Below are 56,930 nucleotides of genomic sequence, written 5' to 3' on the forward strand. Positions count from 1 at the left end.
CCGCTTCACGCCCTGAGACATTCGACAAGCTTTTTTATGGCTTCAGTAAGGGCGACTTTCGCGCTTCCAGTGCCAGCAAATACTTCGCTTCATCGTACTGGGTCTTGGTCTTCCAGCAGCGGTAAATGATCCTTATCCATTTGAAGGCCAGAGCCCGGATTGCAGACTGGTGAGATTTTCCTTTTTCTCGCAGTCCCCGATAATAAAGTCTGGCCCAGTATGATGAGTTAACCGTCTTGGCAGCCCATTCAACAAAGGTTTGCCGGACGAACTTGGCACACTGCCATCGCCAGTGAACCCAGGATTTCTGGCCACTTCGTTCTGTCACCGGTGCAATACCTGCGTAGTTTTGAATTTCTTCAGCGCTGTTAAACCGGTCACGGTTATCACCAAGTGCAGCAAGCATTCGTGGTCCCAAACACGGCCCCATGCCCGGAAGTGATTTGAACAGCCCCGAATCTGGCAATGTGTCAAACAGCGTTTCGATTCGTTCGTCATAGGTTTTGATGATTTCACTCACGACTTTAATTTGTGTCGCCAGTGCTGTTGCCATCAAAGCATTAGCCTCTATAACACTCGGGTCTGTCGTCAACGGAATGGCGTTATCAATACTCACAACACGCTGCTCGGTAAGGGCCATTGCGCGGCCACCTTTGGCATTGAGAAAGTTGCGGATCGTGTCTCGCCTGGCTCGTTTTAGTTGTTGCAGACTGGGCCATCGCATAATCAGTTCACACAATAGCAAGCTACCCCGATGTGAGAACCACTCCAGGGGCTGAGGATAATACTGTTTGAGTGTGTTGATTAGCCGGTTCACAAAACGGCGCTTATCTTCAACCAACTGACGACGCTGCTCAACCAGTTGCTGGAGTAACCGGATATCGGCATTGTCGGGTTCAATGGCTTTTATCTTTTGGGGATAACGCAGCATTAACTCTAATGCCAGCTCGGCATCCTGCGGGTCATCTTTAGCACCGCTGGGCGAGAAGGCTTGCCGGTAACGAGCCAGAGACAAAGCGTGGACGGGGAAAACGGTGATAAATGGATATTTCTGAAGAGCATACACCACGGGACCTTTCTTCAGCTCAACGGCGATAGCGATCCTGCCTTTTACCTTCTGGTGTAACTCGGTAAGCCAGACATCAAGCGCTTCCGGCGTATGTTCAATCACATGGAATGTGCGTTCACCGTTTTTAAACTGAACACAGACATCGTGCTTTTTATCTGCCCAGTCCAGACCAACGTGCGCAGCAAATTGATTAGTCTCAGTCATCACCAACTCCTTTTTATCGGGGATTGGTATGCATTCCACGCTCTTCGAAAGAAATATAGCCAGCAGTTATCTGCATGCCCTGAGTATTCGTTAGCGAACGTGGAGCACCTACTGGCTCGAAAGAAAAGCGGCGATCATCGCATGATTCTCGCTCAATATTCGTAACCAGTAAGCGCATACCCTGAATCACTTCAAAGTGTAATTCTCAGGGTGCGAATGACTATACCTCGCTCAGACCCGTTACCCTGACACGTGTGCAGCCTGGCCTTCATTCATAAATTCTCAGTGTATCGATAACTGCTCGCAGAGCGGGAGACACATTGCGGTGCGGATAATAGAGAAATGAGCCTTCCAGGCGTTGACTGTAGCGTTGTAAAACTCTGATGAGCGAACCCTCTTCTAAATCATCGGACACCAGTTCTTCCGGAACATAAGCCAGCCCCAGCCCCAGTCTGGCGGCTTTGGCTTCCATATAACTGTCAGCAAAAGCCCATTGTCCCTGCGGCTGATGCGTTATTTTTTTACCATCCTGTTGAAGCTCCCATGTATAGAGGCTTCCATCGCCAAATTGATAAGCGATGCAGGGATGAACCGCCAAATCTGCCGGGACTTGTGGAAAGCCATAGCGGCGAAAGTGTTCTGGCGTACCAACAATGGCCATCTCCATGTCGGGGGAAATACGGACCGCTATCATGCCACCGCCAACTTCCGGTCCGAGACGTACACCGGCATCGAATCTTTCCGCAATAATATCGACAAACCGACTTTCGCTAATGAGTTCCAGCCGGATGTCAGGATAGCGTTGCTTAAACACCGCAAGCTTTGGCAGGAGCAGTTTATCAATAGCGTGCTGACTGGCATTAATCCGTACCGTACCTGACGGGGACTGGCGATAATGGGCCAGCGTGGCAAGCCCCATATCTAAAGCGTCGAATCCTGACTCAATGGTCCGGTAGAGCTGTTCGCCGGCATGTGTGAGCGATAGCCTACGCGTAGTGCGAGCCAGAAGCTGAACGCCCAGTCTTTCTTCAAGTTCGCGTACAGAACGGCTTATACCTGATTGTGCCAGGCCGAGTCGTTGCGCCGCAGCGGTAAAACTCCCTTCCCGCACCACCTGCATGAACAGGTATAAATCATTATAGTTTTCCCGTTTCGCCATCACGTTTCCCTCGCTATCGCATCACCATTTAGAACAATATGGTATTAATTCTAGCAATTTTACCCCTCTAATAAGCACTATTACTGCTCACTATAATGCTCGCATTGCAACAAAGCACAGCAGTGTTGTCCGTATGAAACCTGTATCTATCACGTTTTATGAGGGGATTTTGATGACTGCCTTCACCAAAAAACTGACAGCCGCGATACCAGCCATGCTGCTCTGCGCATCATTAAGTGGAGTTACAACGATGAGTTATGCCAATACAACCAATCCGAACGCGCCAGTTTCACTGGTCGAGACATGGGATAAAACCTTCGCTAAAAGTACGAAAATCAATCACCGTAAAGTGACCTTTCAGAACCGCTTCGGGATCACCCTGGTCGGTGATCTCTACATTCCAAAGGATCGCGGCGAGCGCAAACTGGCGGCCATTGCCATCAGCGGGCCTTTCGGCGCGGTGAAAGAGCAGTCCAGCGGTCTGTATGCGCAGACGTTGGCTGAGCAGGGATTTGTTACCCTGGCTTTTGACCCTTCATATACGGGGGAAAGCGGTGGCTATCCGCGTAACGTTGCCTCTCCGGATATCAACACCGAGGATTTCAGCGCGGCTGTTGATTTCCTTGGCCTGCAAAATGAGGTTGATCGAAATCGTATAGGATTACTGGGTATCTGCGGATGGGGCGGGATGGCCTTAAACGACGCCGCGATGGATACCCGCGTGAAAGCGGTGGCGACCAGTGTGATGTATGACATGAGCCGTGCGATGGGGCATGGCGTAGGTGATGGTAAAGACCGTTATACCACTGCGGATCGTCGCGCCGTATTACAGTATCTGAACGCACAGCGCTGGGAAGATGCGAAGAACGGAGCTTTCGCGCCCGGCGGGCATGACATTTATGTTGATGAAAAGGGGGACGTCAGTACGTCGAAACGTATTCTGCCAGAAACGTTACCCGCAAATCCCAATCCGGTTCTGAAAGAATTCTTTGATTATTATCGCATGCCGCGTGGTTTCCATGCGCGTTCGGTCAACTCAACCGGGGCCTGGAATGCGACGATGCCGCTGTCATTTATGAATATGCCGCTGCTGAGCTATGCCAATGAAGTCACTATCCCCACGCTTATCGTGACCGGCGAAAAAGCCCATTCACGCTATTTTGCTGAAGATGCCTTTAGGGCGATCGGCAGCAATGAGAAAGAGCTGGTGATTGTCCCTGGGGCAAATCATGTTGATCTGTACGACAACGCTGCGGGTAAGATTCCGTTTGCTAAATTTGAGCAGTTTTTCAATACCAACCTAAGATAACCGCCCCAAGCCGCCTGATATTTGCAGGCGGCTGTAAATCGCCTGCAGATCATTTTCATCCATGTTTTGACGTGATTTCCTGAATGACGTCTGTCCGGACTGCGCCTGAACCTGGCCGATTCGATATTAAGAGATCTGATAATGTCCACAGTAAGACTAAAACCGCATTACGAAAAAAAGCATGCGCATTGGGGGGGCGTGTTTGCCATGACGCTGTGCGTGTTTGTGCTGATCGCTTCCGAGTTTATGCCGGTCAGCCTGCTTACGCTTATTGCCGGTGATTTACACATTACCGAAGGGCTGGCTGGCCAGGGAATTGCAATCTCTGGCGCGCTGGCGGTCATTACCAGCCTGACTATCTCCCATATTGCCGGAGATCTGAACCGAAAACATCTCCTGCAGGGGCTGACGGTTTTAATGGCCATATCGGGGATAGTCGTCGCCCTGGCACCCAGCTACCCGGTTTATATCCTGGGGAGGGCCCTGCTTGGGGTGGTCATTGGTGGATTCTGGTCCATGTCTGCTGCAACCGCCATTCGGCTCGTTCCGCAGCATCAGGTTCCCCGCGCGCTGGCGATTTTTAACGGTGGGAACGCGCTGGCTACCGTTGTAGCGGCACCGCTTGGCAGCTATCTGGGGACGACCGTGGGCTGGCGAGGGGCTTTTTTATGCCTCGTTCCCCTGGCTATAGCCGCGTTCATCTGGCAGTGGGTCAGCCTGCCATTGATGGAAAGCGATAAAAAACAAAAATCCCAGAGATCTATGCATCGTCTGTTCCGCATCACCATTGTCCCTGCGGGACTTCTGGCCTGCGGATTCTTCTTCATGGGGCAATTTGCCTTATTTACCTACGTGCGCCCCTTTCTTGAGACCGTAACCCGCGTAGGCCCTTCTTGTCTCTCTCTGATTTTGCTCGCAATAGGCGTGGCGGGTTTTGTCGGCACACTGGCCGTATCAATATTCCTGAACACAAGTTTTTATCAGACTTTAATCATGATCCCCCTGCTTATGGCAGTGACTGCCGGGGCGTTACTGCTGGTTGGACACAGCATCTGGGCTGTTGCCGTATTGCTCAGCCTGTGGGGACTACTAGCAACGGCTGCGCCAACGGGATGGTGGACATGGATAGCGCGGGCACTACCCGAAGATGCAGAGGCGGGTGGTGGCTTAATGGTTGCGGTGATCCAGCTATCGATTGCCCTGGGTTCAACGGCAGGTGGGTTGGTATTCGACACTCTGGGATGGCGCAGTACTTTTGGCTTGAGTGGTTTCTTACTTCTGGCGGCGGCAGCAATGACGATTGTCACATCCCGTCAAAACAGCAAAGCAAACTAGAACTATCCATTCATTTCTGGCGTGCTCTCTGTCATGGCATACGGCAGAGAGCCGAGTGTCCGCCCTCGCTGATCGCGGGCCTTTAGCCCAAATATCTTCTATTTTTTCACCAAATATTTTCGCATCAGTGCATTTTGTAATGTCACTCCGCGACAGGCAGGAAACCCACGTTCCACAACATGAAAACCGTGTCGTAGAAAGAACGCCTCCGCAGCCTTACTGACATTTGAAGTCAGTTCATCAATTCCACGTTGTCTGGCTTCTTCATGAATGCGATTCATCAATAGTGTCCCTACTCCCTGTCTCGGGTAGGTTCCCGAGACAAAGAAATGGTCAATGTACCCATTTGGCTGAACATCTGCATATCCAGCTATTTCACCATCCACTTCAACAACAAAGGGGCGTAATTCCTTCATGTGATTGGCCCATTGTTCCGGGTCGATATCCGTTGGGGCCCACGCATCTATTTGTTCCTGTGTGTAGTAGTGTGATGCGAGGGTATGTACAGAAGATAAAAAGACGCTGAACAACGAAATTTCATCTCCATTACTAAACCTTCTGATTTTCATAAGACCTCGTCAGGAGAGTGACTTGTAGAACAAGTCCATTTTTGGTGCAGCGGAGCGTCAGCTCCTCGCGGTGAGTTTAATGGATCAATGCAACGCTATTCTTAATCAAGGGAGATGCTCAGGCAACGCCGTTGAGTCAACATCAAACCATCGACCAGTGGCGGTAATGTCGCTACGCCACGGGTAAGGCTTTTTCCAGTTGAGTATGTAATATTGACTTATTGTGTAAAAAGATTACTTTTCAGGACATGAAGAAGATACTCATTATTGTTCCCGATGGCGGTATGCTGTTTGAGTCCGCCGGTATTGCCGACATTCTGATGCAGGCCAACCGCCTGCATCCCAAAGGCGCTACGAAGACGTGTTACCAGGTTCAGTTAGCGACAACGCAACCGCATCAGGTGATCCATGGTCAGTCCGGCCTAAATCTACTGGCAGATCATCGCCTACATGAGATAGACCCTCGCGAACCTCTCGATACCATCATCATCACTGGCAGAGGTCAAAGCCCGCAGGAAGGGATTGCGGTGGTTGACTGGCTACGCCTTGCCGCTCCCCACGCCCGCCGCATTGCATCCATTTGCGGCGGCGCGATGCTGCTGGCAGAAACCGGGCTGCTGGACGGCAGACGAGCCACCACCCACTGGAAGCTACTGGAAACCATGCAGGCAGAATTCCCTAAGGTGCGCGTCGAAAGCGGTCCGCTCTATATCCAGGACGAACACATCTGGACATCAGGTGGCGTCAGTTCCGGCTTTGATCTGACGTTAGCGTTAGTTGAAGAGGATTACGGCTTCAGTCTGGCGCGCGACGTCGCTCAGGATTTCGTCATGTACCTGCGCCGTCCCGGGGGACAACTCCAGTTTAGCCGCTACAACCTTCAGCAGACCAGCACCCTGGGCCCGATTAACGATCTGCTCGCCTGGCTGCTTGAGAACCTCACCGCCGATCTCAGTGTGGATAAACTGGCGGAAAAAGTCGCCATGAGCCCACGTAATTTCACCCGCGTGTTTACCCGGGAAACGGGCGCATCACCGGCACGCTATGTGGCCGAAGCCCGTCTGGCCGCTGCACGACAGCGTCTGGAGCAGACCAGCGAGACGCTGGAGCGTATCGCCGAACAAACAGGATTTGGTAGCAGCATTAACCTGCGACGGCTGTTTGAAAAACAGCTTCACCTGACGCCTGGTGAATATCGTCAGCGCTTTCACTGTCGTAAAATGGCGTAAAGTGATCCTTATTTGTCATTTACGCCAACTCGTGACCGGCCTAAATTTACTCCAGAGACAACAGATAAGGAGTTCATCATGGTAAAGGTCGGTATTAACGGTTTTGGCCGTATCGGACGTAACGTACTGCGTGCTGCACTGGGTAACCCGGAGATTCAGATCGTGGCAATCAACGATCTGACAGACAGTAAAACGCTGGCGCATCTGCTGAAATACGACTCGCTGCTCGGTAAACTCGACGCCGACGTCACCGCCGGTGAGGGGCAGTTGGTGGTTAACGGTAAATCTATCACCGTGTTCAGTGAACGCGATCCAGCCAACATCCCATGGCGTCAGCGTGAAGTCGATATTGTCGTTGAAGCAACCGGCTTCTTCACTGAACGTGACAAGGCGGCGGTGCATATCCACAGCGGTGGCGCAAAACGAGTGATTATCTCCGCCCCCAGTAAGAACGATGATTTAACCATCGTGATGGGCGTTAACGATCACCTCTACTCCGCGGATAAACACTTTGTCGTCAGCAACGGTAGCTGCACCACTAACGGTCTGGCACCTGCCGCACAGGTTTTGCACCAACATTTCGGCATTAGGCATGGTTTGATGAATACCACCCACGCCTATACCAACAGCCAGGCGCTGCACGACCAGCCGGAAAAAGATCTTCGTGGTGCCCGCGCCGCTGCATTGTCGATTGTCCCCTACTCCAGCGGTGCCGCGAAGGCGCTTGGCAAAGTCATCCCGGAGCTGGGTGGTCGCTTAACCGGTTACTCGCTGCGCGTACCGGTTCCGGTGGTGTCCATTGTCGACCTGACCGTAACGCTTGAGCGGGATGTTACAGCAGAGGAGGTCAATAATGCGTTTCGTGACGCCGCCGCGGCAGGGCCACTGAAAGGGATCCTCGGCTATAGCGATGAACCGCTTGTCTCAAGCGATTACCAGGGTGACCCGCGCTCATCCATCATCGACGGCCTGTCAACGCTGGTGATTGGCGGGAATATGGTCAAAATTCTGGCGTGGTACGACAACGAATGGGGATTCTCTAATCGCCTCGTCGACCTGGCACTGCTAATGGCAAGGCACGAACGTTAATCCCCTGCTCTCACACTCTCTCTAAATCCACGCCAGGCGTGGATTTTTTTATATCTGTTACGTGTTTGTCCCAGTGACAATCGCCCACAACGTCACGTCCCCCATTTTTAGTCTTCACCTTACGATGCTGCTAGGGTGACGCGTTTAAAAACGTTAGCGATAACCCGACAAAATAATAAATCGCCAGCACTTCAACGGTCAGTTTATTAATCAGACAGTTGCGACCATAATAAAATGAGTAACGCGATCTTATTTGAGGATTCCGGCATGATCACCTTTTATCAACTTACAGCCACCCGTCTGCATGGTGAGCCCGTCTCTATGGCCGACTACGCTGGCAAACTGGTTCTGGTGGTCAATACTGCCAGCCATTGTGGCTTCACGCCGCAATATGCAGGCCTCGAAGCGCTTTACAAGAAGTACGCCGCGCAGGGTCTGGTGGTGCTTGGTTTCCCCTGCAACCAGTTCGGTAATCAGGAGCCCGGCGGGGCCGACGAAATCTCGCAAACCTGTCACATCAACTACGGTGTGAGCTTCCCGATATTTGAGAAAGTGGAAGTCAACGGTGCGGCTACGCATCCGGTGTTTCGTTACCTGAAAAACGAATTACCCGGCGTGCTGGGTGGGCGTATCAAGTGGAATTTCACTAAGTTCCTGATCGGACGTGACGGCAAACCGCTCAAGCGTTTTGCGCCGTTCACTACCCCTGAGAAAATAGAAACCACGATCCTTGCTGCGCTTAAAGTCTGAGCGCACCTGTCATTCAAACCGTCCCCATTATGCACCAGCGCACTGTCTGAATAAAAAACACGCTGCAAAATCAACAAAATATAATCAACTTGCTTAATTACTCTGCAATCGCGTGAGTTCAGGAAGAAAAATGCTATTTCCCTCTTGCCTCATTCGGTCTGTGCCGCTAATATTCGTCCCCGTTGTCACCTACAACGTTGCGTTCATAGCTCAGTTGGTTAGAGCACCACCTTGACATGGTGGGGGTCGTTGGTTCGAGTCCAATTGAACGCACCATCTTGCGTCCGTAGCTCAGTTGGTTAGAGCACCACCTTGACATGGTGGGGGTCGGTGGTTCGAGTCCACTCGGACGCACCAAATTATTTCTATGATTTGGTGCTATTTCCCTTCGTTACACCTCATAATTTCTTTTTATTCCCCTGTTCGTAGCCTTAAGCTTAATCATTACTCCGTATGATGCTGGCACAAAGCGATGCGCCAAAGCCTTCTAAACGCTATGCTCAGCGCGTATCATTTATCCTCTTCGCAAACCCTTTTTCGTCAGAGATCGGATACCATGCCCTCTTCCATTATTCTGTTTGCCGCGGGCAGTTTACGCCTGGCATTTGCCCCTTTGATAAGCCAGTTCTCGCGCCATAGCGGAATAGACGTGAAGGTGGAATATGGTCCGGCCGGTTTATTACGCGAGCGTATTGAAGCCGGTGAACCGTGTGCGCTCTTTGCCTCAGCCAATCGGGAGCACCCGCAACGCCTGCTGGCTTTGCAAAAAGCTGTCCTCACGCAGACCTTTAGCTGGAATCAACTGAGTCTGGTCAGCAACCGAAACGGCGCCTGGCTGGATTTGCTCCGCGACCCAACGCTAAGAATAGGTACATCCACGCCCGGCTGCGACCCTTCCGGAGACTATACCTGGGCATTTTTCGACAATATGGATGTACTGGAGCCAGGACTCGGACAACAGCTTCGGGCGCGCGCCATCCCGCTGGTTGGTGGGCGTGATACGGTGAAAATCCCGTCTGGTGAACTGGCGAGCGCCTGGATCCTTCGCCAGGGACTGGCCGATCTGTTTATCGGCTACGCGCATTACGCGAATACGCTGCGCGCCCAAGCCGACGTGCATTATGTAGCTATCCCTGATGAGCACAATATTCGCTGCGAATACCAACTGGCGGTGCTCGAGGCATCCAACGAGGTGATGTCGCTGGTTAAATTCATGCTCTCCAACGGCGGTCAGGCGTTTCTTACCGCCGCCGGGTTCTTACCTCTTAACGACGAACAGAAAACAGCGGTGCGATAAACGGCGTCGGGTGGTTCTCTACACTGAGTTTTCGCAGCGGTAAGCCATAGGCCAGGAACAGATTCTCTTCCGTCACAATGCTGTCCGTTGGCCCTGCCCGCCATTTTCCTTCGGGGAGCAGCAGCAAAGTATGGGTGGCTATTTGTAACGCATGCAGCGGATCGTGGGTCGAAAAAAGAATGCTGCATCCCTGTAGATGGGCCAGATCGCTGATGAGCTGAAGCACCACCTGCTGATTGGCGAGATCCAGCGCGGAGCACGGCTCATCAAGCAGCAGCGTTTGACACTCCGTCACCAGCGCCCGGGCTATCATCACCAGTTGCTGTTGACCCCCGGAAAGTGAGCTAAACGACTGGGAAGCAAGCTGGGCAATATTTAACTGCTCCAGCGCCTGGGTCGCTCTTTGTTGATCCTGCTGGCTGGGTTGCGCAAAAAGCTTCACGTGCTGTGCCCGCCCCATCAGCACCACGTCGCTCACCGTATAAGGAAATGGCAGGTGGCAATGCTGCGCCACAATCCCTATCCCGCCGTCAATTTCAATGCTGCCGTCCAAAGCTGGTAGCGTGCCGGTTAGCGTATCGAGCAGCGTACTTTTACCCAGGCCGTTACGTCCCAGCACAGCCCAGATCTCACCTTTCTGGCAACTGAATGTAAGCGGCTCAAATAGCGGCGCGCGATACCCATAGGTAAGCGTATTTACACGCAATGCGGCAGGTTTCATGATGTCCCCCGGCGGCTGGAGCGGATGAGTAAAAAAGCAAACAGCGGCGCGCCGAATAATGCGGTGATGATCCCAAGCGGTATCTCCGCGTGCATCAGGGTACGCGCAATATCATCCACCACAATCATAAAACCGCCTCCCATCCAGAAGGCGCACGGCAGTAGACGACGATGATCAACCCCCACCAGCAAACGCGCCAGATGCGGAATAACCAACCCAACCCAGGCGATACTGCCGCTGACCGCTACCTGAGCGGCAACTAAAAAAGCGCAGCACAGCAAAACGCTGCGTCGCAGAGGAACCACCGCGACGCCTAGCGATCGGGCATCTTTATCATTGAGTGATAACAGGTTTATCCGCCAGCGTAGCTGATACAAAACTGTCGCAGCGATACCGACTGGAATCGCCAACAGCAGAACTTTATGCCAGTTAGCCGTCGCAAAGCTGCCGAGCAGCCAGAACACGATATTGGGTAACGTTTCTTCGGTATCAGCCTGATACTGAATCAGGCTCACCAGCGCGGCAAAAAAACCACTCAAAATGATACCCGACAGGATCAGCACCAGCGTATTCTCCAGCCCCTGCAGCGCAGCAATGGCATACACCAGGACCAGCGCCGTCAGACCGAAGAAAAACGTTGAACCCATCATCAACCACGGCGACAGGCCGAGCAGAATAGCCAGCGTTCCGCCAAAAGCGGCCCCGGACGTCACGCCAATAATATGCGGGTCGACCAGCGGATTATGAAATACCCCTTGCAGCGTCGCGCCACATAACCCCAACGCCCCACCCGCTAGCAGCGCCATCAGAATTCGCGGTAGCCTGACCGTCCAGATAACCTGACCGGCAATCCCTTCAGCGTCGCTATAGTGCATCAGGTGATAAAAGACTTCTCTTAACGACAGCGGATATTGTCCGAGGCACAACGAACCAAGGCCCAGCAACAGGACCGTCGCGATTAAGAGTGGTTGCTGGAGTAAAATGCGCTTACTTAACTGCATCAGGCTGCCAGTTCACACGATAAAAACGCTGATAGTAGTCTTGCGCCTGCGCATCAACATCCACGTCTTTGTAGGCGTCCGGGTACAGTTTTTTGGCCATCCACAGCTCACCAATCGCCAACGCTTCAGGCATCGGATAGCCCCAGGCTTTGGCGTACTCAGGCATCAACCAGACGCGATGATTTTTCACCGCATCAATCCCCTGCCAGTTAGGATCGTTTTGGATCTCCGTTACCACCTGCGGGTAGCGATCCTGAACAAAAATTACCTGCGGGTTCCACGCCAATACCTGTTCCAGCGCAACCTGACGGGCGCCTTTCACACTGGCAGCCGCCACGTTTAGCCCACCCGCGTGCTGCATCATGAGTCCCGTGTACTTCCCGGAGCCGTAAGTCATCAGGTCGGGGTTAGCCATATAAATACGGACTTTTTGCGCATCCGGGATTTTTGCGACCGGCGCATTGAATTTTGCCCGCGCCGCAAAAACGTAGTCGATCAACGTCTCCGCTTGCGGTTTGCGCCCCACGACGTCCGCAATCAGGCGAATCCCCTGCTTTAACCCTTCGTTGTAGACCTGCTCTTCATCGGCCATGGTCGGGTTCATTTTATTCTGTTGCCCGGCTGCATCCTTGCGCAATGAGATTGCCACGACCGGAATACCGGCGTTCTGAATCTGCTGGATCATCTCCGCTGGCGCATAGTTGGCGACAAAAACCACCTGTGGATGAATCGCCAGTAGGCTTTCGATATTCACGCTGGTGAGATCGCCCGGCGTCGGCAATGTGGCAATTGTCGGCATAAAGCGCGCAAACTCAGGCCCGAGCTGTTTTTTCCAGCTCGACATCACGCCAATAATGTCCTGCTGAGCATTAAGCTGGACCAGAATATTCAGCGTCTGGTGTTGCAGCACGACCACTTTGTCGACGTGGTCCGGAATCGTGACCTGACGACCAAGCTGGTCGGTGATCGTACGGTCGGCCTGGGCAGAAAACGCAAACAACATGCTGGCGCATACCAGCACAAAAGAGTGGAAAGTTAACATGGGATACCATCTGGATAGCGGGGTAAAAACGATGTGTATTAAATTACATAACGATATAACAGGCAACCCATTCGCGATAAATACCGCACGACACACGAGGAAGATCAATTTATGCCGACAAAAAAGCCGACGGTGATGACCACCGTCGGCTGTGGGTAACACGATGACTAACGGATTATTTGGTTGCCGCTTTAATGATATCGAGCGCTTTGGCGAACTGATCCTGCGGGATCGTCAGCGGATAAAGGAAGCGAATAACGTTGCCATACTGACCACAGGTCAGCAGCAGTAATCCTTGCTCAAGGGCTTTCTTCTGCACGCGTTGTGCGGCGGCTGCGTTGGGTTCTCCCGTCGCTGCGTCACGGAATTCAGCGGCGATCATAGAGCCTAAGCCGCGCACTTCGGCCAGTTCAGGACACCCGGCTTGCGCGTCAGTCAGAGTGGCGCGCAATTGTTCGCCGAGAGCTGCCGCACGCTGGCACAGCTGTTCATCACGAATGATATCCAGCACCGCATGAGCTGCCGCAATTGACAGCGGGTTTCCGGCGTAGGTTCCGCCCAGACCACCCGGCGCAGGCGCATCCATAATTTCAGCTTTGCCCACGACGCCAGACAGCGGCATGCCGCCCGCAAGGCTTTTTGCCATAGTCATCAGGTCAGCTTTGTCAGCGTAGTGGTCCATCGCAAACAACTGGCCCGTACGGGCAAACCCGCTTTGCACCTCATCGGCGATCATCACGATGCCATGCTCGTCGCAAATACGGCGGATGGCAGCCACAAACTCCGGCGGCGCCACCACGAAGCCCCCTTCGCCCTGGACGGGTTCGAAAATAATCGCCGCGACCTGGGTGGGATCGATATCGGCTTTAAACAGGCGCTCAATCGCTTTGATGGAGTCCGCCGTAGAAATCCCCTGCAACTCGCAAGGATACGGTGCGTGGTAAACGGAGCCAGGGAACGGGCCGAACCCTTTTTTATACGGTGCCACCTTGCCGGTTAACGCCATCGTCATGTAGGTACGCCCATGAAAACCGCCGCCAAAAGCAATAACGCCAGGACGGCCGGTATGTGCGCGCGCAATTTTCACCGCATTTTCGACCGCTTCAGCCCCGGTGGTGAAGAATGTGGTTTTGCGCTTGCCGTCGATTGGCGCAACGGCGTTGATTTTCTCCGCCAAAGACACATAGCTTTCGTACGGGACAATCTGATAAGCCGTATGGGTAAAAGCCTGCAGTTGCGCTTCGACTGCCTGCACCAGGCGAGGATGACGGTGTCCGGTGTTCAGCACGGCAATCCCGGCGGCAAAATCAATGTACTGATTGCCTTCGATATCGGTAATTGTGCTGTTTTCTGCTGACTGGGCATAAAAATCACACATTACACCCACGCCACGCGGGGTGGCATCCAGACGACGTTGTTGCAGGTTTTTATTGTTCATTCTCTACACCTTGTCCATTAATACATTTAGGTTGAATTACCCTTTAAATTTAGACGCCATCTGGTACTTTAATCGAGAGCCAAATCGTTTTATTTTAAGGATCCAAATGCGTTCACTTGCCGGAGATGTGATCAAGCAGGCATTTAGCCAGCAGACCGATGAAAAGCTGCATCGTCGCCTGTATGCCGCCATCTGCAGTTGCATCCTCGAAGGTAGCCTGAAACCGGCGACCCGAATGCCTCCGTCGCGTGACCTGGCAGGCGAACTGACGCTATCACGCAATACCGTCCTGCGGGTTTACGAGCAATTGCAGGCCGAAGGTTATATTTCTGCGCGCACCAGCAGCGGCACATTTGTCACCGACAGCGTGCTGGACAATCTTGACCTGCGTCCCCACAAAGAGCCCGTTGCCGCCACACTGGAGGATCACACCCGCTTATCTGCCCGCTGCCTTGAGCTGCTGGGTCATGCCAGCGCCAGCCCTCGTCAATGGGGCGCATTTATTCCAGGCGTGCCTGATGTGGAGCATTTCCCTCACCGGGTGCTCAAAAAAATTCAGGATCGGCTGGCGAGACGGTTGCGCCCGGAGTTTCTCACTTACGATGCCGCAGGCGGCGTGACTGAGCTGAAAGAAGCGCTGGCAGACTATCTGCGCACCGCACGCGGGGTGCGGTGTTCACCGGAGCAAATTCTGATTACTGAAGGTATTCACCAGGCGCTGGATCTGGTGACCCGGACGCTATGCAACCCGGGGGATAACGCCTGGATTGAGGAGCCGGGCTACTGGGGAATCAAAAATATTCTGCGCATCAATGCGGTTAACTTTTCGGCGATCCCGGTTGATGAACAAGGTATGGTGCCGCCGGAGGCTGGCGAATCTGCGCCAAAGCTGATTTTTGTGACACCGTCACATCAATATCCGCTCGGTTCGGTAATGAGCCTCAACCGCCGTCGGGCACTTCTCTTTCGCGCACGTGAAACGCGAAGCTGGATAGTGGAAGATGACTACGACAGCGAATTTCGCTTTTCCGGCCAGCCAATTCCATCATTGCAGGGACTGGAAGAAGAGACGCCGGTCATCTATATCGGGACATTCAGTAAAACACTCTATCCCGCACTGCGGCTCGGTTATGTGGTACTGCCCAAACCGCTCGCCGCGCCGCTGAAGAAGGTTCATAACGACCTCTATCGTGGTGGACATTTGCTGATTCAGGCAGCGCTGGCGGAGTTTATCCGCGAGGGTTACTACGCGGCGCACATTCGTAAAATGCGCCAGTTATACAGTCGTCGCCGCCAGACGTTGGTGGAGCTTATCAGCCGCCAGTTGGGCGAGCAGTATCTTGGCTCCTTCAGCAGCAACGCCGGGCTGCACATGATTCTACAGTTGCCCGTCGGGAGCGATGACGTTGTTATTGCCAAACAGGCAAATGCGCGAGGGCTGCTGGTGCGCCCGCTGTCTCGCTACTACGTGAATGAAGAGAAACGCAGCGGCCTGCTGCTGGGATTTGCCAGTATCGAAGAGCATGAAATGGCGGCGGCGTTTACCCGACTGGTGGGTATTATCAGAGTAAACGCCGTTTAAGCACTGCCGGATGGCGCGGCAAGCACCTTGTCCATCCGACATGCTGTTTAATGTGACGCTTTTTTAATTCCTGCCAGGTCCTTCTGGCTTACTTCGCCGTTCCCTTCTCCCCAACTTTTACGCACGTAATTAATCACGTCGCGCATTTCGTTGTCGCTTAACATGCCACCGTAAGCCGGCATCTTAAAGGAGACGCTACCACGCGTTGTCGGTGTTTCTGCGCCGTGGGCAATCACTCTGAACAGCGGCGTCGGGTCATCAACCATCACCAACGGATTGTTGATCAAAGAAGGGACGTTATCATCCGTACCTTTCCCCTCCAGACCGTGACAGGTGGAGCAGTAGCGGTTATAGGTCACTTTGCCCGCCTCGGATGAATTCGACCAGGACACCGTAGTTGCCGCTGCGCGCACCATTTCAGGCTTCTCGCTTTTCAGGCTCAGCAGATATTGCGCGATCGCCGTGGCATCGTCATCGGTCAGGTACTGTGTACTCTGCGTAACGACTTCAGCCATCGAACCTGAAACCGCGGCATGCTTGCTTTTACCGGTCAGCAACAGCGATTTTAATTCCTGCTCAGACATTCCCGTACCGCGCAGCGAAGGCGCATACCAGCCGTCGATCATCGCGCCGCTCAGGTACTCGGCATCAGCATTGGTATACGCTTTTTCGTTCATCGCCATGCCTCTCGGGGTATGGCAAGAACCGCAGTGTCCGGGACCTTCCACCAGATAAGCGCCCCGTTTTACCAACGCAGCGTTGTCATCCGTTTTCGCACGCTCTACAGTCGTCGCTGGCGCGTCGGTAAACAGCCAGTTCCAGATATGCAGCGGCCAGCGGGCGGAGAGTAGCCACGGAATGGCATTCTCTTTATTGGGCTGCGCAGAGGGGGTGACATCATGCATAAAATAGCGATACAACGCCTTTACATCGTCATCAGAAAGTTTCGCGTAAGAGGGATAAGGCATGGCCGGATAGAGCGGATGACCATCTTTGGCAATTCCCTGACGTACGGCCTTGTCAAAATCCTCGTATGAGTAATTACCAATACCCTGGGTCTTGTCTGGGGTAATGTTGGTCGAATAAATATCCCCTACCGGAGTAGGAAACTTTTTGCCACCCGCCATCGCCGCCCCCCCTTCGGTGGTATGACAGGCCACACAGTCAGAGATACGGGCGATATATTCGCCATTAGATTCCGCTGCACTCACAGAGGCGGTAAACAAACAGGCGGCAAGAACGGTTACATTACGCATAGATCACCCCATATCCTTGAGTTCATTAACCGCACGCCATGCCTGGTCGATGGCCGTATGGGCATAAGCGCCCCAGTCAGAATCGGAATTAGCGATGGCAATGCGACCAACTGGCTGACGCGCCCGCTCGATAATTTCTGGCATTTTATCCATATCATCGAACAACGCGTTGGCGTAATACGCATAGCCATGCGCCCAGCGGTTAACCGTAATGGCGGAGATATCGCGTTGATTATCAAAGCCCGTTGAGCCAAACATTTCCTGCAACTGGGAGCGAATCATCTCCTCATGCGTCGCAAATGTGGTCCCCAGTAAATACGCTCGCCCCAGACGGAATTGCTCTCTGGCCGACAGATTACTGCCCGGATAAGTAGGCACATAGACCATGTGAATGACCATCGGTTCGTCAGGTGAGGCCGGGTGTTGATACCCGCCGATGCTGACCGGATAGTCGAGCTTAATCCGGCTGTAAGGTGCCGCCGGAGAGTAAAATTCATGCACGCCAAGCTGTTTGAACGCCTGCCAGTTTTTGACCACCACATTGGTGTACACCAGCGGTGCCTTCACGTTCAGTTTGAGACCCGCCTGCTGCTGTTCCGGCATCTCAGGCACCAGATACGGGATCATCATGTTATAGCCCGCCATGATGGTGTTTTTACCGCGCACGCGATGCATTTTGCCGTCACGCAGATAGGTCACCACCACGCCATCCTTTGTGTTGGCCGCATTAATCACCGTGCTATTCAGACGCAAGCGCGTGGTGTTTTCCGGCAGATCCAGCTTTTCGTAATGCAGTCTGGCAAGGACAGAGTCTTCCATCGTGTTACCCGGTAGCGCATCCGGCAGCATATACCTGACTAACAGTCGGGCCAGCCCGGCGTTACCGTCAGGGAAATGGTAAACATACGGCTCTTCGAGGTCGGCCAGCGACTCGCCGTCCAACGGCGGTATTCCCAGCGCCTCCATGCCGGGTAATGCGCACGCTCTGGCATCGCTACAGGAAATGCCTTCAATGCCGATGGCAAAGAAGTCATTAGAACGCTGCTGAAAATAGAGCAGCGCCATTTTGCTCAAACCAACTTTTGTGGCCAAAAATTCACTGTAGCTGTGGGTATCCAGCCATTCCATTTTCTCATCGACCGTCATGCCCAGAAGATAGTCGCCAGGATGGACGTGCAGGTCGATCAACGCCTTTCGGTCGTGCTCACTTAGCGGAAAATCATTGATAAAGTCTTCAATTTTACGGCCATTGAGCCTGTTCGGCGGGATATCATCAGATACCGCGCGCCCCGGATCGCCGCTGACGATTTTTGTCTCGCCAAAATTCTTTTTGTCGAAGAAAACACCGCGACTGAGCTGCCAGTCGGGGTAGAAGTTTACGTCAAAACTCTCTTTTAACCGCGTGACGCTGACGCCCACGGTTTCCATCAGTTTTTGCACCTCAGGGCTGAAATTGTGCGCGGGCGACTGGAATGCTTCGCTGCCGCCATAGCCGAGTAATTTCTTACCTGAGCTCGTAAATTCGTTACGTTTGGCGTGTCCGCCAAAATCGTCATGGTTATCGAGGATCAGGATCCGGCTATTTTGCCCGGCAAGCTGGCGCCAGAAACAACCGGCAGCCAGCCCGCTAATACCGCCGCCCACAATCACCAGATCATACTCTTCCTCAACGGGCAGAGCGTTTAAATCAAAATGTTTATGCTCGCGGCCTACTGCATGCGCCATTTCAAACGATCCAGGATGATTACCCCGCAGCCCCGTCAGCCCTGGCGGATAATAATTTCCATCTATAAATGCGTTTCCCTTTCCTGCCGCCCTGACCCATTCCAGCGGGGTAAGCCCCGCCGCAATAGTAACCGCGACGCCGTTGAGAAAATCACGTCTGGTAATTGCCATTAACTTTTTTCCTTATTGCTACACACTGCCCTAAATACGACACAAATAAGAGATGTCCCCCTTCATAGTAATAAAGGGGTACAGCCGACTATTTCCCTGGCTTTAATTCTTCATCCAGTTTTTTAGAATCATAATAATCGCCTTGCCAGGTGATTTTACCTGCTTTAACATGAATATAGCTGACACCTTCAAATTTTATCGGATTATTTGTCGGCGGACTCCCTGCCCATTCGCCACTATTTTTGCCTGAAAATTCCCAACGAAACGCCACGGTATCTTCGTCGTAAACGGGTTTGCCGACCATTTTCCAGCTCAGATCTGGCACCGCCTTAATAAAGGCACCGATAACCTCTTTTTCAGCTTTTTCTCTGCCATTTATCGGTTCGCCAGCGGCGGCATCATAATAGACTGCGTCATCAGCAAGATATTGCGCGGCTCGCGAAGCATCGTGTGCATTCCAGGCCGCCATGTACTCTTTAACGGTATTCAGCGATGTGCTTTCTGCCAGGCTATAGCCCGAGAACATCACGAATGAAAGCACCGCTATGTTTAATGTTTTCATCGACATCCTCTCTATTCAGAAATGTCACACATGATATGTTTCACCCGGGTATATTCTTCGAGCGAATAGGATGAGAGATCTTTGCCATAACCCGATTTTTTGAACCCGCCGTGCGGCATTTCGGCGCACAGAGGAATATGATTGTTAATCCACACGGTGCCAAAATCGAGGTCAATGCTGAAGCGCTGTGCGCGACCATGGTTACTGGTCCAGACGCTGGCGGCCAGACCATATTCCACATCATTCGCTTTGTGTAGACCCTCTTCATCAGTCGAAAACGGCTGAATAGTCATTACCGGTCCAAATACTTCATGCTGAATAGCTTCGTCATGTTGATGCAATCCGGAGACGATCGTCGGCTCAAAATAGAAGCCCGGACCTGGCCCGGCACGCCCACCCGTTTCAATTTTTGCATGTGCCGGTAAACGCGCAATAAAGCCTTTCACCTGCTCCAGTTGGTTTTTACTGTTCAATGCGCCATATAGCGCAGCCTGATCCGCTGGCGGTCCAAATTTAATACTCTTCGTTTTCTGAACCAGCTTTTCCAGGAATTCAGCGTAGATGGATTGTTCGACCAGAATACGCGTAGCCGCCGTGCAATCCTGGCCAGCATTGAAGAAACCTGCCGTGGTGATCGTCGCGATCGCCTTGTCCATATCTGCATCAGCAAACACCACCGCAGGCGCTTTCCCGCCCAATTCCAGATGCGCCTTGGTCAGGTTCGCCGCTGCCGAAGCCGCAACCTGTAGGCCCGCGCGGACCGAACCGGTAATCGAAACCAGTGAGGCCTTCGGGTTTGAAACCACCAGCGAACCGGTGCTGGCTTTACCTAATACGACGTTAAACGCCCCTCTTGGGAACAACGGCGCGGCCAGTTCAGCCAACAGCAGCGTGCTGACCGGCGTGGTGTCGCTGGGTTTTAATACGACCGTATTGCCTGCTGCCAGCGCTGGCGCAATCTTCCATACCGCCATCATGAACGGGTAGTTCCATGGCGTGACTTGTCCAACGATACCCAGCGGTTCACGGCGGATAGTCGAGGTAAACCCAGCGGAATATTCCCCTGCCGCTTTCCCTTCAAGACAGCGCGCCGCACCGGCAAAAAAGCGGATGGCATCGCAGGATGCCGCGATCTCTTCCTTCTCAATAAAATGGCGAAGCTGACCGGTCTCCTGACTCTGCGCGTTCACCAGCCGCTCAACGTTTCGTTCAATCTCATCTGCCAGTTGCAATAACGCCTTTTGCCGCTGTGCCGGCGTCGATTTTCGCCAGATGCTAAACGCCGCCTCCGCCGCCGAGTAGGCCTGCTCCACCTCTTCCGCATTGGCGTTGGGTGATAATGCGTACGTTTCGCCGTCGACCGGACTCACCAGTTCGAAGGTATCTTCGCTACGACCTGCTACATATTGCCCATTAATAAAATGCTTCAGGGTTTTCATGTCTGTCTCCCGCCCGTTAATACATAAAGAATCTTATGTAATATATATATTGTAAAAGATTTTCAAATGCGCAACATTGACACTATGATAAGCCTCGCATTTTTAACTTAATTTTTACATTTTCGGGATAAGGCTTTTCATTGTGAGCCGAGGCTTTATGCTCAGCTCATCATGAGGTTATCGGGACACACATCCGCTTGTGCAGTGACGTTGCGCATAGGCATGTAAAATAACTCGGCCATTCTTACCTTCCTTGCCCGACGGGCATGTGTTAAAAATGGTCGTTGTTTCAGGGAATTGAGTGCAGAAAAGATTATGATTACTCACGCGGTCATATTTGCGCCTATCGGGCAGGTCAGTCGTTCAGACCAGATAGTGCAGCGCCTGTCAAACGCCATTATCACGGGGTTGCTGGAGCCAAAAGAACAGCTTCCCAACGAAACTGATTTGGCAAAGATGATGGGTGTCTCACATATCACTATCAGAGAAGCGCTAAACACGCTTCGGGCTAATAATCTTATCCATACGGTTCGTGGTCGTAATGGCGGGAGCTTCGTTTGCGAAAATATTGATGGCAAAAACAGCGCCCTGCATCCGTTCAAAGCGATCAGTACGGATTATCTTTCTGACCTGGGCGAAATGCATTGCGCCATTATCAGCCATAGCGCAAGGCTGGCTTCCAGACGGATGACCGGCGCGGATATCGCCAAATTTCGCGAGTTTGTTGAGGTGCTCAGCAAGGCAAACTCACCAGAGCTTATGACCCAGGCCGATATGCGCTGTCTACTGGCGATAGCTGCCAGTTCACATTCGGCGCGACTGGCCAATCAGGAGCTGCAGGTCCAGGCTGAATGGGCATCGCTGGTGGCGATACTTTATCGCGCAGACAACATTCATGCCGAAATTATTGCGCTTTACTCGGCACTGGCCGATGCGCTGGCTGCTCACAACGAGGCAGAATCCGTGCAGCTTGCCACACGGATCATCGACACGTTTACCTATTACCTTATTGAAAAAAAGCTGAAATATAACTCGAACTGACAATCAGTGAAGGCAGGACAGACAATGAGCTCTTCGACATCCTTAAGCGCATTAATTCGTAAGATTGATGATATTACCGCCTCTACCGTAGATTCTACCGTTGCGCTGGCGAGGAGCATCCATGAGGCGATTTCCGGGATGCAAAAGGCCTCAGCAGAAGTTGTCCTCGATCCATCGGTGAGATCTACCGTTCAGCAACACATCAAGCGCACCCTCAGTAACAATCATTACTGTTCAGGGGCCGGGTTCGCCAGCCATATTGAGAGCACTGCCACCACAAAAGAGTATTGGCTGCTGGAATGGTGGTATAAGAAAGATAATGGTTTGAGTCAGGCGCACCTCGATTTAGATCAGGCCACCCAGCAACGTCTGGATTTCAGAACCTTCGAGTGGTTTAAGCACTCACCTCCGGCAGGAAAAGCCTATATCCACGGTCCCTACGTCGACTACATCTGCAATATTTCCTACACCCTGACCTCGGCAGTGCCGATCTACTACAACGATCAGTTTCTTGGCGTTGCCGCCGTCGATCTGCTGGTCAGTCAGATTGAGGCCGAACTGCTCTCCTGCGCTCATCCTGACTATGTCATTCTGACCAATCTGGAAAACAGAATTATCTTTTCCAGTTGGCCACGTTTTCGCGTGGGTGAATTACTCTCTCCCGCAAACAGTACCGTTGTTTATCAGAGCGACTACTTTATCCTTTATCACTATCAAAACTAAGGGCCCGAAGGCCCTTAGTGTTTAGTTATCCTGCCCCATATTCAGCTTGTTAGCGTAGGCAATGGCGTCGTTTTCCGGTGCCGCAGAGCGACCAAACGGTCGGGTCAGGAACATATAGATAAGCCCGGAGCCAACGACAATCGCCAGGCCGAACAGTACCGTCCAACGGTCGATGAAATCGCTGCTGTCTGCCGGTTGCGCCAACAACCAGATCCCACACAATCCATAGGCTAGCGCCAGCACGTTCACAATCACGCCCCAACCGCCAATGGTCCACTCCCCGGCCGGTTTCCAGCCTTTCAGGCGCTGGCGCAGTGCGGCAAGCACAACCATCTGGAACGAGATATAAATACCGATGACGGCAAACGCGGTAATACGCGACAGGTTGTCTGGCTGGAAATAGACCCAAACGCAGATGATGACTGGCAGCAGACAGCTAACAACCATGGCATTATCCGGAACGCCATTTTTAGAGATCTTTGACATCCACTCACTTCCCGGCAGCATTCTGTCGCGGGAGAAAGAAAAGATAAGGCGGCTTAACGCAGCCTGCAGAGACAAAATGCACGACAGCATCGCCACAATCGCGACGATGATAAAGATAGTTGCACCAGTTTCACCAAGAGCTTCATTAAGGATGGCCGGAATCGGGTCAGACGTTTTGCCATTCACGATACTGACCAGATTTGGTGAAGCCAGGAGGTATCCCATGACGGAAATAATCGCCGAAATCGCACCAAATACGATGCTTAAAATCATCGCAACCGGGATCTTTTTACTTGGATTCTGTACCTCTTCCGCAACGTTACCGCAGGCCTCAAAGCCAAAGAACATAAACAGCCCCATCAGCGCGGCAGACATAAATGCGGTGGAATAGCTGCCGTCATGCGCCAGCACGCCCATCGAATCAAAAATTACGGAGAATGGCTGCGAACGGTGGAATATCAGCAGATAAATTCCCAGCGCAATCACGCTAACGATTTCACACCAGAAGCCAATTTTTGCGACCCGAGCCAGATTTTTAGTCCCGGACATATTAACAGCCATCATCAAAAGCAGCAGCAGGACGGAAGTCGCCAACATAGTGGCTGGCGTCTGACCATAGTGGAAGAGCGACTCAACAAATGTTGAAGTATATTCCGCGATTGACGTAATGGTGACCACCAGGGCCCACAGGTAAATCCAGGCAGCGATCCACGCATATTTCTTGCCCCATAACCTTCTGGCCCACGGATAAAGCCCGCCGGTTATCGGATACTGGGAAGCCACCTCACCAAACACCAACGCCACCAAAAGTTGTCCACATGCGACGATTAAAATCCACCAGACTGCGGGCGGCCCCGCCAGCGTTACGGCCAGTGCAAACAGCGAATAGACGGCGGTAAGCGGCGAAAGGTAGGTAAAACCCAACGCAAAGTTTGAAATAAGACCGATCGAGCGATTGAACTGTTCTTTGCCATCTTTTTGAAAATTATCGTTTTTCTTATCAGGTGTCTGTTCCATATAGCTTTCTCTTTTGTGGAATAGTCGCAGGGTTGAACAATTAATGTATAAAAGATATTAAGTTATATGTATAGTGATTTTGTCGCTAATTTGTTAAAAATGATCGCGCATCACGTTAATGAAAAGGTGGGAATTAAACAGTCGAGGGCACAAGCATTATTCGGTATTTACGCTTCACGGTTCTTTAGCAATGGCGAATTGTTGGCCAACTGGCGGGTAAACAGGCACCCCGAATTGAGTTCGACGCTAAGTAGCAAGAATCGCTGCTGTTAAGCAACATTTTTGCAATATAATAATGTGATGTTAAACGCTGAACCTGAGCAGGTGAATGATGGAAATTGATCTCGATAATCTGGTCTTTGATGGACTGGAAGAAGCGCAAGAGCGTAATGCTGAACGTCTGGAAGATGCAGACAAGAAAGCGCAGGACATTATTGCTGATAATGACTGCGGCGACGCCTGTAAAATCTGATTTCCAAACCGGCGCAATGCCGGTTTTTTTACCGCCAGACTATGCCCCTCCTCTTATCTACATTTCCCATTGCGTTTACCCATTGTTAACACCGCTTTCACTAATAACATTTTGTAAATAGATAAGAATTTTTTCTTATTTTGTCCTGAACGTAAGTTATGGGAGCGTAAAAAGCACAAACCAAAAACGACAGGGATTTACATCATGATGGCAACGAAAACTTACCGCGCTAAAAAAACACTGCTGGCACTCGGCGTGCTGCTGGCCACCGGCATTGCCGCCTCGCAGGCTCAGGCTGACCAACTGGCCGATATCAAAGGCGCAGGCGTAGTAAAAGTTGCGACATTCGACGCGAATCCACCGTTTGGTTCCGTCGATGCCAAAACGCATAAGATTGTCGGCTATGACGTTGATTTTGCTGAAGCGCTGGCAAAATCCCTCGGCGTAAAACTGGAACTGGTAGCGACTAATCCGGCAAACCGCATTCCGTTATTACAATCCGGTAAAGCCGATTTAATCGTGGCGGATATCACGATTACGCCTGAGCGGGCGCAGGTCATTGACTTCTCCGTCCCCTATTTTGTTACCGGGCAGCAGTTCCTGGTACCGGCCAAATCCCCGGACCAGCTCGATGCATACAGCAAAGCGCGAATCGGTGCGGTGAAAGGCACTACCGGTGAGCAGGCGCTCCATCAGCGCTTCCCGCAGTCACGTGTGCTGGCCTACGACGATATTCCACTTGCGTTAACCGCGCTACGCAATGGCAATGTTCAGGCCATCACCCAGGACAGTACGATTCTGGCCGGTCTATTAAGCGGTGCGCCGGATAAAGCAGATTTCAAAATTCTGCCTGACCTGTTGAGCAAAGAAGAGATCGGCGTGGGAGTGAAAAAAGGTGAGCCAGCGCTGTTAAAAGCCGTCAATGATGAGCTTTTGAGGCTGGAATCTACCGGGCAGGCGGCAAAAATTTATGATGTCTGGTTTGGCCCTGAAACCAAAAATCCGCAACCCCGCGCCTTTAAAATAGAAGCGAAGTAATATGCTCTCAGCCCTGTTTCATCGTTGTGCAGTTTCCGCGGCGGATTTTAACCATTTGCGCCAGGCAAGCGTCGAACTGCGCAATGTCATCAAACAGTTTGACACTCACACCGTACTTAACGGCGTCAGCCTGTCAGTTGAACCCGGTGAAGTGGTGACTATTCTGGGCCCTTCTGGCTCGGGAAAATCCACGCTTATACGCCTTATCAATCAGCTTGAGTCGCTCAGCGGTGGCGAGATTTTCATTGATGACAAACCAATTAGTCAGTTGCGCGGGGCAGCATTACGCCAGTTACGCAGCCGTATCGGTTTCGTTTTTCAGCAATTCAATCTCTATTCGCATCTGACAGCGCATCAGAATATCTCGCTGGCGCTGGAATATGTTCACGGCTGGAACAAGGCGGCAGCGGCGCGTCGGGCACTCGAATTGCTGGATCAGGTGGGACTAGCAGAAAAAGCGAGCGCTTATGCCGCACAGTTGTCCGGTGGGCAGCAACAGCGCGTGGCCATCGCCCGCGCGCTGGCCTCATCGCCACAAATCCTTCTGTTTGATGAACCCACCTCCGCGCTGGATCCAGAAATGATCGGCGAGGTATTACAGGTGATGAAAAACCTGGCCCACAGCGGTATCACCATGATCGTCGTGACCCATGAAATGCATTTTGCCCGTGAGATTGCCGATCGCGTGGTATTCATCGATGGCGGAGAAATTCTTGAAGTGGCCGCGCCGGAGGATTTTTTCACCCGGCCACAGCACCCGAGAACCCAGCGTTTCCTGAAAAAAGTGCTCGACCCGTTACACCAGGAGTCATCGCTATAATGCTTGCAATGGACTGGCAGGGAGTGCTGAGCGGGCAACCTCTGCAATGGATAATTTCCGGTTTTCTCACCACGCTCTGGGTGACACTGGCAGGTGTCGTACTCGCCACGCTCATTGCCATCTTCCTACTCGGCCTGCGTCTGACGGGCAATCGCTTCAACAAAGCGGTGGTCAGTGTATGGGTTTCGGTGTTTCGCAACACGCCTTTACTGGTGCAACTGATGTTCTGGTATTTTGCCGCATGGAACTGGCTGCCCCGCAACGTCATTACCTTCATCAATGCAGAGCATCCCTGGTCTATTCTGCCAGGCGATGTATGGTGGTTAACACCAGAGTTTATCTGTTCAGCATGGGGGCTGGGCGTATTTACCTCGGCATTTTTGGTCGAGGAGATCGCCTCTGGTTTACAGGCGGTTTCTGCCGGACAACGTGAGGCTGCCGTGGCGCAGGGTTTTTCATCCTGGGCGACGTTTCGTCACATTCTGCTCCCTCAGGGACTGGCGAATGCCTGGCAACCCATTGTTGGGCAATACCTTAACCTGATGAAACTTTCCTCGCTTGCCAGCGGTATTGGATTTGCTGAGCTCACCTACCAGGTGCGGCAAATTGAGAGCTACAACGCGCACGCGCTGGAAGCCTTTGCTGTTGGCACTGCGCTCTATCTGTTCACAGGCATCGTTCTGGGTATGCTGCTTACGCGTCTTGGCCCATGGCCTGCATCGGGTAAATCGTCCAAGGTTAAAACGCGTATCTTCAGCGTCAGGAGCACACTGCATGATCGCTAACATTTCGGTCATTACCGACAATCTTGATTATCTCCTGTGGGGACGGGTGGCCCAGGGACAACCCGGCGGCGTTCTGCTCACGTTGTTAATGGCTCTCGGCGCGGCGCTGCTGGCCTTGCCTGGTGGGATAGTTCTTGCCTGCTGCGCCTGGCGTTTTCCAGGCACGGTTCGCAACGGGTTGTTTATCTGGGCGGAGTTTATTCGCGGCATTCCGCTAATCTTTGTGATTTTCTGGATGTGGTATTTGCTACCCATGCTGACCGGAAGCGATCTCCCCGGAGCCGTTACCGTGACGCTGGCGCTGGCATGGTTCACCGCTGCCTCGGTCATGCACTCAGTGTATGCAGGAATTAGCGCGCTGCCTGGCGGGCAATATGATGCTGCCGTGGTTCAGGGTTTTCGCCCGTATCAGGCCCTGTGGCTTATCTTATTGCCGCAGGTGCTGCGTAACGTACTGCCATCGCTGACGGGGATTTTTATTGGATTACTGAAGGACACGTCGCTGGCGTTTATCGTTAACGTGCCGGAACTCACAACGGTTGCGGGTCAGGTTAACAGCCGGGTACAAATCTATCCGGCAGCCATTTTTATCTTTACCGGACTGGTCTATTACCTGCTGTGCCTGAGTCTGGAGAAAATCACCCAACGCCGCTTCGCGTTAAAATGAGATCACGGCTCAACATTCCACAAACTGGTGGTCTTCGTTGAGCCGATATTTCACGCCCGCCTGAATGTTATTTTCCCCCTCAACGGCAAGCGCAAAACGCATTCTCTCACCATCGTGATAGGCCAGCGCCGCGCAGCCGCCGGGACCGAGTATTATCGAATCGACAACACCGGTACTGGCAACAACGGCGTTCTCTCCGCTGGCAATAATGTGGATGTTGTCGGCGCAGTTGGCGATTTTAGACTCTGCGCCAAAACAGGCCAACTGAGTTAAATCACCACCGCAGGCAATCCGGTTTCTGTCGCCGAGCGAACTGATGCGTACGCGCATGCCGGTACTGGCGATACGCGTCCCGTCACCCACGCTACTGATACGTGCCGAATTTCCCGCAACCGCAATTCGCCCGCGATCGCCTGAACTGCCGATATGCGCGTTATAGCCTACGCTACCAATACGTGCGCTGTAACCTGCGCTGGCGATCTGTGCGGCATACCCGGCGCTGGTGATTTTAACGTTATCGCCTGCACAACTGAATCGGGCATTATCTTCCGCACTCGCCAGCGGAGGGCTGATTTCCCCCGTCGTTTGCACACGGGAAATATTCCCCATCGCGCGAATATCCTGCTGGGCAAAACTCGCCTCTTCCCGCCATTTTGACCAGCCGTATTCCACCAGGCTATTTGCCCAGTCTGTATACCCTTCCCGCTGGAGCGCACGATGGACATCAGCATAGCTTCCGCCAGTTGGAAACGCGCGTAGAAACCAGCGATACATTACGGGCCCAACGCGCCAGGCCCGTAAGTCACTTCGCGTAATCATCATCGCTTAATGCCGGTGATAGCCATCCACCATACACTTGAAGGTTTCGCCCGGCGTACGACCTGTCGTGCAGAGATAAAGATGCCCAAAAATGAAAAACAGACTGATTATTGCCAGCGCGAAGTGCGCCTGGAGCAACCAGTAACGCACGCCGGGGAACAGGTCACCGACAACCGTCGGATAGAGCGATAACAACCCTGAGATCAACAGCAGTGGCAGTAAGCCATACATCACGCCAACATAGGCCGCCTGCTGTAGCGGGTTGAATTTAGAACGCTTTGATGCCGGGAATGGGTGTGACTCGCCCTGCATAATGCCAAACAGGTAAAAACGCGTTTGTCTTTGCGCTCGTCCGATCCAGCCCTGACGTTGAATAATATAGTGATGCCCGTTGCCGCCAATCAGATTGATCAGGACAAAGCCAATCCAGCAGGCGAGCAGCAAAAAGCCGCAGACCTCATGCACGGTAAGCAGGCTTTTCATCACCGACGCACTGACGACGGAGAAGTGATTGACCAGGCCACTGACCAGAAGTAGCAGAAATAGCAGCGCATTCGACCAGTGCCACAAACGAACGGCCTTCGAGTATAAATAGACTTTCTCACCGTGCCCTGCCGACGCTTTATGCGCGGCCCGAAAGCGCAGCATGGCGTGTAGCGCCAGCACCAGCCACATCCCCACCAGCATTAACCCGGCGATGACCAACCACACAGGCCAGTAGTCCGGTGAAAACAGGGGAACATACTGTGCAAGCTGGGCGTGAAACTGTTCGGCATTCTGCGACGCGTTCATACATTTTCCTTTTTAATCAAATGTTGACCGAACCGACGATACAGATGGGGTTTCCCGGCGCCTGCAAGTTGATGCTCGTAATACTTATTTTCTCTCAACCAGGTCTGAATTTCCGGGCTATCTTCGCGACCAAAAATCAGCGCATGTTCCGGGCAGGCGTTAACACAGATCGGCGGGAAACCTTTCGCCAGACGAGATTCAGCGCAGAAGTCGCATTTATCCGCCACTTTGGTCTGCGGGTTGAGATAGCGCACCTGATAAGGACACGCGCCAATACAGTAACTGCAGCCGATACAGGAAGACGTGTCTACCCGCACAATGCCGTTGTCATCTCGCCATGAGGCGCCGGTCGGACACACCTCAATACAGGGGGCATCATCACAGTGCTGGCAGGACTGACGGAAGTAGTGATACAGCGTTTCGTTGTCGTTGTCCGAAACCGGAATATGAGCTATCGACAAACGGCTACCCTGCGCAGGAACATGATTGGTTTTCCTGCATGCGCGGGCGCAGATATTACATCCGTTACACAGTGATTCATCGTGAATCATGACGTAATGTACGTCTTTAGAACTCCTGGTACTCGCTAACAGATTTTGACCTGGGCCAGTGAAAAAAATCACCGTCCCCATGCCAATGACAAATTTTCGTCGGGTGAAGGACATCGGGTTATCCTCTAATACTGTGACAGTGGTCGTCCACACGTTCCATGACATCAACCTGAATAATTCAGGGGTTCTGATACTGCTCAACCTCAAGCCATTCGCACAGGCCGTACGCTTTGCCATAACTCATAAAACGTTCGCTGAACAAATAAGGCTCCGCATTTGACGATTCCACAGTCCGTATATCTGCATAATCGGGATGCGTTTCCATGGCCGTGAGCGCAGCGGCAATCTGTTGAGACTCAAAGCGATACGGCGGTTGCGTCAACATGGCGACCTTATAAGGGCGAGGATACGTTCGACAGTCGAAGCGTACCGCCTCGGCAATCGCACGGCAGATGTCGTTTTCCACCACCTGCACACACATGTCGGCGTAATTTGCCGTCATGGTTTGCGTCGAATAGAAATATGCTTCTTCCGCACCCTGCACACAGGTGATATCCGCACCATTCGCGTCCTGGCCCAGCACATCCAGCAGCGCGGAAAGATCGGTTTCAGGAACCGAATAAGGCGGCAGCAAAAAGACACTGCGCGCCACCAGTTGCCCCGATGCTGAATGCTGGCGGATAAAATCTGCCACAATCGACTCCGGGCTGGCTGGTTCCTGAACCTGGGGCGCATTCATCTGTTCTACAGGCGGGTGAAACGCCTGCAGCCACTGTCTCTTTCGGCGATCCACTTCGTCAGGAAACGCCTCAACGGGGGTCAGAACGTCGCTCACGTTAGTCATCTCGCATTCCTTACGCCGGCAACAGATCTTGTGCAGCCAAATCAGCGGCTACATCTTCAAGTCCGAGTCGGTTCAGGGTTTCACGCGTTGGGCAACCCAGCTCTGGATCCCAGCCCATTTCCTGATAGAACATCGTCAGCGACTGACGCATATCTTCCCGGTCCATCTTGTCGGTCCCTTCAGTGAAGACCGGGATCTTCGGATCTTTATCAAACACCCAGGAGCAGATGAGATCATGCTCATTGCGCATATCTTTGGTTTGCATCAATTTGACCGTATAGGCACGGTGCAGGGTAAAGATGCGTTCAGCGGCCAGGTCCAGACTCTCCTGCGTGGTTTCATCGCCGGTGACCGCCTGGAAGAATTTTGCTTCCAGATCCAAATCGCCGCGATAGTTACGGCTCTTGAGTGGTGAAACCGTCATCGGCCACACCCAGTTGCACAGCGTAACCGCGTTATGCAGACAGACTTTCAGCAGCGTCCATTTGGCATATTTGATCTTGGCGGCATTGATCGGGGTGTAGTTTTTGGTTTCGTCGTATGCATCCTGCGAACCAAATAGCTCGCCCGCCACTTCGCGCTGTAATTTCAGCGGTAAACCGGAACCGATGAAGTTGATATGGGTATGCGCCATACAGTCACGGTTAAACATACAGTTGGTGATCGCCCCCACCTGTGCAGAGGCCTCGTTTGCATGGTGGACAGGAAAACCAAACGGCGACCACAGTTTATTTTTGGCATAACCCCAGTACTCTTCGCCCAAATTCCAGCGTTCAGCAATGGCATACGATCCGTCCGCAAGATGGCTGAGTTCCCCCACGCGATGCGCCAACCGGTAGTAAAAATCCTTAATAAAATGAGGATCGCCCGCTTCCAGCTGATCCCAGCGGATCTCCGCATACTCTTCAGCTGGCAGTACGCGCTTAAAGACGCCTTTCGAATAGCAGTAAGTAAAATCACGGTGCAACTGCCCGTAGTTACACCAGATGCCATAATCGTCAAACAGGTTCAGGCCAATCAGATTTCCCACCACGCGCCCATCGTCTTTATCGTCGAAATCTTTCGGGCCATTGGGGAAAATGGTGGTGTGGACAAAGTTCGCCACGCAGGTGTTACCGCCGGTACTTGGCACGCCAAAATCTTTCACCCGCGGGACATTGAGCTGCGACATACAGCGAATGGGGCATGAATGGCAGCCGCTCATTTTGACCGTGTATTTCTCAGCGGCTGGCCCCAGATCGAACACGGATTTATAGGTACGGAAACCCACGGTATTCTGGTTACCCGGCGGGATTTCCCCGGTTTCGATTGGTCCCCCTTCTGCCGCGCCCCAGAACAGTCCCTTACGGGCCGTCCAGCGCGAGTTTGGCGAAGAGTATTCTGCCCAGGCCTGCGGGGTGCTTGGCACAACGTGGTTGTTGTTGGCACCGATGAGCTCGGTCATCATGTAATCATTGAGCCGCTTCATCTCTTTGCGATCGGCAATATTGACCCCTTTGGTCCCTTCTACCGCAATAGCCTTCAGATTTTTCGACCCCATTACCGCGCCAGTACCGGCGCCTCCGCTGTGGTTGCGACTGTTGATCATGCAGGAGAGCGGCACCAGATTTTCACCCGCCTGACCAATAGCGGCGACGCAGGTTTCCGGGCTGGTAATACGGCAAATCTCTTCGGTTGTGGCGCGCGTTCCCTTACCCCAAAGGAAATCGGCTTTTTCGATGCTGACCTTTTCGTCTTTAATGTTGATCCAGACAGGCGTCGCGGACTTGCCTTCGATAATAATGGCGTCGTAACCGGCGAATTTCATTTGCGCAGCGAAGAAGCCGCCCATATGAGCATCCACCACTAAATTGCCTTTGGTAAAAGTCGATAAGGAGGTGATATTGACGCGGGAGCTACAAGGGGCACCAGAGCCCGTTAATGGCCCGGTGGCGAAAACCAGTTTATTCCCTTCATCAAAAGGCATGGTGCCTGGCGGGACTTCGTCGTACATAATTTTATAACCAAAGCCCATCCCGCCGACAAATTTTTTAAATTTACTGGAATCTTCAAGGGTGATATTCCCCGTGGTGAGATTGACCCGTAAAATATTACCTGTCCAACCATTAGCCATCATGTTTTCCTTTGCAAGAAGGTTTAATAGATATACCCGCCATCCTTCAGGCAGTTTTTTTTGCAAAACTGCGATATTTTTGGCAATTAATGACGCGTATCAGGTATGCCTGCTATCTATCAAACAGTAATATCTTTCCACTCGATAATTTTTAATGCCCCAGTCGGACAAGCATTGGCGCACTCCCCACATAACACACATTTTGAGGATTTTTTTGTTTCGGTATTCACGGTCGCCATCATCCACGGGCAGGCGGTGGTACAAGCGCTACAGCCAATACAACGTTTATGATCCACCGCAATACAGCCGTCTTCCTGTTTCCAGGTAATAGCGCCAATGGGGCAGACCTTCATGCATTGCGGATCTTTGCACTGACGGCAGGTATCAGCGGTATAGTTTAAATCGCCATACAGTCCGCCACCGGACCCGACGCCATCATCGCCAAAGAAGTAGTTGCGATGGATTTTTATACGGGAAAAGAAAGTCCCCACGGCACCATCGTTATAGTTGGTACAGGAAATTTCACAGCGGTGGCAGCCAGTACAGCGCGCTCGCTGGGTCACCAGCACCCCTTTCGGCGTATTGATAAGCCCCACGGTACCGCTGTCGATATCTTCCTGCTTACAGCCAAAAAGTGATAACAGTGCAGGGGCGATGGTTAATCCCGCCAAACCTTTTCCTGATATCCGCAGAAATTCAAGCCGCGTTAAACCACAATCTAAAAATGGACGATCAACCTGATTCATTTATTTCGCATCCTCTTCGCAAACGCTGTGTTAGCAACACCTCCAGGCTAAATTAAACCCGTGCAGCTCAAGCCATTTCGGGCGGTTAATGTTGCCAACAACACGTAAATTTTTGCCCTAACCTGATCGCGTAAAATGACGGTGGTTAAACTGAATGAATCTAATCCTTTAGGGTTAGGCGTAAAGATAATGTGGTTATTCAGCGCTCATAGTTTTGATCGTCATCAATTAAAAAACGGAAGGGAAATAATTAATGTGGAGTGAGATTTATTATCATTAAGATAAGTTGAAATAATATTTCACATGCTTTGCAAATATTTGTGACTCTACTCGCATGTATATTTTAATATATCATTCGGAATATAACTCAATATACAGCGAAGGTTACTCTTCTAATTGCAGCACTAAATTATTTATATTGATAGATTAACGTGACGAGAATAAAAGGACGGCGAACGAGACCACCATCCTCTTTTTGTGGATTAACCGGCTAATGCTTTAATGACGGTCTCAATAGCCTGTTTTTCTAACTCGCTGCGCTTCACGCGCTGGTTGGCGAGGGTGGTTCTCAGTACTCCCGCAATGACGATATGCTTAGGCTCTTGTCCCAGATCGCGCATTTCCAGCACTACTTTACCGACTACTCTGCACATTTCACGGTACAACTCATCGTCTTTGGTCTGATTTCCCATTTTTTCCCGCTCGTCATTAACTCAAACCAACAGCATATATCAGTCTGACTGATTAGACAAAATTCAATGAAAATCAAATAAATGTCATTAATTTACTGAATCCTCTGCAGTCGATTAACCAGTTCAGCAAGACTCCCCGCCTGCATTTTTTCCATCACCCGCGCCCGATGAACCTCAACCGTGCGCACGGCAATATTCATGGCATCAGCAATTTCCCGATTCATTAACCCTTTTGCTACCAGTTGCGCCAGCTCTCGCTCCTTTGGCGTAAGCTGCTGATAGCAAACCACGATCTCTTGTCGCGAAAAGGCGGCGTGAGAAATCTGCACTGCATGCTCTAACGCCGCTTGCAGAGGCGCGGCGGAAACCGGCTTTTGCAAAAAATCGACCGCACCGCGTTTCATTTGCTCAACCGCCATCGGCACATCGCCATGCCCGGTGAGAAATACCACCGCCAGCGTACTCTCACGCTGGCGCATGGCTTCATGCACAGCATGCCCATCCAGTACAGGCATACGCATATCCAGCAAAAGTACGCCCACCTGGTGCAGATTTGCCTCAGCGAGGAATGTTTCGCCTTGCTCCCAGCAACACACCTCATATCCCAGACTTTCCAGTAAAAACGCGCAAGCCTGGGTGACGGCAATATCGTCATCCAGCAGATGAATGATTGCCACGACGGCCTCCCTCCGGGTTTTGCTTAAAACGTAATGTCACCACCACGCCCGCTTTTTCATCTGGAGCCAGATGATTTTTGATCTCAATGTCTCCGTTTGCGTAGCGCACCAGCCGCTGACAAATGGCTAACCCCAGCCCCATGCCCTCTTTACGGGTGGTCATAAACGGCTGAAAAGCCTGGTACAGCTGCACCTCATCAATACCTCCGGCGTTATCCTGCACCTGAATACTCATATCACCATCCTCACGCTGAGCGCTAAACCACACGGTGGTTGCCCCCGCCTGGGCGGCGTTGAGAACCACATTGGCCAGTACCTGTTCGAGGAGAACACTCGGCAACGTTAATGTTAACGCCTTACCGATCTGCGTTTGCAGCGCTACCGCCGGAAATTGCTGGGGCATGCGTAATAATTGCCAGACGTGATGGATAGCATCGTGAACGTTAACAACTTGCCAGTCATCGGTCATCACCGGATTGCCCTGTGCCTGGCTGACCCACTGGCGAAGATTGTGCAGCGTATCAGCCCCCCGCTGCGCCTGGGTATCAATGTGCTCCAGCGCGGGCAGCAGTGGATGCTGTTGATCCTGACTACGCAGGCGGATCAGACAGCCCTGCGCATAATGACGGATAGCCGATAGCGGCTGATTGAGCTCGTGGGCAAAACCCGACGTCATCTCGCCAAGCACGCTCATTTGGCGAGCGGTTTCCAGCTCCTGTTCCTGTTTGCGCAACAGTACGTTATTTTGCTCCAACTGCCTGCCGCGTCGGCGGACCAGCAACATCACCCAGATGTAATTGAGCGTCAGCAACAACAGTACGAGAGCCGCGCCCCCCATCGCCAGCCGATGTTGAATAAACCAGCTTTTGACATCCAGCCACAGCTGGCGCTGCTGCGGATGCTGGCGGACATCGCGCAGCAACGCTTCCACCTCGCGGGTCGAGGCGGGCGCCCCCCAGCGAAACGTCGCGTTCTGCGGCGCATTGAACAGGGCCCGCGTGACGCGATCGGCCAGCTCGTCGCTTACCGCAGGCAGTGCCGCAAATGACCAGTCAGGATAGAGCGGCGTACTGGTTAAACAGGGAATCGACGTTGGATGGTTAAGCACGGCCGTAAAATCTGTTTTACGAATAAGCCCTTCTTCGTCCATTTTTTCCAGCAGGCACACCGGCACAATCACCGCCTGCACGGCTTTTTCGCGTAATAAATAGAGTAAGGCATCGGCGGGAAATCCGGTAAACGTCAGGCGCAAATCGCGCTCCGGGCGCAGCCCGGCATCGCTGAGCGCTTTATATCCCAGCAAATAGCCGCCAAATGCCTGAGCGTCAATGGCACCCACCGTTTTGCCGATCAGATCGTGTGCGGAGGTTATCCCGCTATCGTGCCTGACGAGGATCGCGCTGCCAATCACATTACTGGTGGCTTTCCCCCCGCGAGTAGAACGGAGTGACGCCAGCCAGCGTAGCGCAGCACGGTTGTTTAGTTGAACAAATTGCGCCGGATTAGTGACCACAAATTGTACCGTTCCACGATTCACCGCCTCCTGCATCTGCCGCAGGTCCAGCGGTTGAATATGAAACTGTTCGCCGGGAATTTGCTGATTCAACAGGGTTTCCAGCGGCTGCCAGTGATTACGTGTGGAGACCTCCCCACGCATCGCCAAAACGCCAATGTTCCATGTCTGAGCCCTGACCACACCGCTTAGCATCCATAGCGATACCAGCACCGTCAGACATTTTGCTACGTTGCGTCCCACTCAATTATCCCTGTCAATTATGTTGTTTTAGATCAACAACAAGCCGGGTATGTGGTTAACCACAATAGAGTACCCCCCGTCACGATTTTTACACTGTAAATCATCAAGATTCTTTATTCATCACACGCAAACCAACGGCGTGACCAATGTTTCGTTGTTGCATCGTGACGGGAGAAAATATGGACAGCAGTAAACGGCAGTTTCTCCAGCAACTGGGCGTCCTGACCGCTGGCGCATCACTGGTACCCTTGGCTCAGGCGCAATTTCCCTTCTCGCCTGAACGCCATGAAGGCTCACTTCAGCATCGCTACGCCATGCTGGTTGACCTGCGACGCTGTATCGGCTGCCAGGCCTGTACTGTCAGTTGCGCCATTGAAAACCAGACGCCACAGGGTGAATTTCGCACCCTCGTTAACCAGTACCAGGTGCAGATTGAAGGTCAGCAGAGCGTCACCAACGTCCTGCTGCCGCGGCTGTGCAACCATTGTGATAATCCTCCCTGCGTGCCCGTTTGCCCGGTACAGGCTACCTTCCAACGCGAAGACGGCATTGTGGTGGTCGACAACACGCGCTGCGTGGGCTGCGCCTACTGCGTGCAGGCCTGCCCTTATGATGCGCGGTTCATCAACCATGAAACACAAACCGCCGATAAATGTACCTTTTGCGTTCATCGCCTCGAAGCTGGCCTGCTCCCGGCCTGCGTGGAATCCTGCGTCGGCGGCGCGCGCATCATAGGCGATATCAAAGATCCGCACAGCCGGATTTCTCAAATGCTGCGTGAACACCATGACGCCATCAAAGTCCTGAAACCGGAAAACGGGACATCACCGCACGTGTTCTATCTGGGTCTGGACGAAGCGTTTGTAACCCCGTTGATGGGACGTGCTCAACCCGCTCTCTGGCAGGAGGTTTAAATGAACCATTCACTGGTTATTGAAGAGGTTCTGGCCCATCCCCAGGACGTAAGCTGGTTACCCTGGGCCGTACAATATTTCTTTTTCATCGGCATTGCCGCCTGCGCCGCGCTGTTCGCCTGCGTACTTCACTGGCGTAAACAAGAGATGCCGGAACTGGAAAACCTGACGCTGTTAATCGCCCTGACCTGCGCGATTACCGCGCCGCTGGCGCTGACCGCTGACTTACACCAAACCGCCCGCGTCTGGCATTTCTACGCCTGGCCAACGCCGTGGTCCTGGATGCCCTGGGGCGCGCTGTTTTTACCACTCTTTACCGGCTTCTTAGGTCTGTGGTTTCTGGCGCAGCATGTTAAACGGTTAACGCTTAAAAGTTACAGTGTCACTAAGTGGCTGGCGATAGGTAGCGCCTTGTCAGCCATCGGGTTGCTGGTATATACCGGCCGCGAAGTGTCGGTAGTGCAGGCGCGTCCCGTCTGGTTCAGCTACGCCTTTCCGGTTGCGATGTTCCTCAGCGCGCTGCAAACGTTTCTCGCCCTACTCATCGCCGCGACAAAACGCGAGGGAACATTGACCCGCAAACTGGCGTGGGGGCAGACAGTCACCCTGATGGTACTGGCTTTGGTCGTGGTGATATGGGTGAGCGGCAATACGCTTTCCGGTTCGGCTATTCGCCAATGGCTGAACGTTGCCCCGTTAGCACGACACTACGCCATCGGTTGGGTTGCGCTATGGCTTGTTTCGCTTGTCCTGTGCGGGCTGGTGCTACGTAACCCCTTATCGCTGCCGCTGCGCATATTACTTGCATTTAGCGCGATGGCGCTGTGCTGGCTGATGCGCTGGACGTTACTTATCCAGGTGCAGACCATCCCGAAATTTAACGCGCTGTTTAATCCTTACACCCTGCCCGGTGGTACCGATGGCTGGCTGGCCATTGTGGGCACCTTCGGCCTGTGGATAGCACTGATCATTATTGTTCGTGAAGCCCTGAACGCGATCGCAAGGAGAATGCAACATGGCTAATTTAACCCGTCGTCAGTGGCTTAAAGTAGGCCTTGCCGTAGGTGGTATGGTGACTTTTGGCCTGAGTTATCGGGATGTGGCAAAGCGCGCGATAGACGGTTTGCTGGACGGCTCCTCGGGCAAAATTACCCGAGACCGCATCTTTGGTAACGCCCTCATCCCCGAAGCCAATGCCCAGCCGCGCTGGCAGCAGAACCCGCAGCAGGTTATCTCCATGACACAGTGCTTCGGCTGCTGGACGCAGTGTGGCGTGCGGGTGCGCGTTGACAGCGAACAAGGCAAGGTGTTGCGCATTGCGGGCAACCCCTATCACCCATTGTCTCACGAGCACCATATTGACGCCTCCGTCCCCTTTGCCACCGCAATGGAACAACTGGCGGGCGAAACGGGTCTTGACGCGCGTTCCACGGCCTGCGCCCGTGGCGCAACCTTACTTGAAGGTTTATACAGCCCGTTACGCATTCTCCAGCCCATGAAACGTGTCGGCAAACGCGGTGAGGGAAAATGGCAGCGCATCAGCTTCGAACAGCTGATCAAAGAGGTGGTGGAAGGCGGCGACTTGTTTGGTGAAGGCCACGTTGACGGCTTGCGGGCAATCCATGACACCAACACGCCGCTTGATGCCAGGCATCCCGGCTTTGGCCCTAAATCCAATCAACTGCTGGTCACCAATACCAGCGATGAAGGACGTGATTCATTTTTGCGCCGCTTTGCATTAAATAGTTTTGGCAGTAAAAACTTCGGCGCTCATGGCGCTTACTGTGGTCTGGCATACCGGGCCGGTTCCGGTGCGTTAATGGGCGATCTGGATAAAAATACCCACGTGAAGCCCGACTGGGACAATGTCAAATTCGCGCTATTTATGGGAACGTCTCCGGCGCAATCCGGTAACCCGTTTAAGCGCCAGGCTCGCCAACTGGCCAGCGCCCGTTTACGCGACGACTTCCGTTATGTGGTGGTGGCACCGGCCCTGCCATTGACCACGGTGCAGGCTGACAATCGCGGCCACTGGCAGCCTGTACGTCCGGGAAGTGACTCCGCGCTGGCAATGGGGATGATCCGTTGGATTATCGAAAAACAGCGTTATAACGCCGATTATCTCACCATTCCCGGCGTACAGGCCATGCAGCAGGCCGGGGAAAAAAGCTGGACTAACGCCACGCATCTGGTGATTACCGATGAGCTTCCAACCCTTGCCGGACAGCATTTAACCCTCGCGCACTTGAGTGCAAACGCCGCCCAGGAGCCGGTGGTCATTAACGAGGCCGGCGAAATTGTCGCCGCCAGCAGTTGCCCACGCGCGCAGCTGTTCATCACCCGCCAGGTCACGCTGGCAGACGGTCAGACGGTGACGGTAAAAAGCAGCTTCCAGTGTCTGAAAGAGTCCGCCGGGAAACTAACGCTGACGCAGTACAGCCAACAATGCGGCGTGTCTGAAGCTGACATTGGCGCCCTGGCCGACGCGTTTACCCGCCATGGCCGCCAGGCAGCGGTGATTACGCACGGTGGAATGATGGCAGGCAATGGATTTTATAACGCCTGGTCGGTGATGATGCTCAATGCGCTGATTGGCAATCTCAGTCTTGAAGGCGGCGTGTTTGTCGGCGGCGGCAAGTTCAATGGCGCCACCGACGGTCCGCGCTACAACATGGACAGCTTCGCCGGGAAGGTAAAACCAAAAGGATTAAGCATCGCGCGCAGTAAAACTGCTTATGAGTCTTCCGAAGAGTATCGCAATAAGGTGGCCGCCGGACAATCGCCCTTCCCGGCCAAAGCCCCGTGGTATCCGTTTGTCGCAGGCCAGCTTACCGAACTCCTCGTCTCGGCGCTGGAAGGCTACCCTTATCCGCTGAAAGCCTGGATCTCCAACATGACTAACCCGTTCTACGGCATCGCAGGGTTGCGCGGCGTGGCGGAAGAAAAGCTCAAGGATCCTGCGCGTCTGCCGCTGTTTATCGCTATTGACGCCTTTATGAACGAAACCACGGCGCTGGCCGATTACATCGTGCCGGATACCCACAACTTTGAAAGTTGGGGATTCAGCGCCCCGTGGGCCGGCGTTGCCAGTAAAGCCACCACCGCGCGTTGGCCGGTAGTGACAGCGGCAACCAGCAGTACCGCAGATGGTCAACCCGCCTCGATGGAATCTTTCTGTATCGCAGTGGCAAAACGTATCGGGCTCCCCGGATTTGGTGACAATGCGATTACCGATCCGCAGGGCAATCACTATCCGTTGAATCGTGCGGAAGATTACTACCTGCGACTCGCCGCCAATATTGCGTTTATGGGCAAAGCGCCGGTCGCTGAAGCGCAACCGGAAGACCTGGCGCTGACTGGGGTACAGCGGATCGTGCCGGTGATGACCCAAACGCTGAAAGCCGATGAAATCAGCCGGGTGGCGTTTATCTACTCCCGCGGTGGGCGTTTTGCGCCAGACAACAGCGGGCGGGTTGAGAATCGGATAGGCAATGCGTGGGAAAAACCGCTACAAATCTGGAATGCGGACGTCGCCGCGCACCGCCATGCAATTACCGGCGAGCGCTACAGCGGCTGCCCGGCCTGGTATCCTTCACGCCTGTCAGATGGGCGTGCGGTCGAGGAGTTGTTCCCGGAACAAGAGTGGCCGCTGAAACTGATTTCTTTTAAATCCAATACCATGTCCAGCGCCACGGCGGTGATCCCTCGTTTGCATCATCTGAAGCCGGTTAATCTGGTGGCGCTTAATCCGCAGGATGGTCAACGGTATGGTTTAGCGCACGGCGATATGGTGCGTATCACCACGCCTGGCGGTCAGGCGCAGGCGCAGATAAGCCTGCTTAATGGCGTGATGCCGGGCGTGATCGCCATTGAACACGGTTATGGGCATAAAGAAATGGGCGCGGCGCAGCATACGCTCGACGGCAAGCCGATGGCGTTTGACGCACAAATAAGGTCGGGGATTAATCTCAACGATTTGGGCTTTGCGGATCCTACCCGGCAGGTAGCCAATACCTGGCTTGACTGGGTGTCAGGTGCAGCGGTGCGCCAGGGGTTGCCAGCGAGGATTGAGCGAGTGAAACTCTAGCGCCGGATGGCCACACCAACGCGTTTTATCCGGCCTACAGAACATCGTAGGCCGGATAAGGTAACGCCAGCGGATCAGTTATTTACCGGGATCACCGCACCTTTATATTTGGTGCGGATCCAGTCCTGGATCTCTTTTGAGTGCAGGACATCAACCAGCGCCACGATATCTTTTTTCTTCTCGTCGCCACGATGCACGGTAATGATGTTGGCATACGGGTTGTTTTCACCACTTTCGACGGCGATAGGATCTTTTACCGGATCCAGCCCGGCGTCGATGGCGTAGTTGGCGTTAATCACCACCGCATCGCCTTCGTCGTTGTTATACATCTGCGGTAACAGCGCGGCTTCCACGTTAGGCAGGAACTTCAGTTTTTTCGGGTTCTCGACGATATCGCTAATGCGCGCGGTGACTTTATCCACGCCCGGCTTCAGCTTGATTACGCCCTCTTTTTCGAAAATCGACAGAATACGGCCTTCCTCAGATACCGCATCGCGCATGATGACCTTGCCGCCTTCCGGCAGATCTTTAAGCGATTTCACTTTTTTCGAATAGATCCCAATTGGCTCGATGTGAATCGCTCCGGCGCTGACGAAATCATAGGTTTTATCGCCCGCATGATCTTTAATCACGCTGTTCAGGTACGGAATATGCTGGAAGTAGTTAGCATCAATCTCACGGCCAGCCAGCGCGGTGTTGGGCAGAATGTAATCCTGGAACGGTTTAATCTCTAAATCGATCCCCTGCTTCGCCAGAATAGGCTTAGCCTGCTCAAGGATCTCCGCGTGCGGCACGTTTGAGGCGCCAACGGTCAGAGTATCGGCCCAGGAGGCAAAGCTCAGGGCGCTTAAGGTTGCTGCGGCGAGTAACGTCAGTGATTTTTTCATGATAATGGTTTCCGTATTTTATTAGCGTTTATCTAACAGAGAGGTGATCACATCGCCGCAAAGCTGGATGATGAAGACAATGAGCAAAATCGTCACCGTCGCCACCAGCGTGACGTCGCTGTGGTTGCGCTGGAATCCTTCCAGATAGGCCAAATTCCCTAAACCACCGGCACCAATCACCCCTGCCATCGCGCTGTAGCTGACCAGCGCAATCAGCGTCACGGTGATCCCGGACACCAGAGCAGGAGAGGATTCCGGCAGTAAAACCCGAAAAATAAGCGTGCTTAGCCGTGCGCCCATCGAACGCGTCGCCTCAATAACCCCTTTGTCGACTTCACGCAGGGCAATTTCGACCAGACGCGCATAAAACGGTGCGGCCCCTACAATCAGCGCAGGCAACGCGGCATTAGCGCCGAGAATGGTGCCAACCATCGCTTTGGTAAACGGGATCAGCAGCACGATCAGAATGATGAACGGGATGGAACGAAAGATATTCACTACCAGCGAAATAACGCTATACACCGCGCGATTGTGAAACAGTCCGCCGCGTGCGGTCAGGAACAGCGCCAGACCAAGTGCAACGCCCAGGACAAAGGTCGCCGCGCCAGAAAGGACCGTCATGTAGAGCGTTTCCTGGGTTGCTGCCAGCAGTTGCTCCCACTTCAGATGAGGAAACAGTTCTTCAGCCATGGTTGATCACCTCGCCTTCAATGTCGCTCTGGCGCAGATCGGCCAAAATATTGTTCAATTGTTCCTCAGAGGCCACAACGTGCACCCAAAGCTGACCAAACACACCGTGCGCGGTTTGCGTCATCTTGCCGTGTAAAATGTTAAACGGCAGGCCATAGCGCAGGGTCAATTCGCCAACCACAGGCCGATGCGTACGTTGCCCGGTAAACGTTAGCTTGATCACCACACCGCCCAGCTCGCGGGCCAACTGTGGGTTAAACTCGTCTTCTTCGGTGTACTGACTCACCTGACGAACGAACTGTCGGGTGATCGGCTGCTGCGGATGGGTAAAGACGTTGAGCACGTCGCCTTCCTCAACGACCCTGCCGTTTTCCATTACCGCGACGCGATCGCAAATTTTTCGTACCACGTGCATTTCATGCGTGATCAGCACAATGGTTAATTTGAAGCGGCGATTAATATCGAGCAGCAAATCGAGGATCTGATCGGTAGTTTGCGGATCCAGCGCCGAGGTGGCTTCATCACACAGCAGAACGTCAGGATTGTTCGCCAGCGCACGGGCAATTCCTACCCGCTGTTTTTGCCCACCGCTAAGCTGGGACGGATACGCATTTTCACGACCGCTCAGCCCCACCAGCGAAATGAGTTCAGCAACTCGCGCTTTAATTGATACTTTTGGTGCTCCAGCAATTTGCATAGAGAACGCAATATTTTCACTAACCGTTCGTGACCACAGCAAATTGAAGTGTTGAAACACCATGCTGATTTTCAGTCGCGCCTGACGTAAAGATTCCCCACGGGCGGCAGAGATATCGTGGCCGTTAATCGTTACGCTGCCTGAAGTCGGTTTTTCCAGACCATTAAGTAAGCGTATTAAGGTGCTTTTCCCCGCCCCGCTGTAACCAATAATTCCGTAAATCTGTCCCTGTTCAACCGTCAGGTTGACGTTATCGACAGCGGTAATGGCAAGCCTGCCTGGCGTAAACACTTTCGAAATATTTTTCAGGACAATCATGTCGTTTAGGTATCCGCTGCTGCTTATTGTTCTGCTGCTAGCGCTTTTGGCTGTTTAGCAGTATGGATGTCCAAACGAGTGTAATCAGTGAGATTGGCTTTTAAAATGAATTAAAACGCATTTGATATAACTTTTAGAAATATGCCGGTTTGGTCGGCGTTATACACAAAAAGTCAGGGATTGGGATGACAATTACACCTTGTTGCGCAACAAATGCTGCTGCGAATAACCTCTTTATCCATACCTGGAAACAAATTAATGAATATTTTCTGTAAAACTGCACAGAAGTGTTTTGAAACGCTGTTTCCATTTTCCTTTTTGATAATTTTCAGCGTATAATGCGCGCCAATTGTCTCTTGAATGGTTTCAGCACATTGACCTGTAAAACTCAACGACTACAAAACTCACCATCCCGTTGGGCTGAAACACAAGCACACATTCCTCTGCACGCTCTTTCGATGTCACCTATCCTTAGAGCGAGGCATCACAACTTTCGTAACTCAGGTTTAGCTTCCCGTCCGTGCGCGGCGGGAGCCAGATTTCCATATCCTTCTCAACTTAAAGACTAAGACTGTCATGAAAAAGACGAAAATTGTTTGCACCATCGGTCCGAAAACCGAATCCGAAGAGATGTTAACCAAAATGCTGGACGCGGGCATGAACGTCATGCGTCTGAACTTCTCCCACGGGGACTATGAAGAACACGGTCAGCGCATCAAGAATTTGCGCAACGTCATGAGCAAAACCGGCAAGAAAGCCGCAATCCTGCTCGACACCAAAGGTCCGGAAATCCGTACCATCAAACTGGAAGGCGGTAACGACGTTTCCCTGAAAGCGGGCCAAACCTTCACCTTCACCACCGACAAATCCGTTGTCGGCAACAACGAAATCGTTGCTGTTACTTATGAAGGCTTCACTAAAGATCTGTCCGTCGGCAATACCGTTCTGGTTGACGATGGTCTGATCGGCATGGAAGTTACCGCTATCGAAGGTAACAAAGTTATCTGTAAAGTGCTGAACAACGGCGACCTGGGCGAAAACAAAGGCGTTAACCTGCCGGGCGTTTCCATCGCGCTGCCAGCACTGGCTGAAAAAGACAAACAGGACCTGATCTTCGGTTGCGAGCAAGGCGTTGACTTCGTTGCAGCATCCTTTATCCGTAAACGTTCTGACGTCGTTGAAATCCGTGAGCACCTGAAAGCGCACGGCGGCGAAAACATCCAGATCATCTCCAAAATCGAAAACCAGGAAGGCCTGAACAACTTCGACGAAATCCTCGAAGCATCTGACGGCATCATGGTTGCTCGTGGCGACATGGGCGTTGAGATCCCGGTTGAAGAAGTTATCTTCGCGCAGAAGATGATCATCGAAAAATGTATCCGTGCACGTAAAGTCGTTATCACTGCGACCCAGATGCTGGACTCCATGATCAAAAACCCGCGTCCGACCCGCGCTGAAGCCGGTGACGTAGCGAACGCCATCCTCGACGGTACCGATGCAGTAATGCTGTCTGGCGAGTCTGCAAAAGGTAAATACCCGCTGGAAGCCGTCACCATCATGGCAACCATCTGTGAGCGTACCGACCGCGTGATGACCAGCCGTCTGGACTTCAACAACGACAGCCGCAAACTGCGCATCACCGAAGCCGTTTGCCGTGGCGCGGTTGAAACTGCAGAAAAACTGGATGCTCCGCTGATCGTTGTAGCAACCCAGGGCGGTAAATCTGCTCGCGCAGTACGTAAATACTTCCCGGATGCCACCATCCTGGCGCTGACCACCAACGAAACTACCGCGCGTCAGCTGGTGCTGAGCAAAGGCGTAGTTGCACAGGTGGTTAAAGAAATCAGCTCTACCGATGATTTCTATCGTCTGGGTAAAGAAGTCGCTCTGGAAAGCGGTCTGGCTCAGAAAGGTGACGTTGTGGTGATGGTTTCCGGTGCACTGGTTCCGAGCGGCACGACCAACACGGCATCCGTTCACGTGCTGTAATAATTCCAACGCGAATTAATTTGCTTAAAAAAGCGCCCTGGTGGCGCTTTTTTTATTTTATCGATAGCTACAATTAATAAAAAATCAAATCGGATTTCACTATCTAATCCGTGATTATCTAAGATGAATCCGATGGAAGCTTTCTGTTTTCACTCGGGTTTTTAGCCGTTTTTGCACAATTCGATGCTTCTTTGAGCGAACGATCAAAAATAAGTGCATTCCCATCAAAAAAATATTCTCAACATAAAAAACTTTGTGTAATACTTGTAACGCTACATGGAGATTAACTCAATCTAGAGGGTATTAATAATGAATCGTACTAAACTGGTACTGGGCGCGGTAATCCTGGGTTCTACTCTGCTGGCAGGTTGCTCCAGCAACGCTAAAATCGATCAGCTGTCTTCTGACGTTCAGACTCTGAACGCTAAAGTTGACCAGCTGAGCAACGACGTGAACGCAATGCGTTCCGACGTTCAGGCTGCTAAAGATGACGCAGCTCGCGCTAACCAGCGTCTGGACAACGCAGCTACTAAATACCGCAAGTAATAGTATCTGTGTAATAAAAATGGCGCACATTGTGCGCCATTTTTTTTGCTCTGAATTTCCCTTCCCTGTTATTGCGTAGCACGCACCTCTGCATCCTCTCCCGGCACGCCATTCTGTGCAGACTTCACTTCCGCGCCATTGCTTACGACCGACGCTTGCCCGGCCGTTACGGTGACCGGATAGCCCGCACGACGATACAAGGCTCTTTCCACCAAACTGTTATCCACGGCTTTATTGTCTTTAAACTGGGTAAAACCGGCTGGCAGCACATACGGCATGGTCTGGACGTTTTGCTCCTCTTCCGGCGACAGCGGTCGATGCACCTCGACATAGCGCATTCCGTTCGGCTCTATCGAATATTTTATCGGCTCATTAATCACCCGAACCGGCGTTCCTGTGCGGACCTGAGCAAACAGTGCTTTGATGTCCGGCGCGTTCATGCGAATACACCCAGAACTTACGCGCAGTCCCACGCTGTCAGGCGCACTGGTGCCATGGATCAGATATTCACCGTTTCCATGCGCCAGACGCAGTGCAAAGCGTCCTAACGGGTTATTTGGCCCGGCAGGTACTACCGGCGGTAATGTTATGCCGCGCTCCAAAGAGCGTTTACGGATGCCTGCTGTAGGGGTCCAGGTCGGATTCGGGATTTTCTGCCCAACCCGGGTTTCCATTACCGGCGTTTCCAGCCCCTGCAAACCGATACCAATTGGGAAAACCTGAACAATATTCTCTCCCGGCGGGAAGTAATACAGACGCAGTTCCGCCAGATTCACAATAATGCCTTCTCGGGGTGCATCCGGTAGCAGTAATTGCGAGGGAATAGTAATCAGCGTTCCGGGTTTAGGTACGGGGGCAATAGTATTATTGGCTTCAAGGATCAGCATTGCGGCGGTATCAAACTTACGGGCAATCGCCTGTAGGTTTTTATCGCCTTCCTGCACGGTGTAAGTTTGATTTTGCCCAACAAGACGGCTGTTCGCCTGAGGCAAAGGATAATCGACCGCCCATGCGGCCTGAATAGCGCTGTAAGCGCCGATTAGCATTAACGTAATAACAGACGCGCGTTTCATACTCACCCCCCTGGCGTTCCTGCCGGACGGCGTCGAGCGCCCGATCCGGCCTACGAGTCACTGCGTTGCACTACCTCACTCTTTCACGTCGAGCTGAAAATTGACGTGTTTTATCAGTTTAGCTAAGAGTTGCGGCTTTGGTGCGAATAGCCCGAATCATCGCCTCCAGCCCTTGTGAACGAGACGGTGTGAGATGCTGTGCGAGCGCCATTTTTTCAAACCACGGACGCACATCAAAATTCACAATATCCTGGGCCGTCATGCGGTCATATAAAATGAATACGACAGCGATAAGCCCTTTCACAATTGCCGCATCGCTGTCGCCCTGTAATTCAATAATTCCTTCAGCATTCTGACGCATGACAATCCATACCTGACTTTGACAGCCCTGGATGCTATTTTCCGTATTACGATCGTCGTCGTTTAATTCCGGCAAACGCTGACCCAGTTCAATAATGTACAGGTATTTCTCTTCCCAATTAGCGCAACGCAGAAAATTACGCAACAACTTTTCTTTATCCGGTAGCGCAGCCATAACGCCTCCCTGTTATCCCAGTAAGTGATGAATACGCTTGAGGCCCGTTACCAGGCGATCCACTTCTTCGTGGGTGTTGTACATGGCAATCGACGCCCGGCACATCGCAGGAACGTTATAGTAGGCCATCAGCGGCATGGCGCAGTGATGCCCTGTCCGCACGGCGATGCCATAGTTATCAAGAAAACTCCCGACGTCATAGGCGTGATGTTTGCCGAGGTTAAACGCAATCACCCCCAGACGATTATCCGGCCCGTAGAGCGTTAAATCCGGCACATCCGACAACTGTTCCAGCGCATAGCGCATCAGGAATTGTTCATATTCGCTGATTTCAGTAAGCCCCAGCGCGGAAACATATTCAATAGCCGCGCCGAGTCCAATAATTCCCCCGGTGTTTGGCGTTCCGGCTTCAAACCGCCAGGGGGCTTTGGCCCACGTCGTCCCCTGGCTCAGGCTCACGGTCGCAATCATCGACCCACCGCCTTCCCACGGCGGCATCTCCTGCAGCAACGACTCTCTGGCATACAGAACACCAATACCGGTTGGCCCGTAGAGCTTGTGCCCAGAGAAAACATAGAAGTCGCAATCCAGCGCCTGCACATCCACCTGATGATGCATAACTGCCTGTGCGCCATCCACCAGCACTTTCGCACCGTATTGATGCGCCAGCTCAATCATCTCAACCAATGGGTTTTCCGTGCCCAGCACGTTAGACACATGGGTAATCGCCAGCAGTTTCGTGCGATCGTCAAACAGCGTCGGCAGCGTTTCCAGTTGCAACGTCCCCTCTTTATTGAGCGGAATAACGCGCAGTTCTGCACCTACGCGGGCGCACAACATCTGCCAGGGCACAATATTGGCGTGGTGCTCCATTTCGCTGATGATAATGTTATCGCCCGCCCGCACATTGCTGCCGCCCCAGCTGTTAGCCACCAGGTTGATACCTTCCGTTGTGCCGCGAACAAACACCAGTTCTTCAGCTGAACGGGCGTTGATAAACAGCGAGGCGAGCTTGCGCACATTCTCCATTTTTTCCGTGGCCTGCGCGCTCAGCGTATGGATCCCGCGGTGGACCGCGGCATAGCCATGACGGTAAAACTCGGCTTCGGCATCAATCACCTGGTTGGGCTTTTGCGCGCTGGCGGCGCTATCCAGATACGCCAACGGTAAACCGTTCACTTCACGCGTCAGGACCGGAAAATCAGCCCGCACTTTTTCAATGGGAAATGTCATGCTACGCCTCCCGGCAAGCGTTGGGCGATCCGTGCCAGGACCTGTTGTTTCAGCGTTTCCTCGCCCAGGGCTTCCGTCAGCTCAGCGGCAAACGCATAGAGAATCATTTGTTGGGCATCCTGCTGGCCGATCCCGCGCGAACGCAGATAGAACATCTGCTCGTCGTCGATCCGCCCTACCGTCGCCCCGTGGCTGCATTTCACGTCGTCGGCGTAAATTTCAAGCTGCGGCTTGGTATCCACTTCCGCCAGTTTTCCGAGCAGCAAATTATTGTTGGTCATCTGACCGTCGGTTTTAATGGCGTGCTGAGCGACGTTGATCAGGCCATTGAATACCGCGCGCCCCTTATCGCTGACAATCGTTTTATGCAGTTGTCGACTGTTGCAATATCCCTTGTTGTGCGCAAGCCAGGTGCGGGTATCGCAGACTTCATTTTTCACCGGCATCGCCAGGCTGTTAAGCCGAAGCGTGGTGTTTTCGCCGTTAAGCTGGGTGCTGGTGTTATGGCGCAACACCGCATCACCGAGTAAAAAGCTGTGGCTGGCGGCCGTGGCATCAGCGCCCAACTGAATATCATTATGCGCGAAGTGGTGGCTGAGCGGATTCTCAAACGCCAGTTTGATGTGGCGCAAGTGTGCGTTTGCCGCGACGTTCATCGTTAATCGTGCACCGGTAAAATGGCGATATTCGCTGAGGCTGACATAGTGTTCAATGACGGTGGCTTCTGCGCCTTCTGCCAGATCCAGATGGTGGCGATAGTGCGCCGTGTTCACCTCATCACCCGCCAGCCCCTGGGTAATGTGCAGCAGCAGCAATGGTTTTGCCGGTCGCTGGTTACGCTTCACCTGAATGTGCGTTACGCTGCGGGAGAGGCTTTCGGTCAGGTGCAGAAAGACTTCCGGTTGGATAGCCGCCGGTAGCGACTGGCGCACATCATCAACGGTAATGTTAAACCCGCTACCTTCTGCGCTGTCGCTGAGCGTTGGACAGAATTGCCCGTCAACAAACACCAGGCGGACAGCATCAATAGCCGGCGCTAACGCTTCACACTGGGCGGACGTTATCTCAGTGACATGACTGACAAACTGGCTGTTGGTTAATCCTTCCAGCGGCGTGTATTTCCAGTCCTCATGCTTACGCGTTGGCAGTCCCAGACGCAGCATCTGCTGCAGGTGCTGTTGGGCGTGGTGCGAGCGCGTCTCCCCTTGCGTTTCAAACAGATGATGCCACTGTTGCAGCACGTTACTGCTGTTCGCTAAGCCAGCCATAACCTTGCTCCTCCAGTTGTTTGACCAGCGTGAAATCGCCGGATTTCACAATTCGCCCCTGGTAGAGAACGTGCACATAATCGGGTTTGATGTAATCCAGGATGCGCTGATAGTGGGTGACGATAATGAATGAACGTTGCCCGTCGCGCAGCGAGTTCACGCCATCCGCAACGACTTTCAGCGCGTCGATATCCAGCCCGGAGTCCGACTCATCAAGAATGCACAGCTGAGGTTCCAGCACCGCCATTTGCAAAATGTCATTACGCTTTTTCTCGCCACCGGAGAAACCAACGTTGACCGAACGCGTTAACAAATCTTCCGGCATCTTCAATAACGCGATTTTCTCTTCCATCAGATCCTGGAAGTCAAACCTGTCCAGCGACTCTTCACCACGGTAGCTGCGCACCGCATTCAGTGCCGTTTGCAGGAAAAACTGATTACTGACGCCGGGGATTTCTACCGGATACTGAAATGCCATAAAGATCCCTTCACCGGCCCGGTCTTCGGGTGACAGTTCCAGTAAATCCTTACCGTTGAATTCTACCGTCCCGCCGGTGACTTCGTAGTCATCGCGCCCGGCGAGCGTTGCGGAAAGCGTACTTTTCCCGGAACCGTTCGGCCCCATAATGGCGTGTACCTCTCCGGGGCCAATATCCAGGCTCAGCCCACGCAGGATCGCCTTATCTTCCACACTGACCTGTAAATTTTTAATGCTTAACATGTGCTTTCCTTAAATTTTAACCGACGCTGTGTTCAAGACTTATGGCGAGAAGTTTTTGCGCTTCAACGGCAAATTCCAGCGGCAGTTCAGAGAACACGTCTTTACAGAAACCATTAACGATCATCGAAATGGCATCCTCTTCGCTGATGCCGCGCTGCAAACAGTAAAACAACTGGTCTTCACCAATGCGCGAGGTCGTGGCTTCATGCTCAAGCTGGGCGCTATTGTTACGACACTCCACATACGGGAAGGTGTGCGCTCCACAATCCGCGCCAATCAGCATCGAGTCGCATTGGGTATAGTTGCGGGCGTTGGTTGCGGTCGGCATGATCTTCACTAAGCCGCGATAACTGTTTTGACTGTGTCCCGCGGAGATCCCTTTCGAGATAATGGTCGATTTGGTGTTCTTGCCGATGTGGATCATCTTGGTGCCGGTATCGGCCTGCTGATAACCACTGGTCAACGCGACGGAGTAGAATTCGCCGATAGAGTTGTCGCCGCGCAGAATACAGCTTGGGTATTTCCAGGTAATGGCCGAGCCGGTTTCCGACTGCGTCCACGACATTTTGCTGTTTTCGCCTTCGCACAGAGCGCGCTTGGTGACGAAGTTCAAAATGCCGCCGGTGTTACCATCACCAGGGAACCAGTTTTGTACCGTCGAGTATTTCACTTCGGCATCTTTGTGGATAATGACTTCCACCACCGCGGCATGCAGTTGGTAGCTATCGCGTACCGGGGCTGAACAGCCTTCGATATAGCTGACGTAACTGCCCTCATCCGCAACCAGAATGGTGCGTTCAAACTGACCGGTTTTTTCCGCATTTATACGGAAATAGGTCGACAGTTCCATTGGGCAACGCACACCTTTCGGGACATAAATAAACGTGCCGTCGGAGGCCACCGCCGCATTTAGCGCCGCAAAGAAATTGTCATTACCCGGGACAACCGTACCCAGATATTGTTTTACCAGCTCAGGGTGATCGTGAATCGCCTCACCAAACGAACAGAAAATAATGCCCTGTTCCGCCAGTTTATCGCGATAAGTTGTCGCCACCGACACCGAGTCAAAAATGGCATCAACCGCCACCTCTTTGCCTTCGCGGACCGGCACGCCAAGCTGCTCAAATGCGTCCTCAACTTCTTTACTTAAAAACGCATTCGCCCCCGTTTGCTGCACCGCGCCCGGCTCAGACGCGCAGGTTTCATCGCAATTACCGCAGGACGGCGCGGAGTAATAACTGTACTCCTGATAGTTCAGCTTATCGTAATGCGCTTTTAGCCAGTGCGGCTCTTCCATGGTTAGCCACGCTTTAAAGGCATTCAGGCGAAATTCCAGCATCCAGTCGGGTTCATTACGTTTTGCCGAAATCGCGCGCACGACATCTTCGTTAATCCCTTTCGCCAGCTCATCGGTTTGTAGATGGGTGAAGAAGCCCTCTTTGTAATTAAGGTGCCCGCCAGCCCAGGTGTTGACATCGTCAGTTGCTTCAGTATTACGAGACATAGTACCGCCTATACCCCAAAACTTTCGCCACAGCCGCATTCGTTCTGGGCTTTCGGGTTATGAAATTTAAATAGCTGATTTAATCCTTCGCGCACGAAATCGACTTCTGTGCCGTCGATAAACGGCATCGCCTGTAACGGTACATAAAGTCTGGCCCCCTCCGTTTCAAACAGCAGATCGTCTTTTTCCGCCTGGCGAACGGTGTCCAGCACGTAGCCAAATCCCGCGCATCCCGTTTGCTTCACGCCTAAACGCACGCCTAACATGTCGGGTTGCTTTGCCACCAGCTCGCGGATGTGCGCCGCAGCCGCTGGCGTTAACGTCAGACCACGCCAGGCAAAATCGTCCGGGTTAAATGTTCCTGAATGCAATTCCATAGGGTTACCTCGAGTCACTAGCTTTCAAGCTATAACAACATGTTAGTGATAATGATTATCACTTCAACCCCTCAACAGCAGGGGCATTCGGGTTAATCGCCCTTTTTGACCCCTTTTACTAAGCATAGACCCTGCTGCGTGGGTTAACAGGGATGGATTTTTTTGTTCAATGCATTGATTAATAATGGATTAAGTAATTTCAATCGGCGAGACAGGTCGATAATCAAAAGATGTATAGAAAATGACTATTTCTGTGATAGAAGGGGTAACTTCCTCTGTCAGGCTATACCTAACCAGGGAGTTATCAGAGATGAGATTCGCAGAGCGGTGAACGGACAAAAGTTAACGGCTGGCTAACCACCCATTGCCATTTTTCACTCGCCCGTAGGCAGGGGTTATATTATTTTCAAGCTGATAGATGATGGATAAAATAACATTTAAGTTATATCGTGTTATTTGATTATGTTCGGTTGCAAAGGATGAACTGGTTTCCACAAGATTGAAATGATTATATTCCTGCAACAGTGCTAAATTTGGCGCAATCTCAACAGGAAACTGTTTATCATTTGGTGAGGTGAAAAGATAGATATTCGCAGTTTTATGTTTATCTCTGTAGATAACATCCTGCAGCATATTATCCAGCTTATTAATATTCGCTGGCGAGATGGTGCCCATCATCTCTTGTCCGACGTGCGTCCAATATCCTTTTGCAACATAGCTACCGATGTAAAACTGGGGGACTGCTGTAATGATGTTCCGAATGTTGTGCTTAATGCCGTAATACATCGACATCGACCCGCCTTTGGAAGCACCAAGAATAGTCGTGTTAGTGGGTTTTACAAAATCAATCACCCCCTGCATGAGTAGACTAACCCCCTGCTCAATATCGAAATTCATTTTATTACACAAGTAATAAGCTGGCAGACCGCCAAAATCATCTTTAATCCATAGAATTGCAGAATGGCAATGGTCAAGCATGACAAAGTCATAGATGGTAGCATCCGGGATATTAAACCCAGACATGACAATCAACAAATGCCGACAATCTCTGGAGGCCGGTTTGAATCGATAGTGAATCGGTGTCTGATTTTTATAATTGAAAACAAGATTCTCTACCATTATTTAAACCCGGTTAACGTTTCACGGTGACCAGAACAGCACACACAGTAATGATTTACCAAAGGGTCTGTTCTGCATTCTCTGCGCGATATAAAGCGGTTATGATTCTTTAAACTTAAATGTCACCACGGCTATTTTTTGACAACACCGGTCTGCAGACTCACGGCAAGTAGGTACAATCCCGTTCGGGCACTACGTGAAGACAACAAAAAACCCTTAAGGCTGCTTGCTGGCAGGCTTAAGGGTTCCGGCCCCATCCGGCGCTTATCTCCGGCACTCACGATGGCTTAGCTCTTGAAGGGGCGATAAGAATAATCTCACTTCCGGATATGTTTTGTTTAACACAAATTGCGATTTGACTATTTTATAAGCGTATTCAATCAATTATTAGGCTCTGTTTTTCACTGAGCGCGTCCAGCAACAGGCGCAGTCCTGCAGGCTGATGCTCCCGCGAAAGATATAAACCATAAATTGGCAGGCTTTTTGGTTGAAGCTCGGGCAAGAGTCTAACCAGCTTTCCCTGTGCCAGCCCTTCCCGCGCCTCCAGTTCCGGCACCAGCGCAATGCCCGTTCCCGCCAACGCCGACTCACAAAGCAACGAAGAGATCCCGGCGCTCAAATTGCCTTTAATCGCAACAGCGGCAGCCCGCCCCTGGGCATCCAGAAAGTGCCAGGATTTTCCGGCAAACCCGCTGTAGTACAGACAATTATGCCGCGTAAGGTCGTCGATAGTCTCAGGGGTGCCATGCTGATGCAGGTACTCTACAGACGCGCACAGTACCGATTTACAGTCGCCAAGGCGACGCGCGATAGTTCCAGGTTCAGGGTTTTCCGTTATACGGATCGCCACATCAATGCGTTCTCCCACGAGGCTTACCGGTTGATTATTGATCTCCACCTCGATACGCAGTTGCGGATACTTCGTCAGAAACGTGGGCAGTACCGGCGCTAAAATATGCATAGCTGTAAAATGCGCACAGGCCACGCGTAGCGTGCCAGAGGGAGTTTGCGCGGCGCTGGCGGCACCAATATCCAGCGAAAGCTGCGCCAGAGAACGCGTTTTCACTAATGCCTCTTCACCCGCTGGCGTGATCGTCAGACGGCGCGACGAGCGATGGATAAGCCTTGCACCCGCCCATTTCTCCATCTCGTCGAGGTAACGACTGACCATCGGACGGGAAAGCCCCAGCGCACGCGCGGCGGCGCTCAGACTGCCCAAATCACAGATATGGTTGAATACCGTTGCCGCCATCACTCTGTCCATTGCATCCCATCCGATCGTTTTATGAAACTCAGCATGTCCTAATAAGGGAATTCTAACAGATCCGAATTTCCTTAAAATACAGGAACTATCAAAAGACAATTTCCTGCACAAGGATACCTGGCATGAAAGTTAAAACGCTGGCCCTGCTGTTACCTCTGTTCGCCTCTTCAGCCTTTGCCGCGACGCTACAGCTGGACGTCTACAATCCACAGGACAAGGCTATTTTCCCGGTCTCTTCAACGCTGGTTTCAGGACCGAAAGAAGCAATATTGTTTGACGCACAGTTCAGTACTAAAGATGGTGAACAGCTGGTGCAGATGATTCGCGCCAGCGGTAAAACGCTGAAGGCCATCGTGATCACCTCCGGCGATCCGGATTTCTATTTCGGACTGCAGCCTATCGTCAAAGCCTTCCCACAGGTAAAAGTCCTGGCAACACCGCACGTAGTAGACCATATCCGTGCCACCAAAGAGGCCAAACTGCAATTCTGGGGTCCGCAAATGAAGGACGGCGCACCAACATCACTCACCGTTCCGCAAGCGACAACGCAAACGCATTTCACGGTTGATGGTGAAACGCTGGAACTGCGCCACCCTAATGATTATGCAGCCTACGTCTGGATCCCGGCGAACCGTGCCATTATTGGCGGTACCGGCGTGGCGTCTGGTATACACGTCTGGACAGCGGATACGCAATCTGCAGAACAGCGTAGCACGTGGCGT

Annotated in this window: 54 protein-coding genes and 2 tRNA genes (1 of these 56 running past the window's edge); 23 read left to right on the plus strand and 33 right to left on the minus strand. The window is 52.5% G+C overall.

Features of this window, described 5'->3' with window-relative positions:
* Positions 1-34 precede the first annotated feature (34 nt).
* Together OGV65_RS05145 and OGV65_RS05150 are read right to left on the minus strand one after the other, a co-directional pair.
* Positions 35-1,273 (minus strand): IS110 family RNA-guided transposase, encoded by a 1,239-nt coding sequence (locus tag OGV65_RS05145; RefSeq protein WP_012291449.1) that lies wholly within the window; start codon positions 1,271-1,273, stop codon positions 35-37.
* Positions 1,274-1,541: 268 nt separating this feature from the next.
* Positions 1,542-2,432, minus strand: a complete 891-nt coding sequence (locus tag OGV65_RS05150) for a LysR family transcriptional regulator (RefSeq protein WP_016152950.1) — start codon at positions 2,430-2,432, stop codon at positions 1,542-1,544.
* 172 nt (positions 2,433-2,604) lie between these two features.
* Here OGV65_RS05150 and OGV65_RS05155 point away from each other — a divergent pair, with 172 nt between their 5' ends.
* The gene (locus OGV65_RS05155; RefSeq protein WP_286454683.1) at positions 2,605-3,741 is read left to right on the plus strand and encodes an alpha/beta hydrolase; all 1,137 of its coding nucleotides are present in this window, start codon (positions 2,605-2,607) and stop codon (positions 3,739-3,741) included.
* 141 nt (positions 3,742-3,882) lie between these two features.
* On the plus strand, positions 3,883-5,076 hold the full coding sequence (locus OGV65_RS05160; RefSeq protein ID WP_286454684.1) for an MFS transporter: 1,194 nt from the start codon (positions 3,883-3,885) through the stop codon (positions 5,074-5,076).
* Between the two features lie 98 nt (positions 5,077-5,174).
* On the opposite strand, the gene OGV65_RS05165 is transcribed toward OGV65_RS05160, so the two are convergent.
* Positions 5,175-5,645 carry a GNAT family N-acetyltransferase gene (locus OGV65_RS05165; RefSeq protein ID WP_053389357.1) on the minus strand — a complete coding sequence of 157 codons (471 nt, stop codon included), beginning with the start codon at positions 5,643-5,645 and terminating at the stop codon, positions 5,175-5,177.
* A 248-nt stretch (positions 5,646-5,893) separates the two neighbouring features.
* Here OGV65_RS05165 and OGV65_RS05170 point away from each other — a divergent pair, with 248 nt between their 5' ends.
* The 6 genes from OGV65_RS05170 to OGV65_RS05195 all read left to right on the plus strand — a co-directional run bounded on the left by OGV65_RS05170 (position 5,894) and on the right by OGV65_RS05195 (position 10,010).
* Positions 5,894-6,874 (plus strand): GlxA family transcriptional regulator, encoded by a 981-nt coding sequence (locus OGV65_RS05170; protein WP_286454685.1) that lies wholly within the window; start codon positions 5,894-5,896, stop codon positions 6,872-6,874.
* A 78-nt stretch (positions 6,875-6,952) separates the two neighbouring features.
* Entirely contained in the window at positions 6,953-7,963 is a 1,011-nt protein-coding gene (gap, locus tag OGV65_RS05175) for a type I glyceraldehyde-3-phosphate dehydrogenase (protein WP_286454686.1), read from the plus strand.
* A gap of 267 nt (positions 7,964-8,230) precedes the next feature.
* A complete protein-coding gene (locus OGV65_RS05180) occupies positions 8,231-8,713 on the plus strand; it encodes a glutathione peroxidase (protein ID WP_200046548.1) in 483 nt (160 codons plus the stop codon).
* 199 nt (positions 8,714-8,912) lie between these two features.
* Positions 8,913-8,989 (plus strand) — tRNA-Val (locus OGV65_RS05185).
* A 4-nt stretch (positions 8,990-8,993) separates the two neighbouring features.
* Positions 8,994-9,070: transfer RNA gene (locus tag OGV65_RS05190), tRNA-Val, on the plus strand.
* Positions 9,071-9,269: 199 nt separating this feature from the next.
* A complete protein-coding gene (locus OGV65_RS05195; RefSeq protein WP_141875522.1) occupies positions 9,270-10,010 on the plus strand; it encodes a substrate-binding domain-containing protein in 741 nt (246 codons plus the stop codon).
* Here OGV65_RS05195 and OGV65_RS05200 read toward each other — a convergent pair.
* From OGV65_RS05200 to puuE, 4 genes are all read right to left on the minus strand, one after another.
* Positions 9,979-10,731 (minus strand): ABC transporter ATP-binding protein, encoded by a 753-nt coding sequence (locus tag OGV65_RS05200; protein WP_047499607.1) that lies wholly within the window; start codon positions 10,729-10,731, stop codon positions 9,979-9,981. The two genes, OGV65_RS05195 and OGV65_RS05200, sit on opposite strands and share 32 nt — an antisense overlap.
* Complete coding sequence (locus OGV65_RS05205; protein ID WP_047499609.1) at positions 10,728-11,732, minus strand: FecCD family ABC transporter permease; 1,005 nt, start codon at positions 11,730-11,732, stop codon at positions 10,728-10,730. The genes OGV65_RS05200 and OGV65_RS05205 overlap by 4 nt, the downstream gene beginning before the upstream one ends.
* The gene (locus OGV65_RS05210) at positions 11,719-12,774 is read right to left on the minus strand and encodes an ABC transporter substrate-binding protein (protein WP_286454687.1); all 1,056 of its coding nucleotides are present in this window, start codon (positions 12,772-12,774) and stop codon (positions 11,719-11,721) included. The genes OGV65_RS05205 and OGV65_RS05210 overlap by 14 nt, the downstream gene beginning before the upstream one ends.
* A gap of 175 nt (positions 12,775-12,949) precedes the next feature.
* The gene (gene puuE, locus OGV65_RS05215) at positions 12,950-14,212 is read right to left on the minus strand and encodes a 4-aminobutyrate transaminase (RefSeq protein WP_049281867.1); all 1,263 of its coding nucleotides are present in this window, start codon (positions 14,210-14,212) and stop codon (positions 12,950-12,952) included.
* Between the two features lie 106 nt (positions 14,213-14,318).
* On the opposite strand from puuE, the gene pdxR reads away from it, so the two are divergent.
* Positions 14,319-15,794 (plus strand): MocR-like pyridoxine biosynthesis transcription factor PdxR, encoded by a 1,476-nt coding sequence (gene pdxR, locus OGV65_RS05220; protein WP_286454688.1) that lies wholly within the window; start codon positions 14,319-14,321, stop codon positions 15,792-15,794.
* A 47-nt stretch (positions 15,795-15,841) separates the two neighbouring features.
* On the opposite strand, the gene OGV65_RS05225 is transcribed toward pdxR, so the two are convergent.
* The 4 genes from OGV65_RS05225 to OGV65_RS05240 form a co-directional block, all read right to left on the minus strand.
* A complete protein-coding gene (locus tag OGV65_RS05225; RefSeq protein ID WP_286454689.1) occupies positions 15,842-17,050 on the minus strand; it encodes a c-type cytochrome in 1,209 nt (402 codons plus the stop codon).
* Positions 17,051-17,053: 3 nt separating this feature from the next.
* Positions 17,054-18,946, minus strand: a complete 1,893-nt coding sequence (locus OGV65_RS05230) for a flavin monoamine oxidase family protein (protein WP_286454691.1) — start codon at positions 18,944-18,946, stop codon at positions 17,054-17,056.
* Positions 18,947-19,034: 88 nt separating this feature from the next.
* On the minus strand, positions 19,035-19,508 hold the full coding sequence (locus OGV65_RS05235; protein ID WP_016152935.1) for an ester cyclase: 474 nt from the start codon (positions 19,506-19,508) through the stop codon (positions 19,035-19,037).
* Between the two features lie 11 nt (positions 19,509-19,519).
* Entirely contained in the window at positions 19,520-20,947 is a 1,428-nt protein-coding gene (locus tag OGV65_RS05240) for a gamma-aminobutyraldehyde dehydrogenase (protein WP_016152934.1), read from the minus strand.
* A gap of 315 nt (positions 20,948-21,262) precedes the next feature.
* On the opposite strand from OGV65_RS05240, the gene OGV65_RS05245 reads away from it, so the two are divergent.
* Together OGV65_RS05245 and OGV65_RS05250 are read left to right on the plus strand one after the other, a co-directional pair.
* Positions 21,263-21,988: a FadR/GntR family transcriptional regulator gene (locus OGV65_RS05245; RefSeq protein ID WP_016156385.1), complete on the plus strand. Its 726-nt coding sequence runs from the start codon at positions 21,263-21,265 to the stop codon at positions 21,986-21,988.
* A 24-nt stretch (positions 21,989-22,012) separates the two neighbouring features.
* Positions 22,013-22,711: a cache domain-containing protein gene (locus tag OGV65_RS05250; RefSeq protein WP_286454692.1), complete on the plus strand. Its 699-nt coding sequence runs from the start codon at positions 22,013-22,015 to the stop codon at positions 22,709-22,711.
* Between the two features lie 21 nt (positions 22,712-22,732).
* Here OGV65_RS05250 and OGV65_RS05255 read toward each other — a convergent pair whose 3' ends face one another.
* A complete protein-coding gene (locus OGV65_RS05255; RefSeq protein WP_016152931.1) occupies positions 22,733-24,214 on the minus strand; it encodes an APC family permease in 1,482 nt (493 codons plus the stop codon).
* Positions 24,215-24,545: 331 nt separating this feature from the next.
* Here OGV65_RS05255 and OGV65_RS05260 point away from each other — a divergent pair, with 331 nt between their 5' ends.
* The 5 genes from OGV65_RS05260 (at position 24,546) to OGV65_RS05280 (ending at position 27,996) form a co-directional block, all read left to right on the plus strand.
* Complete coding sequence (locus OGV65_RS05260) at positions 24,546-24,686, plus strand: hypothetical protein (RefSeq protein WP_016152930.1); 141 nt, start codon at positions 24,546-24,548, stop codon at positions 24,684-24,686.
* Positions 24,687-24,890: 204 nt separating this feature from the next.
* The gene (locus OGV65_RS05265) at positions 24,891-25,724 is read left to right on the plus strand and encodes an ABC transporter substrate-binding protein (protein ID WP_200079907.1); all 834 of its coding nucleotides are present in this window, start codon (positions 24,891-24,893) and stop codon (positions 25,722-25,724) included.
* 1 nt (position 25,725) lies between these two features.
* Positions 25,726-26,544 (plus strand): amino acid ABC transporter ATP-binding protein, encoded by an 819-nt coding sequence (locus OGV65_RS05270; protein ID WP_016156382.1) that lies wholly within the window; start codon positions 25,726-25,728, stop codon positions 26,542-26,544.
* Positions 26,544-27,329, plus strand: coding sequence for an amino acid ABC transporter permease (locus tag OGV65_RS05275; protein ID WP_049281876.1), 786 nt, complete (start codon positions 26,544-26,546; stop codon positions 27,327-27,329). Before OGV65_RS05270 ends, OGV65_RS05275 begins: the two co-directional genes overlap by 1 nt.
* Positions 27,319-27,996 (plus strand): amino acid ABC transporter permease, encoded by a 678-nt coding sequence (locus tag OGV65_RS05280; RefSeq protein WP_016156380.1) that lies wholly within the window; start codon positions 27,319-27,321, stop codon positions 27,994-27,996. Before OGV65_RS05275 ends, OGV65_RS05280 begins: the two co-directional genes overlap by 11 nt.
* Positions 27,997-28,005: 9 nt before the next feature.
* Here the strand turns inward: OGV65_RS05280 and ydhT are convergent, their stop codons facing one another.
* The 9 genes from ydhT to ttrS form a co-directional block, all read right to left on the minus strand.
* A complete protein-coding gene (gene ydhT / locus OGV65_RS05285) occupies positions 28,006-28,818 on the minus strand; it encodes a protein YdhT (protein ID WP_286454693.1) in 813 nt (270 codons plus the stop codon).
* A gap of 3 nt (positions 28,819-28,821) precedes the next feature.
* The gene (gene phsC / locus OGV65_RS05290) at positions 28,822-29,607 is read right to left on the minus strand and encodes a thiosulfate reductase cytochrome B subunit (RefSeq protein ID WP_016152924.1); all 786 of its coding nucleotides are present in this window, start codon (positions 29,605-29,607) and stop codon (positions 28,822-28,824) included.
* Positions 29,604-30,272 (minus strand): 4Fe-4S dicluster domain-containing protein, encoded by a 669-nt coding sequence (locus tag OGV65_RS05295; RefSeq protein ID WP_016152923.1) that lies wholly within the window; start codon positions 30,270-30,272, stop codon positions 29,604-29,606. Before OGV65_RS05295 ends, phsC begins: the two co-directional genes overlap by 4 nt.
* Positions 30,273-30,336: 64 nt before the next feature.
* Positions 30,337-31,002 carry a YdhW family putative oxidoreductase system protein gene (locus OGV65_RS05300; protein ID WP_286454694.1) on the minus strand — a complete coding sequence of 222 codons (666 nt, stop codon included), beginning with the start codon at positions 31,000-31,002 and terminating at the stop codon, positions 30,337-30,339.
* A gap of 10 nt (positions 31,003-31,012) precedes the next feature.
* Positions 31,013-33,115 (minus strand): aldehyde ferredoxin oxidoreductase, encoded by a 2,103-nt coding sequence (locus tag OGV65_RS05305; RefSeq protein ID WP_019076689.1) that lies wholly within the window; start codon positions 33,113-33,115, stop codon positions 31,013-31,015.
* Between the two features lie 119 nt (positions 33,116-33,234).
* Positions 33,235-33,861, minus strand: coding sequence for a ferredoxin-like protein (locus OGV65_RS05310; protein WP_038640293.1), 627 nt, complete (start codon positions 33,859-33,861; stop codon positions 33,235-33,237).
* A gap of 482 nt (positions 33,862-34,343) precedes the next feature.
* Entirely contained in the window at positions 34,344-34,553 is a 210-nt protein-coding gene (gene fumD, locus OGV65_RS05315) for a fumarate hydratase FumD (protein ID WP_003029345.1), read from the minus strand.
* 92 nt (positions 34,554-34,645) lie between these two features.
* Positions 34,646-35,230 carry a tetrathionate respiration response regulator TtrR gene (ttrR, locus tag OGV65_RS05320; RefSeq protein ID WP_103766242.1) on the minus strand — a complete coding sequence of 195 codons (585 nt, stop codon included), beginning with the start codon at positions 35,228-35,230 and terminating at the stop codon, positions 34,646-34,648.
* On the minus strand, positions 35,205-36,938 hold the full coding sequence (gene ttrS / locus OGV65_RS05325) for a tetrathionate respiration histidine kinase TtrS (protein ID WP_286454807.1): 1,734 nt from the start codon (positions 36,936-36,938) through the stop codon (positions 35,205-35,207). The genes ttrR and ttrS overlap by 26 nt, the downstream gene beginning before the upstream one ends.
* A gap of 227 nt (positions 36,939-37,165) precedes the next feature.
* Here ttrS and ttrB point away from each other — a divergent pair, with 227 nt between their 5' ends.
* From ttrB to ttrA, 3 genes are read left to right on the plus strand one after another with little or no spacing between them, the layout of a single operon-like run.
* Positions 37,166-37,900, plus strand: a complete 735-nt coding sequence (gene ttrB / locus OGV65_RS05330) for a tetrathionate reductase subunit TtrB (protein ID WP_019076686.1) — start codon at positions 37,166-37,168, stop codon at positions 37,898-37,900.
* Positions 37,901-38,923, plus strand: a complete 1,023-nt coding sequence (ttrC, locus tag OGV65_RS05335; protein ID WP_104651772.1) for a tetrathionate reductase subunit TtrC — start codon at positions 37,901-37,903, stop codon at positions 38,921-38,923.
* Positions 38,916-41,987 carry a tetrathionate reductase subunit TtrA gene (ttrA, locus tag OGV65_RS05340; RefSeq protein WP_286454695.1) on the plus strand — a complete coding sequence of 1,024 codons (3,072 nt, stop codon included), beginning with the start codon at positions 38,916-38,918 and terminating at the stop codon, positions 41,985-41,987. The genes ttrC and ttrA overlap by 8 nt, the downstream gene beginning before the upstream one ends.
* Before the next feature lie 74 nt (positions 41,988-42,061).
* On the opposite strand, the gene OGV65_RS05345 is transcribed toward ttrA, so the two are convergent.
* Genes OGV65_RS05345 through OGV65_RS05355 form a run of 3 tightly spaced genes read right to left on the minus strand, consistent with a single transcriptional unit; the run spans position 42,062 to position 44,579 of the window.
* Positions 42,062-42,874 carry a MetQ/NlpA family ABC transporter substrate-binding protein gene (locus OGV65_RS05345; protein WP_003029358.1) on the minus strand — a complete coding sequence of 271 codons (813 nt, stop codon included), beginning with the start codon at positions 42,872-42,874 and terminating at the stop codon, positions 42,062-42,064.
* Positions 42,875-42,895: 21 nt separating this feature from the next.
* Complete coding sequence (locus tag OGV65_RS05350) at positions 42,896-43,564, minus strand: methionine ABC transporter permease (RefSeq protein ID WP_016152914.1); 669 nt, start codon at positions 43,562-43,564, stop codon at positions 42,896-42,898.
* The gene (locus tag OGV65_RS05355) at positions 43,557-44,579 is read right to left on the minus strand and encodes a methionine ABC transporter ATP-binding protein (protein WP_200051745.1); all 1,023 of its coding nucleotides are present in this window, start codon (positions 44,577-44,579) and stop codon (positions 43,557-43,559) included. The genes OGV65_RS05350 and OGV65_RS05355 overlap by 8 nt, the downstream gene beginning before the upstream one ends.
* A 374-nt stretch (positions 44,580-44,953) precedes the next feature.
* Between OGV65_RS05355 and ynhH the strand changes: the two genes are divergently transcribed.
* From ynhH to lpp, 3 genes are all read left to right on the plus strand, one after another.
* Positions 44,954-45,148, plus strand: coding sequence for a protein YnhH (gene ynhH / locus OGV65_RS05360; RefSeq protein WP_242637968.1), 195 nt, complete (start codon positions 44,954-44,956; stop codon positions 45,146-45,148).
* Between the two features lie 7 nt (positions 45,149-45,155).
* Positions 45,156-46,568, plus strand: a complete 1,413-nt coding sequence (pykF, locus tag OGV65_RS05365) for a pyruvate kinase PykF (protein WP_016152912.1) — start codon at positions 45,156-45,158, stop codon at positions 46,566-46,568.
* A 309-nt stretch (positions 46,569-46,877) separates the two neighbouring features.
* Complete coding sequence (lpp, locus tag OGV65_RS05370) at positions 46,878-47,114, plus strand: murein lipoprotein Lpp (RefSeq protein ID WP_003029373.1); 237 nt, start codon at positions 46,878-46,880, stop codon at positions 47,112-47,114.
* Between the two features lie 68 nt (positions 47,115-47,182).
* Here the strand turns inward: lpp and ldtE are convergent, their stop codons facing one another.
* The 9 genes from ldtE to OGV65_RS05415 all read right to left on the minus strand — a co-directional run bounded on the left by ldtE (position 47,183) and on the right by OGV65_RS05415 (position 56,208).
* Positions 47,183-48,187 carry a L,D-transpeptidase LdtE gene (ldtE, locus tag OGV65_RS05375; RefSeq protein WP_016152911.1) on the minus strand — a complete coding sequence of 335 codons (1,005 nt, stop codon included), beginning with the start codon at positions 48,185-48,187 and terminating at the stop codon, positions 47,183-47,185.
* A gap of 118 nt (positions 48,188-48,305) precedes the next feature.
* Positions 48,306-48,722 carry a cysteine desulfuration protein SufE gene (sufE, locus tag OGV65_RS05380; protein WP_016152910.1) on the minus strand — a complete coding sequence of 139 codons (417 nt, stop codon included), beginning with the start codon at positions 48,720-48,722 and terminating at the stop codon, positions 48,306-48,308.
* A 12-nt stretch (positions 48,723-48,734) separates the two neighbouring features.
* Positions 48,735-49,955, minus strand: a complete 1,221-nt coding sequence (gene sufS, locus OGV65_RS05385) for a cysteine desulfurase SufS (RefSeq protein WP_200079902.1) — start codon at positions 49,953-49,955, stop codon at positions 48,735-48,737.
* Complete coding sequence (gene sufD, locus OGV65_RS05390) at positions 49,952-51,223, minus strand: Fe-S cluster assembly protein SufD (protein WP_047417792.1); 1,272 nt, start codon at positions 51,221-51,223, stop codon at positions 49,952-49,954. The genes sufS and sufD overlap by 4 nt, the downstream gene beginning before the upstream one ends.
* Positions 51,198-51,944, minus strand: a complete 747-nt coding sequence (gene sufC, locus OGV65_RS05395; protein WP_016152907.1) for a Fe-S cluster assembly ATPase SufC — start codon at positions 51,942-51,944, stop codon at positions 51,198-51,200. Before sufC ends, sufD begins: the two co-directional genes overlap by 26 nt.
* A 16-nt stretch (positions 51,945-51,960) precedes the next feature.
* Positions 51,961-53,448: a Fe-S cluster assembly protein SufB gene (sufB, locus tag OGV65_RS05400; RefSeq protein ID WP_016152906.1), complete on the minus strand. Its 1,488-nt coding sequence runs from the start codon at positions 53,446-53,448 to the stop codon at positions 51,961-51,963.
* Between the two features lie 8 nt (positions 53,449-53,456).
* A complete protein-coding gene (gene sufA, locus OGV65_RS05405; protein WP_016152905.1) occupies positions 53,457-53,825 on the minus strand; it encodes a Fe-S cluster assembly scaffold SufA in 369 nt (122 codons plus the stop codon).
* 342 nt (positions 53,826-54,167) lie between these two features.
* Complete coding sequence (locus tag OGV65_RS05410; protein WP_032947027.1) at positions 54,168-54,944, minus strand: hypothetical protein; 777 nt, start codon at positions 54,942-54,944, stop codon at positions 54,168-54,170.
* A gap of 376 nt (positions 54,945-55,320) precedes the next feature.
* On the minus strand, positions 55,321-56,208 hold the full coding sequence (locus OGV65_RS05415; RefSeq protein WP_286454696.1) for a LysR family transcriptional regulator: 888 nt from the start codon (positions 56,206-56,208) through the stop codon (positions 55,321-55,323).
* 122 nt (positions 56,209-56,330) lie between these two features.
* On the opposite strand from OGV65_RS05415, the gene OGV65_RS05420 reads away from it, so the two are divergent.
* On the plus strand, positions 56,331-56,930 hold the 5' portion of the coding sequence (locus tag OGV65_RS05420; RefSeq protein WP_286454697.1) for a Vmh family MBL fold metallo-hydrolase. 252 nt of this gene lie beyond the right edge of the window; 600 of the gene's 852 nt are visible here — the first part of the coding sequence; the start codon lies at positions 56,331-56,333; its stop codon lies off the right edge, out of view.

Origin of the sequence: Citrobacter sp. Cb004, assembly GCF_030337065.1 — a bacterium.
Taxonomy (GTDB): Bacteria; Pseudomonadota; Gammaproteobacteria; order Enterobacterales; family Enterobacteriaceae; genus Citrobacter; species Citrobacter braakii.

What these genes read in the sequence shown, in the direction of transcription:
- OGV65_RS05210 (WP_286454687.1), bottom strand. Translation starts at nt 12,774, where the DNA reads ATGTTAACTTTCCACTCTTTTGTGCTGGTATGCGCCAGCATGTTGTTT.
- ttrA (WP_286454695.1), top strand. Translation starts at nt 38,916, where the DNA reads ATGGCTAATTTAACCCGTCGTCAGTGGCTTAAAGTAGGCCTTGCCGTA.
- fumD (WP_003029345.1), bottom strand. Translation starts at nt 34,553, where the DNA reads ATGGGAAATCAGACCAAAGACGATGAGTTGTACCGTGAAATGTGCAGA.
- sufA (WP_016152905.1), bottom strand. Translation starts at nt 53,825, where the DNA reads ATGGAATTGCATTCAGGAACATTTAACCCGGACGATTTTGCCTGGCGT.
- OGV65_RS05350 (WP_016152914.1), bottom strand. Translation starts at nt 43,564, where the DNA reads ATGGCTGAAGAACTGTTTCCTCATCTGAAGTGGGAGCAACTGCTGGCA.
- OGV65_RS05305 (WP_019076689.1), bottom strand. Translation starts at nt 33,115, where the DNA reads ATGGCTAATGGTTGGACAGGTAATATTTTACGGGTCAATCTCACCACG.
- ttrC (WP_104651772.1), top strand. Translation starts at nt 37,901, where the DNA reads ATGAACCATTCACTGGTTATTGAAGAGGTTCTGGCCCATCCCCAGGAC.
- pykF (WP_016152912.1), top strand. Translation starts at nt 45,156, where the DNA reads ATGAAAAAGACGAAAATTGTTTGCACCATCGGTCCGAAAACCGAATCC.
- sufB (WP_016152906.1), bottom strand. Translation starts at nt 53,448, where the DNA reads ATGTCTCGTAATACTGAAGCAACTGACGATGTCAACACCTGGGCTGGC.
- OGV65_RS05270 (WP_016156382.1), top strand. Translation starts at nt 25,726, where the DNA reads ATGCTCTCAGCCCTGTTTCATCGTTGTGCAGTTTCCGCGGCGGATTTT.
- sufD (WP_047417792.1), bottom strand. Translation starts at nt 51,223, where the DNA reads ATGGCTGGCTTAGCGAACAGCAGTAACGTGCTGCAACAGTGGCATCAT.
- OGV65_RS05235 (WP_016152935.1), bottom strand. Translation starts at nt 19,508, where the DNA reads ATGAAAACATTAAACATAGCGGTGCTTTCATTCGTGATGTTCTCGGGC.
- OGV65_RS05160 (WP_286454684.1), top strand. Translation starts at nt 3,883, where the DNA reads ATGTCCACAGTAAGACTAAAACCGCATTACGAAAAAAAGCATGCGCAT.
- sufE (WP_016152910.1), bottom strand. Translation starts at nt 48,722, where the DNA reads ATGGCTGCGCTACCGGATAAAGAAAAGTTGTTGCGTAATTTTCTGCGT.
- OGV65_RS05245 (WP_016156385.1), top strand. Translation starts at nt 21,263, where the DNA reads ATGATTACTCACGCGGTCATATTTGCGCCTATCGGGCAGGTCAGTCGT.
- OGV65_RS05260 (WP_016152930.1), top strand. Translation starts at nt 24,546, where the DNA reads ATGGAAATTGATCTCGATAATCTGGTCTTTGATGGACTGGAAGAAGCG.
- ldtE (WP_016152911.1), bottom strand. Translation starts at nt 48,187, where the DNA reads ATGAAACGCGCGTCTGTTATTACGTTAATGCTAATCGGCGCTTACAGC.
- OGV65_RS05195 (WP_141875522.1), top strand. Translation starts at nt 9,270, where the DNA reads ATGCCCTCTTCCATTATTCTGTTTGCCGCGGGCAGTTTACGCCTGGCA.
- ydhT (WP_286454693.1), bottom strand. Translation starts at nt 28,818, where the DNA reads ATGATGATTACGCGAAGTGACTTACGGGCCTGGCGCGTTGGGCCCGTA.
- OGV65_RS05355 (WP_200051745.1), bottom strand. Translation starts at nt 44,579, where the DNA reads ATGATTGTCCTGAAAAATATTTCGAAAGTGTTTACGCCAGGCAGGCTT.
- OGV65_RS05230 (WP_286454691.1), bottom strand. Translation starts at nt 18,946, where the DNA reads ATGGCAATTACCAGACGTGATTTTCTCAACGGCGTCGCGGTTACTATT.
- OGV65_RS05200 (WP_047499607.1), bottom strand. Translation starts at nt 10,731, where the DNA reads ATGAAACCTGCCGCATTGCGTGTAAATACGCTTACCTATGGGTATCGC.
- OGV65_RS05280 (WP_016156380.1), top strand. Translation starts at nt 27,319, where the DNA reads ATGATCGCTAACATTTCGGTCATTACCGACAATCTTGATTATCTCCTG.
- OGV65_RS05155 (WP_286454683.1), top strand. Translation starts at nt 2,605, where the DNA reads ATGACTGCCTTCACCAAAAAACTGACAGCCGCGATACCAGCCATGCTG.
- OGV65_RS05265 (WP_200079907.1), top strand. Translation starts at nt 24,891, where the DNA reads ATGATGGCAACGAAAACTTACCGCGCTAAAAAAACACTGCTGGCACTC.
- OGV65_RS05410 (WP_032947027.1), bottom strand. Translation starts at nt 54,944, where the DNA reads ATGGTAGAGAATCTTGTTTTCAATTATAAAAATCAGACACCGATTCAC.
- OGV65_RS05165 (WP_053389357.1), bottom strand. Translation starts at nt 5,645, where the DNA reads ATGAAAATCAGAAGGTTTAGTAATGGAGATGAAATTTCGTTGTTCAGC.
- OGV65_RS05145 (WP_012291449.1), bottom strand. Translation starts at nt 1,273, where the DNA reads ATGACTGAGACTAATCAATTTGCTGCGCACGTTGGTCTGGACTGGGCA.
- sufS (WP_200079902.1), bottom strand. Translation starts at nt 49,955, where the DNA reads ATGACATTTCCCATTGAAAAAGTGCGGGCTGATTTTCCGGTCCTGACG.
- OGV65_RS05415 (WP_286454696.1), bottom strand. Translation starts at nt 56,208, where the DNA reads ATGGACAGAGTGATGGCGGCAACGGTATTCAACCATATCTGTGATTTG.
- phsC (WP_016152924.1), bottom strand. Translation starts at nt 29,607, where the DNA reads ATGAACGCGTCGCAGAATGCCGAACAGTTTCACGCCCAGCTTGCACAG.
- OGV65_RS05225 (WP_286454689.1), bottom strand. Translation starts at nt 17,050, where the DNA reads ATGCGTAATGTAACCGTTCTTGCCGCCTGTTTGTTTACCGCCTCTGTG.
- ttrB (WP_019076686.1), top strand. Translation starts at nt 37,166, where the DNA reads ATGGACAGCAGTAAACGGCAGTTTCTCCAGCAACTGGGCGTCCTGACC.
- lpp (WP_003029373.1), top strand. Translation starts at nt 46,878, where the DNA reads ATGAATCGTACTAAACTGGTACTGGGCGCGGTAATCCTGGGTTCTACT.
- OGV65_RS05240 (WP_016152934.1), bottom strand. Translation starts at nt 20,947, where the DNA reads ATGAAAACCCTGAAGCATTTTATTAATGGGCAATATGTAGCAGGTCGT.
- ttrS (WP_286454807.1), bottom strand. Translation starts at nt 36,938, where the DNA reads ATGCTAAGCGGTGTGGTCAGGGCTCAGACATGGAACATTGGCGTTTTG.
- gap (WP_286454686.1), top strand. Translation starts at nt 6,953, where the DNA reads ATGGTAAAGGTCGGTATTAACGGTTTTGGCCGTATCGGACGTAACGTA.
- OGV65_RS05275 (WP_049281876.1), top strand. Translation starts at nt 26,544, where the DNA reads ATGCTTGCAATGGACTGGCAGGGAGTGCTGAGCGGGCAACCTCTGCAA.
- OGV65_RS05250 (WP_286454692.1), top strand. Translation starts at nt 22,013, where the DNA reads ATGAGCTCTTCGACATCCTTAAGCGCATTAATTCGTAAGATTGATGAT.
- OGV65_RS05295 (WP_016152923.1), bottom strand. Translation starts at nt 30,272, where the DNA reads ATGTCCTTCACCCGACGAAAATTTGTCATTGGCATGGGGACGGTGATT.
- OGV65_RS05345 (WP_003029358.1), bottom strand. Translation starts at nt 42,874, where the DNA reads ATGAAAAAATCACTGACGTTACTCGCCGCAGCAACCTTAAGCGCCCTG.
- pdxR (WP_286454688.1), top strand. Translation starts at nt 14,319, where the DNA reads ATGCGTTCACTTGCCGGAGATGTGATCAAGCAGGCATTTAGCCAGCAG.
- sufC (WP_016152907.1), bottom strand. Translation starts at nt 51,944, where the DNA reads ATGTTAAGCATTAAAAATTTACAGGTCAGTGTGGAAGATAAGGCGATC.
- OGV65_RS05255 (WP_016152931.1), bottom strand. Translation starts at nt 24,214, where the DNA reads ATGGAACAGACACCTGATAAGAAAAACGATAATTTTCAAAAAGATGGC.
- OGV65_RS05170 (WP_286454685.1), top strand. Translation starts at nt 5,894, where the DNA reads ATGAAGAAGATACTCATTATTGTTCCCGATGGCGGTATGCTGTTTGAG.
- OGV65_RS05180 (WP_200046548.1), top strand. Translation starts at nt 8,231, where the DNA reads ATGATCACCTTTTATCAACTTACAGCCACCCGTCTGCATGGTGAGCCC.
- OGV65_RS05205 (WP_047499609.1), bottom strand. Translation starts at nt 11,732, where the DNA reads ATGCAGTTAAGTAAGCGCATTTTACTCCAGCAACCACTCTTAATCGCG.
- OGV65_RS05310 (WP_038640293.1), bottom strand. Translation starts at nt 33,861, where the DNA reads ATGAATCAGGTTGATCGTCCATTTTTAGATTGTGGTTTAACGCGGCTT.
- puuE (WP_049281867.1), bottom strand. Translation starts at nt 14,212, where the DNA reads ATGAACAATAAAAACCTGCAACAACGTCGTCTGGATGCCACCCCGCGT.
- OGV65_RS05300 (WP_286454694.1), bottom strand. Translation starts at nt 31,002, where the DNA reads ATGACTAACGTGAGCGACGTTCTGACCCCCGTTGAGGCGTTTCCTGAC.
- OGV65_RS05150 (WP_016152950.1), bottom strand. Translation starts at nt 2,432, where the DNA reads ATGGCGAAACGGGAAAACTATAATGATTTATACCTGTTCATGCAGGTG.